The 57,458-nt window shown below is 72.3% G+C and carries 54 protein-coding genes; 19 read left to right on the forward strand and 35 right to left on the reverse strand.

Translation table 11 applies throughout. From position 1 onward, the window contains the following. The 3 genes from EFE23_RS14295 to mug all read left to right on the forward strand — a co-directional run. On the forward strand, positions 1-292 hold a 292-nt coding region (locus EFE23_RS14295; protein WP_500786054.1), incomplete at its 5' end, for an SCO6045 C-terminal-like domain-containing protein. A 43-nt stretch (positions 293-335) separates the two neighbouring features. Further along, a complete protein-coding gene (locus tag EFE23_RS14300) occupies positions 336-1,097 on the forward strand; it encodes an SDR family oxidoreductase (RefSeq protein ID WP_123241416.1) in 762 nt (253 codons plus the stop codon). Next, complete coding sequence (mug, locus tag EFE23_RS14305; protein WP_123241417.1) at positions 1,094-1,642, forward strand: G/U mismatch-specific DNA glycosylase; 549 nt, start codon at positions 1,094-1,096, stop codon at positions 1,640-1,642. Before EFE23_RS14300 ends, mug begins: the two co-directional genes overlap by 4 nt. Here the strand turns inward: mug and EFE23_RS14310 are convergent, their stop codons facing one another. The 3 genes from EFE23_RS14310 to EFE23_RS14320 form a co-directional block, all read right to left on the reverse strand. After that, complete coding sequence (locus EFE23_RS14310; RefSeq protein ID WP_123241418.1) at positions 1,643-3,625, reverse strand: ABC transporter ATP-binding protein; 1,983 nt, start codon at positions 3,623-3,625, stop codon at positions 1,643-1,645. It abuts the gene before it with no gap. Between the two features lie 114 nt (positions 3,626-3,739). Then, positions 3,740-4,507, reverse strand: coding sequence for an enoyl-CoA hydratase/isomerase family protein (locus tag EFE23_RS14315; protein ID WP_123241419.1), 768 nt, complete (start codon positions 4,505-4,507; stop codon positions 3,740-3,742). A gap of 46 nt (positions 4,508-4,553) precedes the next feature. Beyond that, positions 4,554-4,781 (reverse strand): helix-turn-helix domain-containing protein, encoded by a 228-nt coding sequence (locus EFE23_RS14320; RefSeq protein ID WP_007462679.1) that lies wholly within the window; start codon positions 4,779-4,781, stop codon positions 4,554-4,556. A 213-nt stretch (positions 4,782-4,994) separates the two neighbouring features. On the opposite strand from EFE23_RS14320, the gene EFE23_RS14325 reads away from it, so the two are divergent. Further along, complete coding sequence (locus EFE23_RS14325; RefSeq protein ID WP_233600982.1) at positions 4,995-5,516, forward strand: cadmium resistance transporter; 522 nt, start codon at positions 4,995-4,997, stop codon at positions 5,514-5,516. Between the two features lie 84 nt (positions 5,517-5,600). Here the strand turns inward: EFE23_RS14325 and EFE23_RS14330 are convergent, their stop codons facing one another. Beyond that, positions 5,601-7,208, reverse strand: a complete 1,608-nt coding sequence (locus EFE23_RS14330) for an ABC-F family ATP-binding cassette domain-containing protein (protein WP_123241421.1) — start codon at positions 7,206-7,208, stop codon at positions 5,601-5,603. Between the two features lie 248 nt (positions 7,209-7,456). Between EFE23_RS14330 and ypfJ the strand changes: the two genes are divergently transcribed. Next, positions 7,457-8,371 carry a KPN_02809 family neutral zinc metallopeptidase gene (ypfJ, locus tag EFE23_RS14335; RefSeq protein ID WP_123241459.1) on the forward strand — a complete coding sequence of 305 codons (915 nt, stop codon included), beginning with the start codon at positions 7,457-7,459 and terminating at the stop codon, positions 8,369-8,371. A gap of 106 nt (positions 8,372-8,477) precedes the next feature. Here ypfJ and EFE23_RS14340 read toward each other — a convergent pair whose 3' ends face one another. From EFE23_RS14340 to EFE23_RS14355, 5 genes are all read right to left on the reverse strand, one after another. Continuing rightward, positions 8,478-9,695 carry an RCC1 domain-containing protein gene (locus EFE23_RS14340; protein ID WP_123241422.1) on the reverse strand — a complete coding sequence of 406 codons (1,218 nt, stop codon included), beginning with the start codon at positions 9,693-9,695 and terminating at the stop codon, positions 8,478-8,480. Positions 9,696-9,951: 256 nt separating this feature from the next. Further along, a complete protein-coding gene (locus EFE23_RS14345; RefSeq protein WP_123241460.1) occupies positions 9,952-10,584 on the reverse strand; it encodes a LysE family transporter in 633 nt (210 codons plus the stop codon). Next, positions 10,581-10,706, reverse strand: coding sequence for a hypothetical protein (locus tag EFE23_RS29295; RefSeq protein ID WP_255421139.1), 126 nt, complete (start codon positions 10,704-10,706; stop codon positions 10,581-10,583). The genes EFE23_RS14345 and EFE23_RS29295 overlap by 4 nt, the downstream gene beginning before the upstream one ends. 201 nt (positions 10,707-10,907) lie before the next feature. Next, positions 10,908-12,038 carry a sensor histidine kinase gene (locus EFE23_RS14350; protein WP_123241461.1) on the reverse strand — a complete coding sequence of 377 codons (1,131 nt, stop codon included), beginning with the start codon at positions 12,036-12,038 and terminating at the stop codon, positions 10,908-10,910. Next, positions 12,031-12,726: a response regulator transcription factor gene (locus EFE23_RS14355; RefSeq protein ID WP_123241423.1), complete on the reverse strand. Its 696-nt coding sequence runs from the start codon at positions 12,724-12,726 to the stop codon at positions 12,031-12,033. Before EFE23_RS14355 ends, EFE23_RS14350 begins: the two co-directional genes overlap by 8 nt. Before the next feature lie 319 nt (positions 12,727-13,045). Here EFE23_RS14355 and EFE23_RS28520 point away from each other — a divergent pair, with 319 nt between their 5' ends. Then, positions 13,046-13,468 (forward strand): M15 family metallopeptidase, encoded by a 423-nt coding sequence (locus tag EFE23_RS28520; RefSeq protein WP_199737075.1) that lies wholly within the window; start codon positions 13,046-13,048, stop codon positions 13,466-13,468. After that, entirely contained in the window at positions 13,465-14,571 is a 1,107-nt protein-coding gene (locus EFE23_RS14365; RefSeq protein WP_233600983.1) for an endonuclease/exonuclease/phosphatase family protein, read from the forward strand. Before EFE23_RS28520 ends, EFE23_RS14365 begins: the two co-directional genes overlap by 4 nt. Positions 14,572-14,665: 94 nt before the next feature. On the opposite strand, the gene EFE23_RS14370 is transcribed toward EFE23_RS14365, so the two are convergent. The 9 genes from EFE23_RS14370 to EFE23_RS14410 form a co-directional block, all read right to left on the reverse strand. Next, a complete protein-coding gene (locus EFE23_RS14370) occupies positions 14,666-15,319 on the reverse strand; it encodes an acVLRF1 family peptidyl-tRNA hydrolase (protein WP_123241462.1) in 654 nt (217 codons plus the stop codon). Positions 15,320-15,467: 148 nt separating this feature from the next. Beyond that, a complete protein-coding gene (locus tag EFE23_RS14375; RefSeq protein WP_123241426.1) occupies positions 15,468-15,830 on the reverse strand; it encodes a metal-sulfur cluster assembly factor in 363 nt (120 codons plus the stop codon). After that, positions 15,827-16,303, reverse strand: coding sequence for a Fe-S cluster assembly sulfur transfer protein SufU (gene sufU / locus EFE23_RS14380; protein ID WP_123241427.1), 477 nt, complete (start codon positions 16,301-16,303; stop codon positions 15,827-15,829). The genes EFE23_RS14375 and sufU overlap by 4 nt, the downstream gene beginning before the upstream one ends. Positions 16,304-16,348: 45 nt before the next feature. Then, complete coding sequence (locus tag EFE23_RS14385; protein WP_123241428.1) at positions 16,349-17,653, reverse strand: cysteine desulfurase; 1,305 nt, start codon at positions 17,651-17,653, stop codon at positions 16,349-16,351. Positions 17,654-17,663: 10 nt separating this feature from the next. Beyond that, positions 17,664-18,437: a Fe-S cluster assembly ATPase SufC gene (gene sufC, locus EFE23_RS14390; protein WP_123241429.1), complete on the reverse strand. Its 774-nt coding sequence runs from the start codon at positions 18,435-18,437 to the stop codon at positions 17,664-17,666. After that, positions 18,437-18,763 (reverse strand): non-heme iron oxygenase ferredoxin subunit, encoded by a 327-nt coding sequence (locus EFE23_RS14395; RefSeq protein ID WP_123241430.1) that lies wholly within the window; start codon positions 18,761-18,763, stop codon positions 18,437-18,439. Before EFE23_RS14395 ends, sufC begins: the two co-directional genes overlap by 1 nt. After that, positions 18,763-19,908, reverse strand: a complete 1,146-nt coding sequence (gene sufD / locus EFE23_RS14400) for a Fe-S cluster assembly protein SufD (protein ID WP_123241431.1) — start codon at positions 19,906-19,908, stop codon at positions 18,763-18,765. Before sufD ends, EFE23_RS14395 begins: the two co-directional genes overlap by 1 nt. An 85-nt stretch (positions 19,909-19,993) precedes the next feature. Then, positions 19,994-21,424 carry a Fe-S cluster assembly protein SufB gene (sufB, locus tag EFE23_RS14405; RefSeq protein ID WP_123241432.1) on the reverse strand — a complete coding sequence of 477 codons (1,431 nt, stop codon included), beginning with the start codon at positions 21,422-21,424 and terminating at the stop codon, positions 19,994-19,996. Next, positions 21,421-22,161: a helix-turn-helix transcriptional regulator gene (locus tag EFE23_RS14410; protein ID WP_123241433.1), complete on the reverse strand. Its 741-nt coding sequence runs from the start codon at positions 22,159-22,161 to the stop codon at positions 21,421-21,423. The genes sufB and EFE23_RS14410 overlap by 4 nt, the downstream gene beginning before the upstream one ends. A 98-nt stretch (positions 22,162-22,259) precedes the next feature. On the opposite strand from EFE23_RS14410, the gene EFE23_RS14415 reads away from it, so the two are divergent. Next, on the forward strand, positions 22,260-23,222 hold the full coding sequence (locus tag EFE23_RS14415) for a COX15/CtaA family protein (protein ID WP_199737076.1): 963 nt from the start codon (positions 22,260-22,262) through the stop codon (positions 23,220-23,222). 89 nt (positions 23,223-23,311) lie between these two features. Next, complete coding sequence (locus tag EFE23_RS14420; protein ID WP_123241435.1) at positions 23,312-24,985, forward strand: right-handed parallel beta-helix repeat-containing protein; 1,674 nt, start codon at positions 23,312-23,314, stop codon at positions 24,983-24,985. Positions 24,986-25,075: 90 nt separating this feature from the next. On the opposite strand, the gene EFE23_RS14425 is transcribed toward EFE23_RS14420, so the two are convergent. The 3 genes from EFE23_RS14425 to EFE23_RS14435 all read right to left on the reverse strand — a co-directional run bounded on the left by EFE23_RS14425 (position 25,076) and on the right by EFE23_RS14435 (position 27,541). Beyond that, entirely contained in the window at positions 25,076-25,990 is a 915-nt protein-coding gene (locus tag EFE23_RS14425) for an ATP-grasp domain-containing protein (RefSeq protein WP_123241436.1), read from the reverse strand. A 6-nt stretch (positions 25,991-25,996) separates the two neighbouring features. Next, the gene (locus tag EFE23_RS14430) at positions 25,997-26,329 is read right to left on the reverse strand and encodes a hypothetical protein (protein ID WP_123241437.1); all 333 of its coding nucleotides are present in this window, start codon (positions 26,327-26,329) and stop codon (positions 25,997-25,999) included. 252 nt (positions 26,330-26,581) lie between these two features. After that, the gene (locus EFE23_RS14435) at positions 26,582-27,541 is read right to left on the reverse strand and encodes a heme o synthase (RefSeq protein ID WP_123241438.1); all 960 of its coding nucleotides are present in this window, start codon (positions 27,539-27,541) and stop codon (positions 26,582-26,584) included. Positions 27,542-27,807: 266 nt separating this feature from the next. Here EFE23_RS14435 and tkt point away from each other — a divergent pair, with 266 nt between their 5' ends. The 6 genes from tkt to pgl all read left to right on the forward strand — a co-directional run bounded on the left by tkt (position 27,808) and on the right by pgl (position 36,434). Beyond that, positions 27,808-29,946 (forward strand): transketolase, encoded by a 2,139-nt coding sequence (tkt, locus tag EFE23_RS14440; protein ID WP_123241439.1) that lies wholly within the window; start codon positions 27,808-27,810, stop codon positions 29,944-29,946. A 16-nt stretch (positions 29,947-29,962) separates the two neighbouring features. Then, on the forward strand, positions 29,963-31,144 hold the full coding sequence (gene tal / locus EFE23_RS14445; protein WP_123241440.1) for a transaldolase: 1,182 nt from the start codon (positions 29,963-29,965) through the stop codon (positions 31,142-31,144). Positions 31,145-31,338: 194 nt separating this feature from the next. Continuing rightward, entirely contained in the window at positions 31,339-32,985 is a 1,647-nt protein-coding gene (locus tag EFE23_RS14450; protein ID WP_123241441.1) for a phosphoglucose isomerase-related protein, read from the forward strand. Between the two features lie 38 nt (positions 32,986-33,023). Beyond that, positions 33,024-34,538 (forward strand): glucose-6-phosphate dehydrogenase, encoded by a 1,515-nt coding sequence (zwf, locus tag EFE23_RS14455; protein ID WP_123241442.1) that lies wholly within the window; start codon positions 33,024-33,026, stop codon positions 34,536-34,538. 31 nt (positions 34,539-34,569) lie between these two features. After that, positions 34,570-35,586: a glucose-6-phosphate dehydrogenase assembly protein OpcA gene (locus tag EFE23_RS14460; RefSeq protein ID WP_123241443.1), complete on the forward strand. Its 1,017-nt coding sequence runs from the start codon at positions 34,570-34,572 to the stop codon at positions 35,584-35,586. 77 nt (positions 35,587-35,663) lie between these two features. Continuing rightward, complete coding sequence (gene pgl / locus EFE23_RS14465) at positions 35,664-36,434, forward strand: 6-phosphogluconolactonase (protein ID WP_123241444.1); 771 nt, start codon at positions 35,664-35,666, stop codon at positions 36,432-36,434. Positions 36,435-36,521: 87 nt separating this feature from the next. Here pgl and EFE23_RS14470 read toward each other — a convergent pair whose 3' ends face one another. The 8 genes from EFE23_RS14470 to rapZ all read right to left on the reverse strand — a co-directional run bounded on the left by EFE23_RS14470 (position 36,522) and on the right by rapZ (position 43,534). Continuing rightward, complete coding sequence (locus EFE23_RS14470; protein ID WP_123241445.1) at positions 36,522-36,866, reverse strand: RNA polymerase-binding protein RbpA; 345 nt, start codon at positions 36,864-36,866, stop codon at positions 36,522-36,524. A 134-nt stretch (positions 36,867-37,000) separates the two neighbouring features. Next, entirely contained in the window at positions 37,001-37,255 is a 255-nt protein-coding gene (gene secG, locus EFE23_RS14475; protein ID WP_123241446.1) for a preprotein translocase subunit SecG, read from the reverse strand. Between the two features lie 96 nt (positions 37,256-37,351). Beyond that, complete coding sequence (gene tpiA / locus EFE23_RS14480; RefSeq protein ID WP_123241447.1) at positions 37,352-38,143, reverse strand: triose-phosphate isomerase; 792 nt, start codon at positions 38,141-38,143, stop codon at positions 37,352-37,354. Then, a complete protein-coding gene (locus EFE23_RS14485; protein ID WP_123241448.1) occupies positions 38,144-39,343 on the reverse strand; it encodes a phosphoglycerate kinase in 1,200 nt (399 codons plus the stop codon). After that, positions 39,340-40,344: a type I glyceraldehyde-3-phosphate dehydrogenase gene (gap, locus tag EFE23_RS14490; protein WP_123241449.1), complete on the reverse strand. Its 1,005-nt coding sequence runs from the start codon at positions 40,342-40,344 to the stop codon at positions 39,340-39,342. The genes EFE23_RS14485 and gap overlap by 4 nt, the downstream gene beginning before the upstream one ends. Positions 40,345-40,610: 266 nt before the next feature. Then, complete coding sequence (gene whiA, locus EFE23_RS14495) at positions 40,611-41,591, reverse strand: DNA-binding protein WhiA (RefSeq protein ID WP_088992890.1); 981 nt, start codon at positions 41,589-41,591, stop codon at positions 40,611-40,613. Between the two features lie 54 nt (positions 41,592-41,645). Further along, positions 41,646-42,629, reverse strand: a complete 984-nt coding sequence (locus EFE23_RS14500; RefSeq protein ID WP_123241450.1) for a gluconeogenesis factor YvcK family protein — start codon at positions 42,627-42,629, stop codon at positions 41,646-41,648. Then, positions 42,626-43,534: an RNase adapter RapZ gene (gene rapZ, locus EFE23_RS14505; RefSeq protein ID WP_123241463.1), complete on the reverse strand. Its 909-nt coding sequence runs from the start codon at positions 43,532-43,534 to the stop codon at positions 42,626-42,628. The genes EFE23_RS14500 and rapZ overlap by 4 nt, the downstream gene beginning before the upstream one ends. A gap of 209 nt (positions 43,535-43,743) precedes the next feature. On the opposite strand from rapZ, the gene EFE23_RS14510 reads away from it, so the two are divergent. Next, positions 43,744-44,142 carry a hypothetical protein gene (locus EFE23_RS14510; RefSeq protein WP_123241451.1) on the forward strand — a complete coding sequence of 133 codons (399 nt, stop codon included), beginning with the start codon at positions 43,744-43,746 and terminating at the stop codon, positions 44,140-44,142. A 9-nt stretch (positions 44,143-44,151) separates the two neighbouring features. Here EFE23_RS14510 and EFE23_RS14515 read toward each other — a convergent pair whose 3' ends face one another. Beyond that, positions 44,152-44,649 (reverse strand): DinB family protein, encoded by a 498-nt coding sequence (locus EFE23_RS14515; RefSeq protein ID WP_123241464.1) that lies wholly within the window; start codon positions 44,647-44,649, stop codon positions 44,152-44,154. Between the two features lie 225 nt (positions 44,650-44,874). Here EFE23_RS14515 and EFE23_RS14520 point away from each other — a divergent pair, with 225 nt between their 5' ends. From EFE23_RS14520 to recQ, 3 genes are all read left to right on the forward strand, one after another. Then, positions 44,875-45,255 carry a YciI family protein gene (locus tag EFE23_RS14520; protein WP_123241452.1) on the forward strand — a complete coding sequence of 127 codons (381 nt, stop codon included), beginning with the start codon at positions 44,875-44,877 and terminating at the stop codon, positions 45,253-45,255. A gap of 109 nt (positions 45,256-45,364) precedes the next feature. Further along, entirely contained in the window at positions 45,365-46,609 is a 1,245-nt protein-coding gene (locus EFE23_RS14525; protein WP_255421140.1) for an RNA polymerase sigma factor, read from the forward strand. A gap of 95 nt (positions 46,610-46,704) precedes the next feature. Further along, positions 46,705-48,546 carry a DNA helicase RecQ gene (recQ, locus tag EFE23_RS14530; RefSeq protein ID WP_123241454.1) on the forward strand — a complete coding sequence of 614 codons (1,842 nt, stop codon included), beginning with the start codon at positions 46,705-46,707 and terminating at the stop codon, positions 48,544-48,546. Positions 48,547-48,601: 55 nt separating this feature from the next. On the opposite strand, the gene EFE23_RS14535 is transcribed toward recQ, so the two are convergent. From EFE23_RS14535 to rsgA, 5 genes are all read right to left on the reverse strand, one after another. Further along, positions 48,602-49,252 (reverse strand): C39 family peptidase, encoded by a 651-nt coding sequence (locus EFE23_RS14535; RefSeq protein ID WP_123241455.1) that lies wholly within the window; start codon positions 49,250-49,252, stop codon positions 48,602-48,604. A gap of 1,043 nt (positions 49,253-50,295) precedes the next feature. Next, positions 50,296-52,236 (reverse strand): excinuclease ABC subunit UvrC, encoded by a 1,941-nt coding sequence (gene uvrC, locus EFE23_RS14540; protein WP_123241456.1) that lies wholly within the window; start codon positions 52,234-52,236, stop codon positions 50,296-50,298. Between the two features lie 175 nt (positions 52,237-52,411). Further along, positions 52,412-52,900: a Rieske (2Fe-2S) protein gene (locus EFE23_RS14545; RefSeq protein WP_123241457.1), complete on the reverse strand. Its 489-nt coding sequence runs from the start codon at positions 52,898-52,900 to the stop codon at positions 52,412-52,414. A 156-nt stretch (positions 52,901-53,056) separates the two neighbouring features. Then, positions 53,057-56,002 (reverse strand): excinuclease ABC subunit UvrA, encoded by a 2,946-nt coding sequence (gene uvrA, locus EFE23_RS14550; RefSeq protein ID WP_123241458.1) that lies wholly within the window; start codon positions 56,000-56,002, stop codon positions 53,057-53,059. Positions 56,003-56,213: 211 nt separating this feature from the next. Further along, entirely contained in the window at positions 56,214-57,293 is a 1,080-nt protein-coding gene (gene rsgA, locus EFE23_RS14555; RefSeq protein ID WP_123241465.1) for a ribosome small subunit-dependent GTPase A, read from the reverse strand. Between the last annotated feature and the right edge of the window lie 165 nt (positions 57,294-57,458).

Consider the following 57,458-nt stretch of genomic DNA (forward strand, 5'->3'; position numbering starts at 1 on the left):
GCTCGCCGCCGGCCTCGGCCCCGACTGGACGGCGACGTTCGCCGGCTGGGCGGCGGACCGCCCCACCAACGGGTCCCTGCGCGACGGTTGGGACCTGGCCCGCTACCTGCGGGACCGCGGCAGCCTGCCACCGCTCGGCGCCGAGGAACTGGCCACCCGGGACGCCACCGCCCGCTACGACGGCCACGCCGCGCCCCGGCCGCGCCGGCTGCCCGCCGTCGCCCGGACCGGCGGCGCCGTCGCGGTGCAGGTCGCCGGCCGGGTACGCCTGCTCCGCCCCGCCGACCGCTGAGGCGAGGTGGCAGCCGGGTCGGGGGTACGGCAGGATCGGGCCCATGGATCTCGGACTCGCCAACCGGGTGTACGTCCTCACCGGCGCCTCCCGCGGCCTCGGCCTCGCCACCGCCCACGCCCTCGTCGCCGACGGCGCCCGGGTGGTGATCTCGGCCCGGGTGCCCGAGCGGGTGGCCGAGGCGGTCGAGGCGCTCGGCGGCCCCGAGCGGGCGATCGGGCTGACCGCCGACCTGACCGACCCGGGCACCCCGCAGCGCCTCGTCGCGGCGGCACGGGAGCAGTTCGGCCGGCTCGACGGCGCGCTGATCTCGGTCGGCGGCCCGCCCCGGGGCACCGCCGCCCAGGTCACCGACGAGCAGTGGCGGGAGTCCTTCGAGACGGTCTTCCTGGGCACCGTCCGTGCCGCCCGTACGGTGGCCGCCGCGCTCACCGGCGGCGGCGCGATCGGCCTGGTCCTGTCCACCTCGACCCGGGGGCCGGTGCCCGGCCTCGGCATCTCCAACGGCCTGCGGCCCGGCCTGGCCGGGGTGGCCAAGGACATGGCCGACGAGTTCGCCCCGCGCGGCGTACGGGTGGTCAGCCTGCTGCCCGGGCGGATCCTCACCGACCGCAACCGGGAGCTGTTCGCGGCCACCGGCGACCCGGAGCGGGCCCGGACGGAGGCCGAGGCCGCCATTCCGCTCGGCCGCGTCGGTGACCCGGCGGAGTTCGGCCGGGTGGCCGCCTTCCTGCTCTCCCCCGCCGCCAGCTACGTCACCGGGGTGACCGTGCCGGTCGACGGCGGCGCGCTGCGCGGCCTGTGAGCCGCTATCCGCGCCCGACCAGGGAGCAGCTCGCGGCGGCCGCCGACAAGCTCCTCCCGGACGTGATCGCCCCCGGCCTCGACGTGCTCTTCGTCGGGATCAACCCCGGGCTGTGGTCGGCGGCGACCGGCTGGCACTTCGCCCGGCCGGGCAACCGGTTCTGGCCGGCGCTGCACCGGGGCGGCTTCACCCCCCGCCAACTGCACCCCAGCGAGCAGGACGAGCTGCCCGCGCTCGGGCTCGGCAGCACCAACATGGTGGCCCGGGCCAGCGCCCGGGCCGACGAACTGACCGCCGAGGAACTGGTGGCCGGCGCGGAGGTGCTCACCGCGAAGGTGGAGCGATACCGGCCGCGTTGGGTGGCGGTGGTCGGGGTGACCGCCTACCGGATCGGCTTCGCCCGGCCCAAGGCCGGCTTCGGCCCGCAGCCGGAGCGGCTCGGCCCGGCCCGGCTGTGGGTACTGCCGAACCCGAGCGGCCTGAACGCCCACTTCACCCCGGAGACGCTCGGCGCCGCCTTCGGTGAGCTGCGCGCCGCGGTCTAGCTAGTTGGCGGCGGCCGGGGGCAGCGCCTCCTGCGCCACGTACGTGCCCAGGGGCACCGTGGTGACCACCGGCTCCGGCTGGTCGACCTCGGCGTGCGGGGTGGGCGAGTCGGCGACCGCGAACTGGGTGCGGTAGAGCTCGGCGTAGAGGCCGCCGACGGCGACCAGCTCCTCGTGCCGGCCGCGCTCGACGATCCGCCCCTCGTCCAGCACCAGGATCTGGTCGGCGTCCCGCACGGTGGAGAGCCGGTGCGCGATCACCAGCGCGGTACGCCCGGTCAGCGCCACCGACAGCGCCCGCTGCACCGCCGCCTCGCTCTCCGAATCCAGGTGCGCGGTGGCCTCGTCGAGGATGACGATCGACGGGGCCTTGAGCAGCAGCCGGGCGATGGCGATGCGCTGCTTCTCACCGCCGGAGAAGCGGTAGCCCCGCTCGCCGACGGTGGTGTCGAGCCCGTCGGGCAGCGCCCGGACCAGATCGGCGACCTGCGCGCCGGCGAGGGCGGCCCAGATCTCGTCGTCGGTGGCGTCCGGCTTGGCGTAGCGCAGATTCTCCCGGATGGTCTCGTGGAACAGGTGGGAGTCCTGGGTGACCACGCCGATCTCGTCGCGCAGCGAGGCCAGGGTGGCGTCCCGGACGTCGACCCCGCCGACCAGCACCTGCCCGTCGGTCACGTCGTAGATCCGGGAGATCAGCATGGACAGCGTCGACTTGCCGGCGCCGGACGGGCCGACCAGGGCCACCATCCGCCCGGGCTCGACGCTGAACGAGACGCCCTTGAGCACCGGCTCGTTGACCGTGCGGTCCAGCGCGGCGACCTCCTCCAGGGAGGCCAGCGACACCTCGGCGGCGCTCGGGTAGCGGAACCGCACGTCGCGGAACTCGACCCGGCCGTTGCCGCGGGGCACCGGCACCGCGTCGGGCTTCTCCGCGATGCCGGGGCGCAGGTCGAGCACCTCGAAGACGCGGTCGAACGAGACCAGCGCGCTCATCACGTCCACCCGGACGTTGGACAGCGCGGTGAGCGGACCGTACAGGCGGGTGAGCAGCAGCGCGAGCTTCACCACGGTGCCCGCGCTGACCGCGCCCGTGACGGCGAGCCAGCCACCGAGGCCGTAGGTGAGCGCCTGGGCGAGCGAGGCGACGAGCAGCATGGCCACGAAGAAGGTGCGCGAGTACATGGCGGACTGGATGCCGATGTCGCGGACCCGCTCGGCCCGGCCGGCGAACCGGGCCGCCTCCACCTCGGGCGAGCCGAAGAGCTTGACCAGCAGCGCGCCGGCGACGCCGAACCGCTCGGTCATGGTGGCGTTCATCTTCGCGTCGAGGTTGTACGACTCGCGGGTGATCTCGGCCAGCCGGCGGCCGACCCGGCGGGCGGGGATGATGAAGATCGGCAGCAGTACCAGCGCCAGCAGGGTGATCTGCCAGGAGAGGATCAGCATCGCCCCGGCGGTGAGCACCAGCTGGATGACGTTGCTGACCACGCCGGACAGGGTCGAGGTGAAGGCCCGCTGGGCGCCGAGCACGTCGTTGTTGAGCCGGCTGACCAGCGCGCCGGTCTGCGTCCGGGTGAAGAACTGCAGCGGCATCCGCTGCACGTGGTCGTAGACCCGGGTGCGCAGGTCGAGGATGATGCCCTCGCCGATGCGGGCCGAATACCAGCGCTGCGCCAGCGAGAAGAGCGCGTCGGCGACCGCCAGCACGGCGATGATCAGGGCGAGCTTGACCACCGTGGCGCCCGCGTCGGAAGCGCCGCCGGCGATCGCGTCGATGACATCACCGGCGAGCAGCGGGGTGGCCACCCCGATCACGGCGGCGATCACCACGGTGAGCAGGAAGACGATGATGTCGCGCCGATAGGGCCGGGCGAACGCGACGATCCGCTTGGCGGTGCCGCGCTTGAGTTGGTGGGTGGAGATCTCGTCCTGGTTGCGCATCGACCGGAGCATGCTCCAGCCCGCCATGCCACCACCGGCCATGTGGTTGGACACTCGTCACCTCCGGGTGGTCGGGCAGCCAGGGACCGTCGGGTCAATTCTCCCGACGACTACGACAACCTCGCGAGTAACCCGGATCTTCCCGAACGATCCTTACTATTCTCCCCGCCCGGCCAGATCGCGCAGCCGCCGGGTCTGCGCCTCGCGCTCGGCCCGCTGCTGCTCCGCGTGGGTGCGCCCGGCCGCCCCGGCCAGCAGCGCCTTGATCTCCACGATCGCGTCCCGGTTGTTGGCCAGCAGGCCGGCGGTCAGGTCGCGCACCGCGGCGTCCAGCTCGGCGCCGGGCACCACCAGGGTGGCCAGCCCGATCCGGTCCGCCTCGGCGGCGTCCATCCGCCGGCCGGTGGCGCAGATCTCCAGGGCGCGGGAGTAGCCGACCAGCTCCACGAGACGCTTGGTGCCGGCGAGGTCCGGGACCAGGCCTAGGGTCACCTCGGCCATGGAGAGCCTGGCGTCCTCGGCGAGCACCCGCAGGTCGCAGGCGAGGGCGAGCTGGAAGCCGGCGCCGATGGCGTGGCCCTGCACCGCGGCGACCGAGATCACATCGGGGCGGTGCAGCCAGGTGAAACCGCCCTGGTACACGGCGATCCGGTCGGCGCACTCCTGCTCGGGCAGGGTGGACAACTCGGCGAAGGAGCCCGGGCCGGAGGCGCCGGCCACCGACAGGTCCAGGCCGGCGGAGAAGGCCCGACCCTCGCCGCGCACGACCACGACCCGGACGTCGCCGGGCAGATCCCGGGAGAAGTCGCTCATCGCGCGCCACATCGCCGGGGTCTGGGCATTGAGCACGTCGGGCCGGCACAACGTGACCGTCGCGACCGGCCCGTCGCAGTCGAAGCGCACCCCGGTCGTCTCGGCGGTCACCGGACCGCCCGGGGCAGTGCGCTGATGGACGACGCTGGTGGGCGGGTCACGCCTTCTTGCGGCGCCGGGCGCCGCCACGCTGCCGCAACTGCACGCCGGACTCGGTGAGCACCCGGTGGATGAACCCGTAGGAACGGCCGGTCGAGGCCGCGAGCGCACGGATGCTCTCCCCGGAGGTGTACCGCTTTACCAGGTCCTTGGCGAGCGTCTGACGCTCGGCCCCGACGATCCGGCGACCCTTCTCAGTGCTGGTGGCTGTGCCGGTGGCTGCCATGCTGTGTCCTCACGTCCCAGACTGTGCGGTTCGGATACGGTCCCACCTATTAGACCGCCTCGAACGATCATGCGCCAGATATCAACTCTTCGCCAACCGACACGCTATGCAATGTCAGCTTCCCGATAGAGTGATCCTTCTGACCGGTCAGCCCGGCCCGCCCGGGTGGATCACGGCGGGCCGACCGGCCGGCCGAACCGTACCCTCCCTCGGGTGACCGAACCGCTCGCCGCCGCGGCCGCCGCCGCCCTGGTGTTCACCGCCACCAACATCGACGACGTCGTCGTGCTCACCGTGTTGTTCGTGGCGGCCCGCCGCACCGGCCGGCCCCGCCCCCGGCACATCGTGGCCGGGCAGTACCTCGGCATCGGCGCGCTGGTGGCCGCCGCCGCGGTGGCCGCCGCCGGGTTGCTGGTCGTACCCGATCCCTGGACCGGCCTGCTCGGGCTGCTCCCGATCGCGCTCGGGGTCCGTGCGCTGCTGGCCCGCTCCGCCGACGACGAGCCGCCGGCCGTGGTCGGCGGCCTGCTCGGGGTGGCCGGGGTGACCATCGCCAACGGCGCCGACAACATCGCGGTGTACGTGCCGGTGTTTCGGTCCCTCGACCCGGCCGCCGGCTTGGTCTGGCTCCTGGTCTTCGCCGCGCTGGTGGCGGCCTGGTGCGCGGTCGCCGCCCGGCTCGGCGGCCACCCGCAGGTGGTGGGCCTGGTCGACCCCACCCGCACCCGACGGTGATCATGAAGTTGGCGGCGTTGTGGATCTCCAAAACTGCCGCCAACTTCATGATCGACGCAGCCGGCCGGGGACGGCGGGGCGCCGTCAGGCGAGTTCTACTAGTTCGAGGAGGTCGTCGGACCAGGCGTCCTCGTCGCCGTCGGGGAGCAGGATGGCGCGGTCGGGCTTGAGCGCGCTGACCGCGCCCGGGTCGTGGGTGACCAGCACGATGGCGCCCGGGTAGCGGGCGATCGCATCGAGCACCTGCTCCCGGCTGACCGGGTCGAGGTTGTTCGTCGGCTCGTCCAACAGCAGCACGTTGGCGCCCGAGCAGACCAGGGTGGCCAGGGCCAGCCGGGTCTTCTCGCCACCGGAGAGCACCCCGGCCGGCTTGTCGACGTCCTCGCCGGAGAACAGGAACGCGCCGAGGATCTTGCGGAGGTCGGTGTCGGTCTGCTCCGGCGCCGCGCTGCGCATGTGCTCCAGGATGGTCCGGTCCACGTCCAGGGTCTCGTGCTCCTGGGCGTAGTAGCCCAGGCGCAGCCCGTGGCCGGGGCGTACCTCGCCGGTGTCCGGTTCGAGCAGCCCGCCGAGCATCCGCAGCAGGGTGGTCTTGCCGGCGCCGTTGAGGCCCAGAATGGCCACCCGGGAGCCGCGGTCCACCGCCACGTTCACGTCCGTGAAGATCTCCAGCGACCCGTACGACTTGGACAGGCCGGTGGCGGTGAGCGGGGTCTTGCCGCACGGTGTCGGCGTGGGGAACCGGACCTTCGCCACCTTGTCCGCGACCCGGACCTCATCCAGGCCGGACAGCAGCTTCTCGGCCCGGCGGGCCATGTTCTGGGCGGCGACGGTCTTGGTGGCCTTGGCCCGCATCTTGTCCGCCTGGGCCATCAGCGCGCCGGCCTTCTTCTCGGCGTTGGCCCGCTCCCGGCGGCGACGCCGCTCGTCGGTCTCCCGCGCCTCCAGGTACGCCTTCCAGCCCAGGTTGTAGACGTCGACCACGGACCGGGTGGCGTCCAGGAACCAGACCTTGTTGACCACCGCCTCCAGCAGCGAGGCGTCGTGGGAGATCACGATCAGGCCGCCCTTGTGGTTGGCCAGGAAGCCGCGCAGCCAGGTGATCGAGTCGGCGTCGAGGTGGTTGGTGGGCTCGTCGAGCAGCAGGATGCCGCCGCCGTTCTCCCCGGCGTCCCGGAACAGGATCCGGGCCAGTTCGATCCGGCGGCGCTGGCCGCCGGAGAGGGTGCCGATGGTCTGCGCCAGGGCGCGGTCGGGCAGCCCCAGGTTGGCGCAGATCCGGGCCGCCTCGGCCTCCGCCGCGTAGCCGCCGAGGGAGGCGAACTGGTCCTCCAGCAACCCGTAGCGACGGACCAGCCGCTCGTCGTCGGCGCCCTCGGCGAGCTTGGTCTCCACCTCCTTCATCTGCGCCATGAGCACGTCCAGCCCCCGGGCGGAGAGCACCCGGTCGCGCCCGGTGACCTCGAGGTCGCCGGTACGCGGGTCCTGCGGGAGGTAGCCGATCGCGCTGCGCCGGTCGATCTGCCCGGCGTACGGCTGGCCCTCCCCGGCGAGGACCTTCAGGGTGGTGGTCTTGCCGGCGCCGTTGCGGCCGACCAGGCCGATCCGGTCGCCCGGCTGCACCCGCAGGGTGGTGTCGGACAGCAGGATCCGGGAACCGGCGCGCAACTCCAGGCCGGTGGCAGTGATCATTTCGAGGTACTCGCTCTCGGGGTCCGGAAAGGCTGACTCAGGGCACGCGAAAGCGCCGGCGGGTCATCAGTTCCCGTCGGCGCGGGGCGGTTCAGCCTTCGCAGCGCAGCACGGGGGCAATTGTACCGGGCGGCCCGGCGCGACCGATGCGGATTACCCGGCAAGATCATCGGGTACCGAAAACGCCGTCCGGACCCGGTCCGGTACCGCAACCACTACACAGGGACTAATCGGTGATCGGGGTCAACATGGAGCTGAACGAGAACGCGCGCATCGACACCAGCCAGGTGGACGATCGGCGAGGGTCCGGCGGAGGCGGCGGGATGGGCATTCCGATCCCGATCGGCGGCGGCCGGGGCGGGATCGTGGGCATCATCATCGCCGTGCTCGTCGCCCTGGTCGGCGGCGGCTTCGGGCTGAACGCAATGAGCGGAGGCGGCGGCTCCGACCAGGGCGACAACAGCTCCCTGGAGCAGAAGTGCTCGGCGCAGGACGCGCTGCAGCAGCTCGACTGCCGTAACACCCTGTACGTGAACTCGATCCAGGCGTACTGGCGCACCGCCCTGCCGGAGGTGTTCGGCGAGCAGTACCAGCCGTCGAAGACCGTCTTCTTCAGCCAGAACGTGAACACCGGCTGCGGTCAGGCCGACTCCGGCGTCGGGCCGTTCTACTGCCCGGCCGACGACCTGGTCTACATCGACCTCACCTTCTACCGGCTGCTCGCCGACCAGCTCGGCGCGGAGGGCGAGTTCGCCCAGCCGTACGTGCTGGCCCACGAGTACGGCCACCACGTGCAGGACCTGCTCGGTACCGAGGCGCAGATGCGCCGCCAGCAGCAGCGCGACCCGAACAGCGCCAACACGCTGTCGGTGAAGCTGGAGCTGCAGGCGGACTGCTACGCCGGCGCCTGGGCCAAGAACGCCACCGGCACCGCCGACGAGCGGGGCCAGAAGATCTTCAAGAGCATCACCGAGCAGGACATCCAGCAGGCCATCGACACCGCCGAGAAGATCGGCGACGACGCCATCCAGAAGCGCGCCGGCCGGCCGGTGAACCCGGACGAGTTCACCCACGGTACCTCGGAGCAGCGCAAGCAGTGGTTCACCAAGGGCTACTCGACCGGCGACCCGAAGGCCTGCGACACCTTCGGCAGCGGGCAGTGAGTTCCTCCGGCGCCGACTGACCGGCGCCACGACACCGGGCCGTCGGCCTGTGCCGCTGACACCCCGCCAGCGGTCAGGCCGACGGCCCGCGTCGTGACCAGGTTGGTCAGCCCAGCAGGGTTACCTGGGCCGGGGTGGACCGCTGGGTGGTGGTGCCATCACCCAACTGCCCACCGCTGTTGTCGCCCCAGCACCACAGGCCGCCGTCGGTGCGGACCGCGCAGCCGTGGGAGCGGACGTCCAGGCCGCCGGTCCAGGTGGTGGCGGTGCCGACCCGGCTGGGCGCGTTCCGGTGGGTGGTGGTGCCGTCGCCGACCTGTCCCGACGAGTTCTCGCCCCAGCACCACAGGCTGCCGTCGGTGCGGGCCGCGCACGACGTGTCGCCGCTCCCGCCGACCCTGCTCCAGGTGGTGTCCGTGCCGACCTGGACCGGCGCGGTCTGGTAGGTGCCGCTCACACCCAGCTGGCCGTACCCGTTCTCACCCCAGCACCACAGGGTGCCGGAGCGGACCGCACAGGTGTGGGCGTACCCGGCCGTCACGCCGGTCCAGGTGGTCGCGGTGCCGACCTGCGCCGGCGTGGTCTGCGAGCCCAGGCTGCCGAGACCGAGCTGCCCGTCCGAGCTGTAACCCCAGCACCACAGCGTCCCGTCGGTGCGGATGCCGCAGCTGTGTGCGAAGCCGGTCGTGACATTCGCCCAGTTGGTCGCCGTGCCGACCTGCAGCGGGGTGGTGGCGACGTAGGGCGAGGTGCCGACGCCCAACTGGGAGGTCCGGTTGAAGCCCCAGCACCAGAGAGTGCCGTCGGTGCGCACGGCGCAGGTGTGCTCGTAGCCGGCGCTGACCCGGGCCCAGGTCGTGGCGGTGCCGACCTGCGTCGGGGTGCTCCGCCGCGTGGTGGTCCCGTCACCGAGCTGGCCCCGGCTGTTCGCGCCCCAGCACCACAGCGTCCCGTCGGTCCGCACCGCGCAGGTGTGGCTGGTGCCGGCGTCGACACCAACCCAGGTGGCGGTGCCGACCCGGGCCGGGGTGCTCCGGCTCGTGGTGGTGCCGTCGCCGAGCTGGCCGCTGTAGTTCGCGCCCCAGCACGAGAGGCCCCCGTCGGCGAGGACGGCACAGGTGTGCGCGCCGCCCGTGGTCACGCCGGAGACCGCCGGGGCGGCCAGGGCCGCGTCTTCGGCAGCGCTGACGCTCGCGGCCGCCGTGCCGACCGTCAGCGCGGCGGTGAGTGCGGCGCTACCGATGGACAACGCCGCCGCGGCGGCGAAAAGCCGGGCCGCACGGCGCCACCGGGTCCGCAGCCGGCCGTCCTGATATCCGTTCATGTACGTGCTCTCTCCCAACGATGTCGGTGCCTGGATGACGGAGACGGAAGCTGCCCCGGCGGGTCGCCCGGAGACCCACCACTTCGTGGCACCGACCTTATGCATCGAGTCGATTCGATGCACCATCGACGGGTTGGATTGACCGCCTTGATGCGGATCTTTCCCGCTCAGCGGACCAGGATGTGGACCGCACGGGCGGCGGGGCGGGAGCGACGCCCGGCCCGCCGGACGGCGGTGCGGGCCGGGCGGGCAGCGGTCAGCCGGACAGCAGGGCGGCCACGGCGAGGGCGGCGATCAGGGCGCTGGAGAGCAGGCCGGTGAGCAGGCGCCCACGCGGCCCGGCGAGCGCCCGGCCCACCACGCTGCCACCGCCGGCGACGAGCAGTTGCCAGCTCGCCGAGGCCAGGAACGCGCCGGCCACGAAGAGCCCCGCGGTCGCCCCGTCCAGGTCCGCGGCCTCCTGCCGGCCGAGCACCAGCGCGGCGAAGTAGAGCACCGTGGTGGGGTTCAACATGGTCAGCCCGAGCACCGCCGCGTAGGCCCGGCCGGGGGTGCTGAGCCCCCGGCCCGTCGGCGCCTCCGGGGTCACCCCGGAACGCCGGGCGGACCAGGCCCGCCACAGCCCGTGACCGGCCAGCCCGAGCAGGACCAGGGCGGCGACCACCCGCAGCGGCCCGGCGACCGGCGCGATGAACCCCGCGAGACCGGCCCCACCGAAGGCGGCGACGGCGGCGTAGAGCCCGTCGGCGGTTGCCACGGCCAGCGCGGCGGCCGCACCGACCCGGAACGAGGTACGGGCGCTCAGCCCGAGAATGAGGATCGCGATCGCGCCCACCGGGACGGCGACACCGTAGCCGGCCACCACACCGGCGAGGAACGCCCCGCTCACGACGGTGAGCGGCGGGTCGGGGCGGACCACGGCACGGTGCGCTGTCGACGCGCGGCGGTGGCCGCGCGGACAGGAACCTGCTTCGGGTACGCCTCGATCACCCGCTCATCCTGCGTCCCCACCCCCGCCCTCCGCCACCGGGTTTCCCCGCCCCACCCCCGCCACGCCCCCACGCCGCCGGCCCGCCGCCGCCCCGCCGCGCCGCCGTCCAAGATCCGGCTGGATCCTGGATTGGTGTCCTCAGCCGCGCCACGAGGCCACCACATCCAGGATCGAGCGCCGCCCGGGAGAAGTGCCCCGGAGACGTCCGCGTCACTGATGCGTCATCTGTCGATGGGCGGGGCTGCCGCGGGTAGCTCGACAGCGATGCGGAGCCCGCCGGCGGCGCGCGGAGTGAGGGTGAGTGTTCCGTCGTGTGCGTGGGTGATGGTCTTGACGATCGCCAGGCCGAGGCCGACGCCTGCGTGGTCGCTGTATACGCGCTCGGTGCCGCGCTGGAATGGTTCGGTGAGTGTCGAGGCCAGCGCTGGGGTGAGCTGCTCGCCGGTATTTTCGACGGTGAGCAGCACCGTCCTGGCGCGGAGGCTGGTAGTGACCCACACGGCGCCCTGTCCCGGCAGGTTGTGGACGATCGCGTTGTGCACGAGGTTCATGGTCAACTGCAGCAGGAGCGCCTGCGATCCCATCGTGGGGGTGATGTCGCCGCAGGTCTCGATGGTGACACCGCGCTTTTCGGCGAGGGGGAGAAGGGTTTCGGTGGCTTCTTCCGCCAGGAGGGACAGGTCCACGCATTCTCGCGTGAAGGACCGCTGCCCAGCGCGGCTGAGCAGGAGCAGTGCCTCGGTGAGGTCGATCGTCCGGGTGTTGAGAGCGTGGAGGCGGTCGATCAATTCGCCGGTGTCGTGGTTCGGATGGGCGCGGGCCACGTCGAGAAGTGTCTTCGAGATCGCGAGCGGGGTACGCAACTCGTGAGAGGCGTTGGCTGCGAATCTCCGCTGTTCGGCGACGTGTGCTTCGAGCCGGGTGAGCATCGTGTCGAAGGCGTCGGCGAGTTCGCGGAACTCGTCCCTGCGGCCCGGCAGCCGGATCCGGTGGGAGAGTGATCCGTTCGTGGCCATCCGGGTGGCGTCGGTGATGCGGGTCAGGGGGGCGAGCATCCGGCCGGCGAGCAGCCACCCGCCGACGAGACCGAACACCAGCAGGAACGACAGCGCGATGCTCGCCTTCGGGGCGAAAGCGCGCCAGAGGTCGGACCGGCCGGGAATGAAGAGACCGGGACCCCAGATCCCACCGTCGGGCGGCATGCGCTCGGGGAGGGTGACCGCCTGATCGGGGACGTAACGCAGGAGAAACACCCACACGACTGCGAGCAGCAGGACGCCCGCGACCATGAGGAGTCCCGCGTAGCTGAGGGTGAGTTTGAGGCGGACGCTCAACCCGGATGCCCTAGCCACGCTCACCTCCCTCGTGCCCGGCCTCCGGCTGCGTGTCGATGCGGTACCCGACGCCGGGCACCGTGGCGATGATCCAGGGCTCGCCGAGGCGCTTGCGCAGTGCCGAGATGGTGATGCGTACGGCGTTGGTGAACGGGTCGGCGTTCTCGTCCCACGCGCGTTCCAGGAGTTCTTCGGCGCTGACGACACCGCCTTCGGCGGCCACGAGGACCTCGAGCACGGCGAACTGCTTCCTGGTCAGCGCGACGTAGTGGCCGTCCCGGTAGACCTCTCTGCGGAACGGGTCCAGCCGCAGACCTGCGAGCTCCCGCACGGGTGGCCGGTTGTGGCCACGTCTGCGGTCGAGTGCTCTGAGCCGGAGCGCGAGTTCTCGAAGTTCGAAAGGTTTCGTGAGGTAGTCGTCGGCGCCGAGTTCGAACCCGGAGGCCTTGTCGTCGAGGCGGTCGGCCGCGGTGAGCATGAGGATCGGCATGCCGCTGCCGGAGGCGACGATGCGTTTGGCGATCTCGTCACCGGACGGCCCGGGGATGTCGCGGTCGAGGACGGCGATGTCGTAGGCGTTGATGCTCAGCAGCTCCAGAGCGGTGTCGCCGTCACCTGCGATGTCGGCCGCGATCGCTTCCAGGCGTAGGCCATCGCGGATGGCCTCGGCCAGATAGGGCTCGTCCTCGACGATCAACACCCGCATGTCACTTGATGCTACGAGCCGGCGCATATCGTCGGCGTATCGGAAAGAACATACGCGCTGGCAACACCCCGCTGCCTTGACTGGCGGCATGTACCGACCCGCACCATCAGCACGAACAAGGACCCACCGGATCCGCCGGCTCCTTGCCGTCGGCCTGATCGCCGGCGCGGGAATGATCACCACAGCCTGCCTCTCCCCGGGGCCAGAGCCGTCGTCCTCGGCCGCGTCGCCCTCACAATCGCTTCGCCGTGACCATCGCGGCGCGCCCCGAGGGGCCGGTGGTCGACTCGGCCAGGCCGATGGTGTCGTCCCCGGTGGCGTGACGGTCTTCGATGACGCCGTTCCCGCGGTGGCGAAGCTCGATCCGGATCTCCGCGCGGCCCTCCGCCAGGCGGCGACGGCCGCCGCGGACGACGACGTCACGTTCTACGTCAACAGCGGCTGGCGGTCCGCGGCCTACCAGAATCAGCTTCTTCGCGAGGCGGTCTCCAGGTACGGCTCCGAAGACGAGGCCGCCCGCTGGGTGGCCACCGCGGCGACGTCCGCGCACGTGTCGGGGGACGCGGTCGACCTCGGGCGCTCCGCTGCGCCGGCGTGGCTGGCCAGGCACGGTGCCGCGTACGGGCTGTGCCAGATCTACCGCAACGAGGCCTGGCACTACGAACTGCGCCCCGAAGCGGTCGAGCACGGATGCCCGGCCATGTATGCCGACCCCACCGAGGACCCGAGGATGCAGCAGTGACCGGCAGTGAGCGAGGACAGAAGGCGACGCCGGTGGACGCGCCGGAGACCGGGCAGGGCGGCGCCGGCCGCCGGGGCACCGGCTCCGGTACCCGGCGGGCAGGCATCCACCGGGCGATCCGCGTCGCCGCCCGGCCGGAGCCCTGGAGGCGCGGCCCGGTGCTCGCGGCGCTGGCGCTGCTGCTGGGCCTGGCCATGCTGCTGCACGCGAAGATCCCGAACCGGATCGGGCACCTCGGCAGCCTGGTGGAGACCTTCCTGCCGTGGTTCGGCCTGTTCATCCCGGTGCTGCTGGCCGGGGCGCTGTGGCGTCGCTCCGCCGCCGCGGTGGCCGCGCTGCTGCTGCCGGTCATGGTGTGGCTGAACCTCTTCGGCGGGCTGCTCGGCGACAAGTCCCGGCCGGGCAGCGACCTCACGGTGGCCACCCACAACGTCGGCGCCGGCAATCTCGACCCGGCCGGCACCGCCCGCGACCTGGCCACCTCCGGGGCGGACGTGCTGGCTCTGGTGGAGCTGACCGAGCAGGCCCGGGGCACGTACGAGACGGGGCTGGCGGAGGCGTACCCGTACCACACCGTGCAGGGCACGGTCGGGCTGTGGAGCAAGCTGCCGCTGTCGGAGACCCAACCGGTCGACATCCAGCTCGACGCCGGGCCGCTGGCGGCAACCAGGCCGGCCGACAGCAGGATGGCCTACACCCGGGCGCTGCGCGCCACGGTGGCCACGGACCGGGGGCCGCTGGCGGTGTACGTGGCCCACCTGGGGTCCGTACGGGTGAATCCCAGGGCGGGCTTCTTCACGGTCCATCGGGACCGGAACGCGCAGGCGCTCGGCGCGGCCATCGCCGCCGACCGGAATCAACGGGTGGTGCTGCTCGGCGACCTGAACGGCCCGCTGGACGACCGCGCGTTCGCCGAGATCACCTCGCGGATGCGGTCGGCGCAGGGCGAGGCCGGGAAGGGCTTCGGCTTCACCTGGCCAGCGGCGTTCCCGGTGGTGCGGATCGACCAGATCCTGGTCCGCGGCGTGCAGCCGGAGCGTTCGTGGGTGCTGCCGGCCACCGGCAGCGACCACCTGCCGGTGGCGGCCAGCATCAGCTGGTGAGCGACCCGTGGAGGGCTCCGCTTCCGGAGCGAGGCACCTCAGGCGCGAATCGCGAACAGCAGCCCGAACACGCCGCCCTCGCGCTCGATCGAGGTCAGTCGCGATCGGGGTCGCGGACCAGGACGTGCACGGCGCGGGCGGCGCCGATCGCGTCGACCAGCACCGCGTGCCGAGGCTCGGGCACGTCGAGCAGCCGGTCGGCGCGCAGCGCGGCGAGCGGGGCCAGCCGGCGGTCGGCCAGCACGCTGTCCACGGCCCGCCGGTCGCCACCGCAGACCAGCGCCGCGAGGGTCGGCGCCGCCGGCAGCAGCAGCCGTACGGCCAGCTCGGCGGCGTCGCCCAGGGCGGCCTTCGCCTGGTTGTCCCGCCGTCGGGCGAACCGCTGCTGCGACCAGCCACCGGCGGCGGTACGCCCCTGAACGTACCGGCTGTCCACCTTGGAGACGACCAGGTCGGGGCCGTCGGCGACGCCCACCGCCACCGCGCCCTTGCGGACCAGCAGCAGGCCGAGCCGCCGGGGCGCGCCGGCCGCCGCCACGAACCCGGCCACGTCGGCGCTGGCCGGAGCACCGGGCGGGGTGTGCAGCTCGGCGGTCGCGCCGTCCGGGGCGGCGAGCAGCAGCCCGTACCCCTCGACGGTGGTGGTGGGCGGGCCGTGCCGGTCGGCGAAGCCCTCGACCCAGCGGGCGACGCGGCCCGGGTCGACCTCGACCCACCGGCCGCCCCCGGCTGCGGGTCGGCTGGTCACCGCCCGACCGTACGGCACGGCACCCGCTCCCCGCGGGGCAGCCCGGGCACACCGCCGCCGTCGCGGCATGCCTTCGCCCGGACGGTCCCGCCTCCCCCGACGTGGCGTCGATCGGGCGGCGCGGCGGCGTGCCCGGAGGGTGGGGCGATCAGACGTTGAAGCCGAGCGAGCGGAGCTGGTCGCGCCCCTCGTCAGTGATCTTGTCGGGGCCCCACGGCGGCAGCCACACCCAGTTGATCCGGATGTCGTTGACCAGCCCGCCGCCCGGGCCGGTGGTCAGCGCCTGCCGGGCCTGGTCCTCGATGACGTCGGTGAGCGGGCAGGCCGCCGAGGTCAGCGTCATGTCCAGGGTGGCGACGTTGTCGTCGTCGACGTGCACGCCGTACACCAGGCCCAGGTCGACCACGTTGATGCCCAGCTCCGGGTCGACGACGTCCTTCATCGCCTCCTCGATGTCGGCGATGGCGGCCTTGCCGCCGGTCGCCGGCGTGGTGGCGGTCTCCTCGCTCATGCCTTCACCTCCGTCGGGCTCACGCCCACCCCGGCGCGTGCCGCGGCGTCCTTGAACGCCATCCACGACAGCAGCGCGCACTTCACCCGGGCCGGGTAGCGCGCGACACCCGCGAACGCCACCCCGTCTCCGAGCACCTCCTCGTCCGGCGTGACCTGGCCACGCCCGGACATCAACTCGACGAACGCCTCGTGCACCACCGTGGCGTCGTCCGCGGCCCGGCCGCGCAGCAGCTCGTGCAGGATGCTCGCCGACGCCTGGCTGATCGAGCAGCCCATCCCGTCGTACGAGATGTCGGTGAACACCTTGCCGTCGGTGGTCACCCGCACGGTGATCTCGTCGCCGCAGGTCGGGTTGACGTGGTGCGCCTCGCCGACCCGGGCGTCCGGGTCCGCCGCGTCCCGCAGGCCACGGCCGTGCGGGTGCTTGTAGTGGTCCAGGATGATCTCCTGGTAAAGCGACTCAAGCTGCATCAGGCTGGACTCCCATCGATTCGCCCGGCTCCGGCGTCGCCCGGCTCATCCGAACACCTTCCGCACCTGCTCGAGACCGGCCACCAGCGCGTCGATCTCCTCCGTCGTGGTGTACAGGTAGAACGAGGCCCGGGTCATCGCCGGCACGCCGAAGCGGGTGCACACCGGCTTCGCGCAGTGATGTCCCACCCGCACCTGCACACCGAGCGAGTCGAGCACCTGCCCGACGTCGTGCGGGTGCACGTCGCCGAGCGCGAAGGAGATCGTTCCCCCCCGGCCGACCGGCACGTTCGGGCCGAAGATCCGCAGCCCCGGCACGGTGGCGAGGGCGTCCAGCGCGTACGCCGTCAGCTCCTTCTCGTGCCACTGGATGGCGCGCATCCCGATCCCGCTGAGGTAGTCCACCGCCGCGCCCAGCGCCACCGCCTCGGCGATCGGCGGGGTGCCCGCCTCGAACCGGGCCGGCGGCGCGGCGAACGTGGACCGCGCCATCGACACCGTCTCGATCATCGAGCCGCCGCCCATGACCGGCGGCATCGCGGCGAGCAGCTCGCCCCGCCCCCACAACACGCCGATGCCGGTCGGGGCGCACATCTTGTGGCCGGTGAAGACGATGAAGTCGGCGTCGTAGTCGACCACGTCCATCGGCATGTGTGGCACCGACTGGGAGCAGTCGAGCAGCAGCAGGGCGCCCACCTCACGGACCCGCTCGGTGATCCGCGCGGTGGCGTTGACCGTGCCGAGGATGTTGGAGGTGTGCACCAGCGAGACGATCTTCGTCCGCTCGGTGACCAGCTCCGCCAGCCCGGACTCGTCGAGCCGGCCGTGGTCGGTGACCGGGAACCAGCGCAGGGTCGCGCCGGTCCGCTCCGCGAGGAGCTGCCACGGGACGATGTTCGAGTGGTGCTCCATCTCGGAGATCACGATCTCGTCGCCGGGCCCGATCCGGAACCGCGGGTCGGCGTCGGGACGCAGCGAGGCGTTGGAGAACGCGTACACCACGATGTTGATCGCCTCGGTGGAGTTCTTGGTGAACACCACCTCGTCCACGCTCGGCGCGTTGATGAACGTCGCGACCTTCGCCCGCGCCCCCTCGTACGCCTCGGTCGCCTCGGTGCCGAGGGTGTGCACCGAGCGCGACACGTTGGCGTTGTGCCGGGCGTAGTGCTCGGCGAGCACGTCGAGCACCTGGCGCGGCTTGTGCGAGGTGTTGGCGCTGTCGAGATAGACCAGCGGGTGGCCGTTGACCTCCCGGTCCAGGATCGGGAAGTCGGCCCGCACCCGCGCCACGTCGAAGCGGGGCACGTCGTCGTACTGCGGCATGCCCGCCGGGATCGCGATCGAGGTCATCGGGTGCTCGCTAGGCCCGCGCCGAACCGGCCCCGGCGACGTACCGCTCGTAGCCCTCTTCCTCGAGCTTGTCGGCCAGCTCCGGGCCGCCCTGCTCGACGATCCGGCCGGCGACGAAGACGTGTACGAAGTCGGGCTTGATGTAGCGCAGGATGCGGGTGTAGTGGGTGATCAGCAGCAGGCCGGTGTCGCCGGTGTCGCGGACCCGGTTGACGCCCTCGCTGACCACGCGCAGCGCGTCCACGTCGAGGCCGGAGTCGGTCTCGTCGAGGATGGCCATCCGCGGCTTGAGCAGCTCCAGCTGCACGATCTCGTGCCGCTTCTTCTCGCCGCCGGAGAAGCCCTCGTTGACGTTGCGCTGGGCGAACGCCGGGTCCATCTGGAGCTTCTCCATGGCGCCGCGCAGCTCACCGGCCCAGGTGCGCAGCTTGGGCGCCTCGCCGTCGATGGCGGTCTTGGCGGTACGCAGGAAGTTGGCCACGGAGACGCCGGGCACCTCGACCGGGTACTGCATGGCCAGGAAGAGGCCGGCGCGGGCCCGCTCGTCGACGGACATGGCCAGCACGTCCTCGCCGTCGAGGGTCACCGAGCCGCCGGTGATCTCGTACTTGGGGTGACCGGCGATCGAGTACGCCAGGGTGGACTTGCCGGAGCCGTTCGGGCCCATGATGGCGTGGGTCTCGCCCGACTTCACGGTCAGGTCGACCCCGGCCAGGATCGGCTTGAGCTCACCCTCGGGCAGCTTGACCGACACCTTCAGGTCGCGGATCTCCAGGGTGCTCATCAGCGGGTCACTCCATTGCTCGGCGTCAGGCTGACGTAGATGTCGCCGTCGCGGACTTCGACGGGATAGACGGGAACGGGTTCGGTCGCGGGCAGCCCGGTGGGCTCACCAGTACGCAGGTCGAAACGGGAACCGTGCAGCCAGCATTCCAGCGTGCAACCCTCGACCTCGCCCTCGGAGAGCGGCACCGCGGCGTGCGAGCACTCGTCGTACACGGCGTAGAAGTTGTCGTCCTCGCCGTGCACGATGGCGAGCTGGGTGCCGTCGACGTCGGCGCTGATCACGGTGCCCTTCGGCACGTCCTCGGTCGAACAGATCTTGATCATCAGGCGCCTGCCTTGGTGAGGCGGGCCTCGATCGCGTCGCCGAGCCGCTCGCGCAGCTCCTCGACCGGGATCTTGTTGATCAGCTCGGCGAAGAACCCCCGGACCACCAGGCGGCGGGCCTCCTCCGCCGGGATGCCGCGGGCCATCAGGTAGAAGAGCTGCTCGTCGTCGAACCGGCCGGTCGCGCTCGCGTGCCCGGCACCGGCGATCTCGCCGGTCTCGATCTCCAGGTTGGGGACCGAGTCCGCCCGCGCGCCGTCGGTCAGCAGCAGGTTCCGGTTGATCTCGTACGTGTCGGTGCCGGTGGCCTCGGCCCGGATCAGCACGTCACCGACCCAGACGGTGCGCGCGCTGTCGCCCTGCAGGGCGCCCCGGTAGCCGACGTAGCTGCGGCAGTCCGGCACGGTGTGGTCCACCAACTGCCGGTGCTCCAGGTGCTGCCCGGAGTCGGCGAAGTAGAGGCCGTACAGCTCGGCCTCGCCGCCGCGGCCGGCGTACTCCACCGAGGTGTACTGCCGGACCAGGTCGCCACCGAGGCTGACCTGCACGTGGATCACCTTGGCGTCCCGGCCCAGCTTGACCTTGAGGTGCTGCGCCTGCACGGCGTCGTCGGCCCAGTCGGCGACGGTGACCAGGGTGAGCTTCGCGCCGTCGGCCACCGCCACCTCGACGTTGTCGGCGAGGGTGGCGGAGCCGGCGTGCTCCAGCACCAGGGTCACCTCGGCGAACCGGCCCACCTCGACGAAGGTGTGGCCGAAGGCGGGCGCGTCGACGCCCTCGCCGACCACCCGCAGGCTCACCGGGGCGGTGACCACCGCGTCGGCGGCGACGCGCACCAGCAGCGCCTGCTCGAACCCGCCGTACGCCAGCGCGCTGACCCGGTCGAACGGGGTGAGCACGCTGCCCACCCGCGGGTCGTCCCGGCCGATCCGGTCGGCGGTGACGCCCTCGGGCAGGTCGGCGTACTCGTGCCGGACCGTGCCGGTGGCGACCGGCGCCCCGTCGCCGACCAGACCGCGGAGGCGCTTGAGCGGGGTGAAGCGCCACTCCTCCTCCAGGCCGGTCAGGGCCGGGAAGTCGGCGACGTCGTACGAGCGGAGCGCCTGCGACTTGGTCGCGGGCGGCGCGGAAGCCTGGGTAGTCATCTCTTCCTTGGTCTGTCTGTTCCGGGACGACGAGTTCTGGACCTGGGACGGCGGGCCGGGGTCACCGGCCCGCCACGCGGCGGCGTCAGCCGACCGCGCCCTCCATCTGCAGCTCGATCAGGCGGTTGAGCTCCAGCGCGTACTCCATCGGGAGCTCCTTGGCGATCGGCTCGATGAAGCCGCGCACGATCATCGCCATCGCCTCGTCCTCGCTCAGGCCCCGGCTCATCAGGTAGAAGAGCTGGTCCTCGCTGACCTTGGAGACGGTCGCCTCGTGCCCCATCGACACGTCGTCCTCACGGATGTCGACGTACGGGTAGGTGTCGGAGCGGGAGATGGTGTCCACCAGCAGGGCGTCGCACTTGACCGTGCTCCGGCTGTTGGTCGAGCCCTCCAGCACCTGCACCAGGCCCCGGTAGGAGGTGCGGCCGCCGCCCCGGGCGATCGACTTCGACACGATGGTCGAGGAGGTGTGCGGCGCGGCGTGCACCATCTTGGCGCCGGCGTCCTGGTGCTGGCCCTCGCCGGCCATCGCCACCGAGAGCACCTCGCCCTTGGCGTGCTCGCCGGTCATGTAGACCGCCGGGTACTTCATGGTCACCTTGGAGCCGATGTTGCCGTCGATCCACTCCATGGTGGCGCCCTCGTGGCAGACGGCGCGCTTGGTGACCAGGTTGTAGACGTTGTTCGACCAGTTCTGGATGGTCGTGTAGCGGCAGCGGGCGTTCTTCTTGACGATGATCTCCACCACGGCGCTGTGCAGCGAGTCCGAGGAGTAGATGGGCGCGGTGCAGCCCTCGACGTAGTGCACGTACGCGCCCTCGTCGACGATGATCAGCGTCCGCTCGAACTGGCCCATGTTCTCCGTGTTGATCCGGAAGTAGGCCTGCAGCGGGATCTCGACGTGCACGCCCTTCGGCACGTAGATGAACGAGCCACCGGACCAGACGGAGGTGTTCAGCGCGGCGAACTTGTTGTCGCCGACCGGGATCACCGTGCCGAAGTACTCCTTGAAGAGGTCCTCGTGCTCCTTGAGGGCGGTGTCGGTGTCGAGGAAGACGACGCCCTGCTCCTCGAGGTCCTCACGGATCTTGTGGTAGACGACCTCGGACTCGTACTGCGCCGCGACACCGGCGATCAGCCGCTGCTTCTCCGCCTCGGGGATGCCCAGCTTGTCGTAGGTGTTCTTGATGTCCTCGGGCAGGTCCTCCCAGCTGGTGGCCTGCTTCTCGGTGGACCGGACGAAGTACTTGATGTTGTCGAAGTCGATCCCGGTGAGGTCCGCGCCCCAGGCCGGCATCGGCTTGCGCCCGAACAGCCGCAGGCCCTTCAGTCGCAGGTCGAGCATCCAGGCCGGCTCGTTCTTCTTGGCCGAGATGTCCCGCACCACCGCCTCGTTCAGGCCGCGCTGGGCGGACGCCCCCGCGACGTCGGGGTCGGCCCAGCCGTACTCGTAACGACCGAGGGCGGCGAGCTGCTCCTCCTGGGTCAGGGGCTGGACGATCTGCTCGGTCATCTATCTGTCCTCACAGTGGTGACGGTGTTACGGGACTGGGCGGGGATGTGCGTGGTGCACACCCCGTCGCCGTGCGCGATGGTGGCCAGACGCTGCACGTGGGAGCCGACCAGACGGGAGATGACCGCCGTCTCGGCCTCGCACAGCTGGGGAAACTCGGCGGCCACGTGCGCCACCGGGCAGTGGTGCTGGCAGAGCTGGCCGCCGGAGGCGATCGTGGACGCGTTGGCAGCGTAGCCCTCGGCGGTAAGCGCCCCGGCGAGTGCCTCCGCCCGGGCCAGCGGGTCGTCGCCGGCGTCCTCCATGGCGGAGCGGCAGCGCTCCTCCAGCGCCGCCACCTGCTCGGCGGCGAACGACTCGACCGCGTGCGGGCCGCCGCTCCGGGCGATCCAGCGCAGCGCGGCGGTGGCGATGTTGTCGTAGAGGTGGGTGCCGCAGCGCACCCGGGCCGCCTCGGTCAGCACGAAGACCTTGGCCGGCCGGCCCCGGCCCCGGCTGCCGCGTACGGCCTGCTCCCGGGCGACCACGTCGCCGTCGGCGAGCATCGCGTCGAGGTGGCGGCGGATCGCGGCCGGGCTGAGCCCGAGCGCCGAGCCGAGCTGGGCGGCGGTGGTCGCCCCCCGCTCCAGCAGCAGCTGGGTGACCCGGTCCCGGGTGGACCGGTCCGCGGGCGTGGCCCCGTTGGCGACCGGTGCGGTCGCCGGGAGCTGCTCGGAGAGCGCCGCCGCGTTTTTCACAACGGCAACGTTACGTAATTCGTCGAGGGGCCGCAAACCCGGGGTCCGGTGATCCCGACCACCGGTCCGGCGGAGTCACCCGATCGGGATCCACTACGGTGCGTAGGATTCGCTCCGTGAAGCCTTCCGTCCGGTTCCCGGTCACCTCGACGCTGCTGGCGCGCCTCGCGTACACCTCGATCATCGCGAACGTGGCGATCGTGGTCACCGGCGGGGGTGTCCGGCTCACCCGCTCCGGGCTCGGCTGCCCGACCTGGCCCAGGTGCACCGACGAGTCGTACACCACCACCCCGGAGATGGGCGTCAACGGGGTGATCGAGTTCGGCAACCGGCTGCTCACCTTCGTGGTGGGGATCATCGCGCTGGCCGTGGTGCTCGGCGTGCTCGCCCAACGCCCCCGCCGCCGCGGGCTGCTGCCGCTCTCGGTCGCCGTGCTCCTGGGCATCCCCGCGCAGGCGGTGATCGGCGGGATCACCGTGCTGACCCACCTCAACCCGTGGGTGGTCGGGCTGCACTTCCTCGCCTCGATGGTGGTGATCGCCGCCGCGTACGCCCTGTGGCGGCGGATCGTGGAGCCGGACGGGCCGGCGACGCCCACCGTGCCCGCGCCGCTGCGTACCCTCGCCCTGCTCACCACCCTGGTGAGCGCGGCGGTCCTGGTGGTCGGCACCTGGGTGACCGGCAGCGGCCCGCACGCCGGCGACCAGGGCGCGGCCCGCAACGGGCTCGACCCGGAGGCGATCTCCCAGGTCCACGCCGACGGGGTGTTCCTGCTGATCGGCCTCTCGGTGGCGCTGGTCCTCGCGTTCCGGGCGGTCGGCGCGGCGCGGGCCGCCCGCGCCGCCGCGCTGCTGGTCGCGGTCGAACTGGGCCAGGGCCTGATCGGCTTCGTGCAGTACTTCACCCACCTGCCGGTCGTCCTGGTCGCCGCGCACATGCTCGGCTCCTGCCTGGTGCTGCTGGCCAGCCTGGCGGTGCTCTGGTCGACCCGCGAGCGCCGGCCGGTCGCGCCGCCCGCGCGGCCGGCGCCGGCCGCCGAACCGGTCACCGCGGTCGCCTGACCCCACACCGGGACACCGCGCCCGGCGTTAACCCCGGGACCGGGCGGGAACCCGGCGGCGGAGACATCCGTACGCCGAGGGGAGCGCCCGTGACCACCAGAGGGCTGTCCACCGCCGTACCGCAGCGGCTCACCCCCGTGGCCGGCGCGCCGCTGTGGTGCGACGCGCGGGACTTCGGGCTCACCGGCGACGGGGTGACCAACGACCAGCCAGCGCTCTCCGCCCTGGTGGACCGGCTCGGCGACGGGTACGCGGCGGACGGCCGGGCCCGGGTGATCTGGTGCCCACCGGGGATCTACTCGATCCGGGACGCCGGCACCGTGTGGCGCAGCGGGGTGTCCCTGATCGGCGCGGGCCCGGCGGCGACCCGCTTCCTGCTGAGCAACGAGGGCAACCGGGCCGACCCGGTGCCGCTGGCGTACTGGACGGTGCTGCAGCACGGAGCCAGCCGGGAGCGGCACATCGCCGACTGCACCTTCGCCGACTTCGAGATCGACGGCTCCGGGGTGGGCCAGGTCCAGTACTGCTACCTCGCCAAGGGACTGGGCATCCAGTACATGGTCCGGGGGGTGTTCCGGAACCTCTACATCCACCACACCGGGGCGAGCGGTCTCGGCTGCGACTTTCTCCAGGACAGCCTGATCGACGGGGTGGTCGCGGTGGGCTGCGGCCGGCTGGACAACGGGGTGGAGATGGGCGGCGCCGGCATCGGCGTCGGGGTCGGCGGCTGGGGTGAGGTGGAGCGGCTCACCATCGCCAACTGCACCACCGTCGGCAACGGCACCAACGGGATCTTCCTTGAGCTGCAGAAGGACTGGTGGCCGCCACCGCGCGGCTACCGCATCATCGGCTGCCACAGCCAGGCCAACCGGTTCGGCATCTCCGACTGGGGCACCGACGGGCTGATCGTCTCGTCCTGCACGCTCAGCGACAACCTGGAGGCCGGCTTCGACGTCTCGGCCAACGGCACGGCCGGGATCGCCGGGCGCGGCGGGCTGCTGACCGACTGCGTCATCGACTGCAACGTCGGGGACGGGATCAGCATGGGCGACTCCCCCGGGCCGTACACGATCCGGGGCAACCGGATCAGCCGCAACGGCGGGTACGGGTACCACGAGCACGACCTGGGGCGCGGCTTCGTCGGCGCGGCCGACGACGTGGTGATCGACGGCAACGAGATCTGGGAGAACGGGCTCGACGGCATCCGGATCGACCGGCCGATGACCGATGCCATGGTGGTGAACAACCGGATCCGCAACAACGGCCGCCGGTGCGCGCCGGCGGCGAGCGGGGCCGGCGAGTCGGTGCGCTACGGCGACCGGAAGATGGTCGACGCCGGGGCGCACTGGCCGGCCGACGGGCACCGGGGGAAGGTCGTGCGGATCGGCACGCGCAGCGCCGTGGTAGTCGCGAACACCGACACCGAGCTGACCCTCGCCGCGGTACGGCCGGACTCGCCCACCGGGTGGAACGAGGACACCCCGCCCCCCGGCGCCCGGTACGAGCTGCCGGGCCCCCCGCCGGTCCGGGCCGGGATCACCGTCAACGCCCCGTTCGACTCCGCCACCGTGCGGGCCAACCGGATCTGGGACCACCGGGACGACCAGACCCAGACGTACGGGCTGTGGGTCACCGACCGGGGCAGCTGCCTGTCCTGCCGGGTGGAGGAGAACGACCTCGTCGGCAACGCCGAGGGTGCGGTGCGCCTCGACACCCCGCCGGTGGGCGGCCACTGGCGGCGCAACCACCAGCACGCGGACTGACCACGCCGGTTGGATGGTCGCCGCGGGACGCGGCAACCGGTGGCCGCCACCGGCCCCCGGCGGCCCCGAGCTGCGGCGACCCGCCGTCGATCAGCGGTTGAGGTGGCTGGCGATCGCCGCGGCGAGGCGCTCGGGGGCGCCGTCGGCGTACCCGATGAACAGGCTGGGCTCGGTGAGTTCCAGCTCGACCAGGACGGGCGCGCCGTCCCGGCCGGGGATCAGGTCGACCCGGGCGTAGAGCAGCCGGTCCGTGCCGCCCGGGACCACGGCGAGGGTCTTCGCCGCAGTGTCGAGCTGCTCGGGGGTGGCCGCCCGGGCGTCGATCCGCTCCTCCTTGTAGAGCTCGGCCACGCCCAGGTCGGGGCCGGTCAGCATCGGCCCCTTGCGGATCGCGTGGCTGAACGCCAGGCCGTCCGGCCCGGCCAGGAAGAGCAGCGCGGTCTCCCCGGCGGTGTCCACCGCCGACAGGTACGGCTGGACCATGGTGACCCGGCCGGCGGTCGAGAGCCGCCGGACGTGCGCCACGGCCAACTCCCGGTGCTCCGGGTCGGCCAGGTCGTACCGCCCGGTGTCCTGGCTGCCCGCGCTGACCGCCGGCTTGAGCACGATCTCGCCGGAGTCGGCCGGCGGGGTCCAGCTCTCCCCCGGCGCGACCCAGGTGGTCGGCACGGTCGGCACGCCCGCCGCGGAGAGCTCGGCGAGGTAGCGCTTGTCCGTGTTCCAGGCGACCACGTCGGCCGGGTTGACCAGGCGCGGGACGGTACGGGCCCAGGCGACGAACTCGTCGCGGCGCAGCGCGTAGTCCCAGGGCGAGCGGAGCACGACCAGGTCGTACCGGGACCAGTCCACGGCCGGGTCGTCCCAGCGGGCCGGCTCGGCGGTGATGCCCCGGGCGGCGAGCGGGCCGGACACGAGCCGGTCGTCCGGGTCGAGGTCGGGCAGGGCGGAGCAGGTGACGAGAGCGACCCGGGGTTTCCCCCGGGTCGACTGGTGGTGGTTGGTCAATTTATGTCAACGGGCCATCGTGCGTCGGGCCATCGACCGCCAGAGGTCGTTGCTCGGCCGCATCTGGTCCATCAGCTCACGCTCCCAGGCGTTCTCGACGGTGACCCCGGCCTGGGCGCAGGCCTGCCGGGCGACGTCCGTGTCGTCAGCGAACTGGTCGGCCCACACCCCGTCGGAACCCACGAGGACGATGCGCGCGCCGCGCTTGCCGACGTACTCGATGACCGCCTTCGCCCCGCCGTGCCCGGCGGCGAACGACTTGATGCCCGCGACCAGGCCGTTGGGGGCCTGCTCGGCGGTCTTGTCAGCCGTCAGCGTCGTATCGGAACCATCTGCCATGACGCGAAGCCTAAGCAGACATCCACCCGGATGTGCGAGAACCATGAACCAATTGTGATGCCAATTACCTACCGGTTTAAGGAAGAGCACAGGTGATTCGCCCGTACATGTCCGTCTTATCCGGTCGAAACGGGCGGGGTAGATCGTCACAATCTGTCCCACTTGAGCCGCCCCGGCTCAGCCCGAAAAAAATTCGGATGAACCGTGCGACCCGCCGAGCTCATCCACCCCGGTCAGTGCCGGAAGCGACCCCTACAGCAGGGCGTCGAGCGCGACCGCCGCGAAGAGGATCGTCAGGTAGGTGGTGGACCAGTGGAACAGCCGCATCGGCTTGACCGCCTCGCCGCGCACCGCGCGCCGGCACAGCTTGTGCGCCTCCACCACGAACACGCCGCCGACCACCAGCGCGGTCACCCCGTAGATCGGGCTCATGCCCAGCGGCCAGACGGCCAGCGAGGAGAGCAGGGTCAGCCAGGAGAAGATGATGATCTCGGCGTTCACCCGCCGGACCGAGGCCACCACCGGCAGCATCGGGATGCCCGCCCGGGCGTAGTCGGCCTTGTACTTGATCGCCAGCGCGTAGAAGTGCGGCATCTGCCAGAAGAACACCACCGCGAACAGCCCCCACGCGGCGGGGGCCAGCGAGCCGGTGACCGCGGCCCAGCCGATCAGCACCGGGGCCGCCCCGCAGGCACCACCCCAGAAGGTGTTGGCCGCGGTGGTCCGCTTCAGCCAGAGCGTGTAGATCACGTCGTAGTAGACGATCGCGGCCAGCGTCAGCGCGGCCGCCAGCCAGTTCGTGAACGCGGCCATCAGCACGACCGAGACGACCGCCAGCACCAGGCCGAAGATCAACGCGCTGCGGGGGGACACGGTGTGCGCGGGCAGCGGCCGGCGCTTGGTGCGCCGCATCAGCTGGTCGATGTCCCGGTCGATGTAGCAGTTGAGCACGCTGGCCGCGCCGGCGGCGAGCGAACCGCCGACCAGCACCACGGCCACCAGCCAGAGCGAGGGCATCCCGCCGTCGGCGAGCATCATCGCCGGCACCGTGGTGACCAGCAGCAGCTCGACGATCCGGGGCTTGGTGAGGGCCACGTACGCGGCGATCACCGCCCGCAGGTCCCGCCGGCCGGTCGCCGACACCTCCGCCACCGTGCGCACCGGCGGCTGCCCGGCAGAGTCGCTGACGGGGCGCTCGGTGATCATGCTCACGGATTGCCACCTTCCGGCTTCGGCGGGGGAGGTCGGGGTCGGCCGCGGACCCGTCCGGGTCCACACACCGCCCCACACACTACGCGTCGTCGTTTTGGCTGCCCCGCAGACCCGACAACGGTGCGAGCCGTCACACCCGGCGGTGAACGACCGATCCGGTCGGCGACGTACAGAAGGCCATGGAGAGATCCCCGGGCGGACGTTTAGGGACGCTCGATAGGGTCACCACTGAGGGTTCCGCCCATCTGCCGAGGAGCACAACAATCGTGGCTGCCAACCGACCCGAGCTTCCCGCTCTCAACTGGTCCGACCTCGACCGCAGGGCCGTCGACACGGTCCGCGTGCTGGCCATGGATGCCGTGGAGAAATCCGGCAACGGCCACCCGGGCACGGCGATGAGCCTCGCCCCAGCGGCGTACCTGCTCTTCAACCGGGTCATGCGGCACAACCCGGCCGACCCGAACTGGCCCGGCCGGGACCGGTTCGTGCTCTCCGCCGGCCACTCCAGCCTGACTCTGTACATCCAACTCTTCCTCTCCGGCTACCCGCTGGCCCTGGACGACCTCAAGGCGCTGCGCCAGTGGGGCTCGCTCACCCCGGGCCACCCGGAGCACGGCCACACCCCCGGTGTCGAGACCACCACCGGACCGCTGGGCCAGGGCATCGGCAACGCGGTCGGCATGGCCATGGCGGCCCGCCGCGAACGCGGCCTCTTCGACCCCGAGCCGGACCGCGGCGACTCCCCGTTCGACCACGACGTCTGGTGCATCGCCTCGGACGGCGACATCGAGGAGGGCATCAGCCACGAGGCCAGCGCCCTCGCCGGCCACCAGCAGCTCGGCAACCTCTGCCTGATCTACGACGACAACGAGATCTCGATCGAGGACGACACCCGCATCGCCAAGAGCGAGGACGTCGCGGCCCGCTACGAGGCGTACGGCTGGCACGTGCAGACCGTCGACTGGCGCCGCGGCGACGCCGACCAGGGCGACTACCACGAGGACGTGCCGGCCCTCTACGAGGCCCTGCTCGCCGCCCGGGCGGAGACCCGCCGTCCCTCCTTCATCGCGCTGCGCACCATCATCGGCTGGCCCGCCCCCAACAAGAAGAACACCGGCAAGATCCACGGCTCGGCGCTCGGCGCCGACGAGGTGAAGGCCACCAAGCAGATCCTCGGCTTCGACCCGGAGCGGACCTTCGAGGTCGACGACGAGGTGCTCAAGCACGCCCGCCAGGTGATGGAGCGGGGCGCCGAGGCCCAGGCGGCGTGGACCACCACGTTCGACGCGTGGGCGCAGGCCAACCCGGAGCGCAAGGCGCTGTGGGACCGGATGTCCACCCGTACCCTCCCGCAGGGCTGGGCGGACGCCCTGCCGAGCTTCCCGGCCGACGCCAAGGGCGTGGCCACCCGGGCCGCCTCCGGCAAGGTGCTGGAGGCCCTCGCCCCGGTGCTGCCCGAGCTGTGGGGCGGCTCCGCCGACCTGGCGGAGAGCAACAACACCACCATGAAGGGCGAGCCGTCCTTCATCCCGGCCGAGCACGCCACCAAGGACTTCCCGGGCGACGAGTACGGCCGCACCCTGCACTTCGGCATCCGCGAGCACGCCATGGGCGCGATCCTCAACGGCATCGCCCTGCACGGCGGCACCCGCCCGTACGGCGGCACGTTCCTGGTCTTCAGCGACTACATGCGCCCCTCGGTACGGCTCGCCGCGCTGATGAAGCTGCCGGTGACCTACGTCTGGACGCACGACTCGATCGGCCTCGGCGAGGACGGCCCGACGCACCAGCCGGTGGAGCACCTCACCGCGCTGCGCGCCATCCCCGGCCTGGACGTGGTCCGGCCGGCCGACGCCAACGAGACCGTCTGGGCGTGGCGGCAGGCCCTGGAGCACACCGACCGGCCGACCGCGCTGGCGCTCAGCCGCCAGCCGCTGCCGACGCTGGACCGGACCGAGCTGGCCGGCGCCGAGGGGGTCGCCAAGGGCGGCTACGTGCTGGCCGAGGCGTCCACCGGCAAGCCGCAGGTGATTTTGATCGGCACCGGCTCCGAGGTGCAGCTCTGCCTCACCGCCCGGGAGCGGCTGGAGGCCGACGGCACCCCCACCCGGGTCGTCTCGATGCCCTGCCAGGAGTGGTTCTTCGCGCAGGACGAGGCGTACCGGGAGTCGGTCCTGCCGCGCGGGGTAAAGGCACGGGTGAGCGTGGAGGCGGGTATCGCCATGTCCTGGCGGGGGATCGTCGGGGACAGCGGCGAGAGCGTGAGCCTGGAGCACTACGGGGCGAGCGCGCCGCACACCGTGCTCTTCGAGCAGTTCGGGTTCACCCCCGACCGGATCGTGGCCGCCGCGCACGCGGCGCTGACCCGGGTGGGCGACATCACCGGTTTCACGACCGGCAACTGAGGGGAGCGTGGACGGCATGACCGACAGGCTTGGTGAGCTGAGCGCCGCAGGGGTGGCGATCTGGCTCGACGATCTTTCCCGGACCCGACTCAGCTCGGGCGGGCTCGACCAGCTCCGGCGGGAGCAGCATCTGGTCGGGGTGACCTCCAACCCGACCATCTTCGCCAAGGCGCTGAGCGACGCCGACGAGTACAACTGGCAGCTCAAGGACCTCGCCATCCGTGGGGTGGACGTCGAGGAGGCCGTCCGCATGCTCACCACGTACGACGTGCGGTGGGCCTGCGACGTGATGCGCCCGGCTTACGACGCGAGCGGCGGGGTGGACGGCCGGGTCTCCATCGAGGTCGACCCGCGGCTGGCCCACGAGGCGGAGAAGACGGTCGCCGAGGCCGGGGCGCTGTGGTGGCTGATCGACCGGCCGAACCTGTTCATCAAGATCCCGGCCACCGAGGAGGGCCTGCCGGCGATCACCAACACCCTGGCCCAGGGGATCAGCGTCAACGTCACGCTGATCTTCGGCCTCGACCGCTACTCGCAGGTCATGGAGGCCTTCCTGGCCGGCCTGGAGCAGGCGAAGGCGAACGGGCACGACCTGTCCAAGATCGGCTCGGTGGCCTCGTTCTTCGTCTCCCGCGTCGACACCGAGGTCGACAAGCGGCTGGAGAAGATCGGCTCGGACCAGGCCAAGGCGCTGCGCGGCAAGGCCGCCGTGGCCAACGCCCGGCTGGCGTACGAGCGCTACAGCGAGGTCTTCGGCTCGCAGCGGTGGCAGAAGCTGGCCGAGGCGGGCGCCCACCCGCAGCGCCCGCTCTGGGCCTCCACCTCGACCAAGAACCCGGACTACCGGGACGTCATCTACGTCGAGGAGCTGATCGCGCCCGGCACGGTCAACACCATGCCGGAGCCGGTCATCCACGCCTTCGCCGACCACGGCGAGACGCGCGGCGGCGACACCGTCACCGGCGCCTACGACGAGGCCCGCAAGGTCTTCACCGACCTGCAGGCCGTCGGCGTGGACATGTCCGACGTGATCGCCACCCTGGAGCGGGAGGGCGTGGAGAAGTTCGAGGCGAGCTGGCGCGAACTGCTGGACGGGGTCAGGAAGTCGCTCACCGAGGCGGCCAAGGGCGCCGGGCAGCCGGGCCGGGCCGCCCAGGGCAACGCGCAGGCCGCCGAGCAGGCGGGGGGCAACGCGTGACGAACGGCGTCGGAGGCGTCCCGGGGCACCGCCCCGGGGCGCGTCCCGCCGTGCCGGTCCCCCACCGTGGGGCACGGACATGACCGAGCGCGCGCATCACCCGTACCGCCCGGCGGCGCCGCCTGCCGATGCCCGGCGGAGCGAGGTGCGGCCATGAGTGGACGCCAGCGCGCGTGCCGGCCGGAGGTGCCGGCATGAGCGACCTGCTGGCGGGCCCGGCGGAGGTCGCCGGCGGGTTGTCCGTGCGCGGCGCGGCCGCGGTCGACGCGGCCGCGCCCGCGTCGACGCGCGCGGCCCTGCTCGCCCGGGACGTTCCGGCCCGGCTGGCGGCCGGAGATCCCACCCTGTGGGGTCCCGACGCGGCGGCCACGGCGAAGGTCCGGCTCGGCTGGCTGGACACCCACCGGCGCAGCCGCGAACTCCTCCCCCAGCTCGCCGAGCTGGTCGCCGAGCTGGCCGACCTGGACCACGTGGTGCTCGCCGGGATGGGCGGCGCCGCACTCGCCCCGGAGGTGATCACCCGGGCGCTGGGCCGGCCGCTGACCGTGCTGGACACCACCGATCCCGGGCAGGTCCGGGCCGCCCTGGCCGACCGGCTGGAGCGGACCGTGGTGGTGGTCTCCAGCAAGTGCGGCTCGTCGGTGGAGACCGACAGCCTCCGGCGGGCGTACTGGCAGGCGTTCCTGGACGCCGGGATGAGCGAGGCGGAGACGGCCCGGCACTTCGTCGTGGTCACCGACCCGGGCTCCCCGCTGGAGGCGACCGCCGCCGAGCTGGGTGTGGTCACCATCCTCGCCGACCCGGAGGTGGCAAGCCGCTACTCGGCGCTCACCGCGTTCGGCCTGGTCCCCGCGGCCCTCGCCGGCGTCCCGGTGACCGACCTGCTCGACGACGCGGACGCGCTCGCCGGTTCGCTCGGCCGGGACCGGGACAACCCCGCCCTGGCCCTGGGCGCGGCGCTCGGCGCGGCGGCCACCACGGGTCGGGCCACCGTCGCCCTGGCCGCCGACGGCACCGGGGCCGACGGGCTGGGCGACTGGATCGAGCAACTGCTCGCCGAGTCGACCGGCAAGGCCGGGGTGGGCCTCCTGCCGGTGGTGCTGGAATCCCCCGACGCCCCCGGTGGCACCGCCCCGGACGTGCTCACCGTGAGCTGTGGCGGCGCGCTCACGCCGGGCCGCGCGCCCGGCGCCGGCGTCGCCGACCTGGCGGTCAACGGCCCGCTCGGCGCCCACTTCCTCGCCTGGGAGTACGCCACCGCGGTCGCCGCTGTGGTGCTCGGCGTCGACCCGTTCGACCAGCCGGACGTCGCCGGGAGCAAGGAGAACACCGCCCGCGTCCTCGCCGCCGGGGCACCGGCGGAGACGGCGTCGTTCACCGACGGCGCGGTCGAGGTGTACGCCCCGGTCGGCGCCCCCGGCGACCTGGTCGGCGTGCTGCGGTGGCTGCTGGACGGGCTGGGCGACGACGGATACCTGGCGGTGACGGCGTACCTCGACCGGCGGGACGACGCGGCGGTGGCCGGGCTGCGCCCGGCACTGGCCCGGGCGACCGGACGGCCGGTGACCTTCGGGTGGGCCCCCCGGTGCCTGCACTCGACCGGGCAGTACCACAAGGGCGGCCCGCGGGCCGGCAGTCACCTTCAGCTGACCGGCGCGGTCACCGGTGATCTGCCGGTGCCCGGCCGCCCGTACACCTTCGGGGAGCTTCAGGCGGCCCAGGCCGCCGGCGACCGGCAGGCCCTGGCCGGCCGGGAGCGACCGGTGCTGCGACTGCACCTGACCGAGCGGGCGGCGGGCGTCGCCCAGCTGCTGGATGCGGCCGGACGGACACGGACGTGACGATGAATGACCTGGAACCAGCGGAGCGAGGAGGCAGCATGAACCCGCTGCGCGACCCCCAGGACCGGCGCCTGCCGCGGATCCCGGAGCCGTGCGCTCTGGTGATCTTCGGGGTGACCGGCGACCTGGCCCGCAAGAAGCTGTTGCCGGCGGTCTACGACCTGGCCAACCGGGGGCTGCTGCCGCCCGGTTTCGTGGTCCTGGGCTTCGCCCGGCGGGACTGGGGCGACGGCGACTTCGAGTCGCTGGCCCACGAGGCGGCCAAGAAGCACGCCCGCACCCCCTGGCGGGAGGAGGTGTGGGCGCGGCTGGCCGGCAACATCAAGTTCGTCGGCGGCTCGTTCGACGACGACGCCGCCTTCGACCAGCTCGCCGCCACCCTGGACGAGCTGCGCGAGTCGCACGGCATCGCCGGCAACGCCGCCTTCTACTTCTCCATCCCCCCGGCTGCCTTCCCGGTGGTGCTCAAGCAGCTCGCCCGCACCGGCATGGCGGACAACGCCAAGTCCGGCGGCTGGCGCCGGGTGGTGGTGGAGAAGCCGTTCGGCCACGACCTGCCCTCGGCGAAGGCGCTCAACGACCTGGTCGACGACGTCTTCACCCGGCAGGACGTCTTCCGGATCGACCACTACCTGGGCAAGGAGACGGTCCAGAACATCCTCGCGCTGCGGTTCGCCAACAACCTGTTCGAGCCGCTGTGGAACTCCAAGTACGTCGACTCGGTGCAGATCACCATGGCCGAGGACGTCGGCATCGGCACCCGGGCCGGCTTCTACGACTCGGCCGGCGCGGCCCGCGACGTGCTCCAGAACCACCTGCTTCAGCTCCTCGCGCTGGTCGCCATGGAGGAGCCGACCAGCTTCGACGCCGACGAGATCCGGGCCGAGAAGCTGAAGGTGCTCCGGGCGATCACGGTGCCGAAGGACGTCTCCCGGGACACCGTGCGCGGGCAGTACCTGCCCGGTTGGGTCGGCGGCGAGCGCGCCGTCGGCTACCTCGAGGAGGAGGGCGTCCCGCAGGACTCCACCACCGAGACGTACGTGGCGGTGAAGCTCGGCATCCAGAACCGGCGCTGGGCCGGGGTGCCGTTCTACATCCGGGCCGGCAAGCGGCTGCCCCGGCGGGTCACCGAGGTGGCCATCATGTTCAAGAAGGCCCCGCACCTGCCGTTCAACCCGGCCGACATGGAGTCGCTCGGCCCCAACCAGCTCGTCATCCGGGTACAGCCGGACGAGGGCGTGGTGCTGAAGTTCGGCTCCAAGGTGCCGGGCACGACCATGGAGGTCCGCGACATCGCGATGGACTTCCAGTACGGCGAGGCGTTCACCGAGTCCAGCCCCGAGGCGTACGAGCGGCTGGTGCTGGATGTGCTGATCGGCGACCGGACGCTGTTCCCGGACGCCGCCGAGGTGGAGCAGAGCTGGCAGGTGCTGGATCCGCTGGAGCACGCCTGGGCGGGCACCAAGCCGGAGGCGTACCGGGCCGGCGAGTGGGGTCCACGGGCCGCCGACGAGATGCTGGCCCGCGAGGGCCGGGCGTGGCGGAGAGCGTGAGCGAGCACTGCGAGCAGACCAGGAGGCGCCCGTGATCGGGTTGTGGGACACCACCGGCAACGAGGTGGTCAAGGCGCTCGCCGCCGAACGGCGCAGCGCGGGCGGCGTGGCCAGCGGCATGGCGCTCAGTCTGATCGTCGTGGTGGACGAGAAGCGGGTCCGGGAGGCGGAGGCGGCGGCGACCATCGCGGCCTCGGCCCACCCGTGCCGGCTGCTCGTGGTGGTCCGCACCGACGTCGAGCGGGAACGCAACCGGCTGGACGCGGAGATCGTCGTCGGCGGCCGGCTCGGCCCGTGCGAGGCGGTGGTCATGCGGATGTACGGCCGGCTGGCGCTGCACGCCGAATCGGTGGTGATGCCGCTGCTGGTGCCGGACGTGCCGGTGGTGACCTGGTGGCACGGCGAGCCGCCGGAGGAGATCGCGACCGACTTCCTCGGCGTGGTGGCGGACCGGCGGATCACCGACTCGGCGCAGGCCGCCGACCCGATCGCCGCGCTGCGGCAACGGGCGCGCGACTACGCGCCGGGCGACACCGACCTGGCCTGGACCCGGATCACGCCGTGGCGCACCCTGGTCGCCGGGGCGTTCGACACCGCGCAGGCGAAGGTCACCGAGGCGACCGTGGTCGCCCCCCGGACCGACCCGACGGCGGCGCTGATGCGCGGCTGGCTGACCGCCCGGCTCGGCATCGACCCGGTCTGGGAGCCCACCGACGAGTTCCCCCGGATGCGCGAGGTGCAGCTGCGCTGCGCCAACGGCGACGAGCTGACCCTCACCCGGGACGAGAGCGTGGCGCGGTTCCGGCGGACCGGCCAGGAGGACCGCACGCTGCCGCTGGTCCGGCGTCCGCTCGGCGACGAGCTGGCCGAGGAGCTGCGCCGCCTCGACGCCGACCAGGTGTACGCGGAGGCGCTCGGCGCGGCCGCCGGCCTCACCGGGCTGGACCAGCGTCCGGCCGGGCGGGTGCACGTGTGGAAGGATCCGGCGACCGCCCAGCGCGCCGAGGCCGGCGTCACCGCGCACGCCGGCGCGACCGCGAATGAGTGAGGTCGGCGGGGACCGCTGGGCGGTCGGACAGGCACAGGTGACCGCCGTGGGGCGGTCGGAACACGAAGGCACGACGGATGAGTGAGGCGAGTGTCGCCGTACACGCCGATCCCGACCTGCTGGCGCAGGCGGTGGCGGCCCGGTTGGTGGTGAAGCTGCTCGACGCGCAGGCGGACCGGGGCCAGGCGTCGGTGGTGCTGACCGGCGGGCGGATCGCCGCGGCGGTGTACCGGGCGGTGGCGGCGCTGCCGGCCCGGGACGCCGTCGACTGGTCCCGGGTCGACGTCTGGTGGGGCGACGAGCGGTTCCTGCCGGCCGGTGACCCGGAGCGCAACGAGACGCAGGCCCGGGCGGCGCTGCTGGACGTGGTGCCGCTGGACCCGGCACGGGTGCACCCGATGCCCGCCTCGGACGGGCCGGCCGGCAACGACCCGGAGACGGCCGCCGCCGGGTACGCGCAGGAGCTGGCCCGGGCGGCCCGGCCGGGCCACGCCGCGCTCCCCCACTTCGACGTGCTGCTGCTCGGCGTGGGCGAGGACGGGCACGTGGCCTCGGTCTTCCCCGAGCACCCGGTGCACCACGACAGCCGGCCGGTCAGCGCCGTCCGGGGCAGCCCCAAGCCGCCGCCGGTACGCACCACGCTGACCCTGCCGGCGATCAACACGGCCGAGGAGGTCTGGCTGGTCGCCGCCGGCGCGGACAAGGCCCGGGCGGTGGGCATGGCCCTGGCCGGCGCCGGTCCGGTCCAGTTGCCGGCGGCCGGCGTGCACGGCGTCAGCCGCACCCTCTGGCTCCTCGACCGCGCCGCCGCCGCCGGTGTCCCACCCCGCTCCCGCAGCCTCCGCTGAGCCCGCCGCCCCGCCCCCACTGCACTGATTCACGGAAAGAGTGGCTATCGCCCGCTGGATAGCCACTCTTTCCGTGCATCAGGCCCCTCAGGGGCGGCCGCGGCGGCGGCGGAGGGCGTCCAGGGCCTCCGCGAGGAGGGCCTCGGCCTCCTCCGGCGTGCGGCGCTCCTGCACGTACGCCAGGTGGGTCTTGTAGGGCTCGGAGCGCTGGCGACCGGGCGGGTTGGCCGGGTCGGGGCCGGCGGGCTCGCCGCAGCGGGGACAGTCCCAGGTGGCGGGCGCCTCCGCCTCGGCGGCGATGAGGAACTCGACCCGGTGATCGTTACGGCACCAGTAGGCGACCGGGCGGCGCGGCGCCGGCTCGGTGCGCTGGTCGAAGCGTTCGGGGGCGGACCCGATCCGGGTGCCGCGGATGACGTTGCCACTCGGCACGGCTGCTCGCTCCTGTCGTCGGAGGGGACCACCGCCGGAGGGGGTGACGGTGGGCGACGCGGTGCAGCGGAACACAAAACTGCGCGCGGTCCGTGACGGACCGCGCGCAGATTGTACGACTCGACGTGCTGAGATCAGGAGCTGAGCTGCAGCCGGAGCCAGAGCCCGATCCCGACGATGCACGCGAACCAGACGATCCCGACCAGAACGGTGTACCGGTCGAGGTTCTTCTCGGCCACCGACGAGCCGGCCAGGCTGGAGCTGACGCCGCCGCCGAACATGCTCGACAACCCGCCACCCTTACCTCGGTGCAGCAGGATCAGCAGGGTGAGCAGGATGCTCGTGATGATCAACAACACGATCAACGTGTACGCGAACGCGATCGGCATGGCGGGGGTCAGTCCTCTCGTAGCGATCAGCTGCCCGGGCTGGTCGGGCATGGCGGCACCGGCCTGCGGACGGGCAGCGTCAAGGATAGCGAGCGATCAGCGGGCGATGTGCTCCGGGAACCGGCAGATCTGCGCGAATTCCTCGGCGTCCAGGCTGGCGCCCCCGACCAGGGCCCCGTCCACGTCCGGCTGGGCCATGATCGAGGCCACGTTCGACGCCTTGACCGACCCGCCGTACAGGATCCGGACCTGCGCGGCGGTGCTCTCGTCGTACGTCTCGACGAGCCGCTTGCGCACCTCGCCGCAAACCTCCTGAGCGTCCTCCGGGGTCGCCGTCTTGCCGGTGCCGATCGCCCAGACCGGCTCGTACGCGACGACGACCTTGGTGACCTGCTCCGGGGTGAGCCCCTTGAGCGCGCCGTCGAGCTGGTCGCAGCAGTGCGGCACGTGCTTGAGCTGCTCGCGGATCTCCAGCCCCTCACCGATGCACAGGATCGGCGTGAGGCCGTTCTCCAGGGCGGCGGCCACCTTGGCGTTGACCAGCGCGTCGTCCTCGTGGTGGTACTGCCGCCGCTCGGAGTGCCCGACCACCACGTAGCTGCAGCCCAGCTTGGCGAGCATCGGCCCGGCGATGTCCCCGGTGTACGCGCCCGACTGGAACGGCGACAGGTCCTGCGCGCCGTAGCCGATCAGCAGCTTGTCGCCGTCCACCGCGGTCTGCACGGTCCGCAGGTCGGTGAAGGGCGGCAGCACCACGCACTCGACGTCGGTGAGCTGCTTCTCGGTGAGGCTCGCGGCCAGCTTCTGCACCAGCAGATTGGCCTCGAGGTGGTTCAGATTCATCTTCCAGTTGCCGGCCATCAGCGGCCGGCGGGTGGTGCTCGACATTCAGTTCTCCAGGGCCGCGATGCCGGGGAGGGTCTTGCCCTCCAGGTACTCCAGGGAGGCGCCACCGCCGGTGGAGATGTGCCCGAACGACGACTCGTCCAGGCCCAGCGCCCGCACCGCCGCGGCGGAGTCACCCCCACCGACCACGCTGAACGCGTCGGCCTTGGTGATCGCCTCGGCGACCCCCCGGGTGCCGTTGGCGAACGCGGCCATCTCGAACACGCCCATCGGACCGTTCCAGAAGATGGTCTTCGCCTGCGACAACGCGGCCGCGAAGCCGGCCACCGTCTCCGGACCGATGTCCAGGCCGAGCCGGTGGCTCGGGATGCCGTCGGCCCGCACGACGTCGTGGTCGGCGTCCGGGGCGAAGGCGGTTGCCGCCACCACGTCGACCGGAAGCATGATCTTGCCCGGCTCACGCTCCATCAGGTTGCGGCAGGTCTCGACCATCTCCTCCTCCAGCAGCGAGGTGCCCACCTCGTGGCCCTGGGCCTTGAGGAAGGTGAAGCACATCCCGCCGCCGATGAGCAGCCGGTCGACCGTGGGCAGCAGCGCCTCGATCACGGCCAGCTTGTCGGAGACCTTCGAACCGCCCAGCACCACCACGTACGGCCGCTCCGGCTCGCCGGTCAGCTTGCTGAGCACCTCGACCTCGCGCAGCACCAGGCGGCCGGCGAAGTGGGGCAGCCGGGCCGGCACGTCGTGCACGCTGGCGTGCTTGCGGTGCACCGCGCCGAACGCGTCGTCGACGTACGCGTCGCCGAAGGCGGCGAGCTGGTCGGCGAAGGCGCCCCGCTCGGCGTCGTCCTTGCTGGTCTCACCCTTGTTGAAGCGCAGGTTCTCCAGCAGGGCGACCTGGCCGTCGGCCAGGCCCTCCACGGTGGACCGGGCGGAGTCGCCGACGGTGTCCTCGGCGAAGTGGACCGGGGCGCCGAGCAGTTCGCCCAGCCGCCCGGCGACCGGGCGGAGGCTGAACGCCGGGTCCGGCGCGCCCTTCGGGCGGCCCAGGTGCGAGCAGACGACCACCTTGGCGCCGGCCTGCACCAGCGCGCCGAGGGTCGGCAGGACGGCCCGGATACGGCCGTCGTCGGTGATCTCGCCGGTCTGCTTGTCGAGCGGGACGTTCAGGTCGGCGCGCACCAGCACGCGCCGACCCGACACCCCCTCGCCGAGCAGGTCGTCGAGGTTGCGGATGCTCACAGCGACGAACCCACCAGCTTGACCAGGTCGACCAGGCGGTTGGAGTAGCCCCACTCGTTGTCGTACCAGCCGACGACCTTGACCTGGTTGCCGATCACCTTGGTCAGCGGCGCGTCGAAGATGCAGGACGCCGGGTCGGTGACGATGTCCGCGGAGACGATCGGGTCCTCGTTGTAGACCAGGATGCCCTTGAGCGGGCCGTCCGCGGCGGCCTTGAGCGCGGCGTTGACCTCGTCCACGCTGGTCTCCCGGCCGACCGTGACGGTCAGGTCGGTGGTGGAGCCGGTCGGGATCGGCACCCGCAGCGCGTAGCCGTCCAGCTTGCCCTTGAGGTCCGGCAGCACCAGGCCGATCGCCTTCGCGGCGCCGGTCGAGGTCGGCACGATGTTGAGCGCGGCGGCCCGGGCCCGGCGCAGGTCCTTGTGCGGCGCGTCCTGCAGGTTCTGGTCCTGCGTGTACGCGTGGATGGTGGTCATCAGACCCTGCTGGATGCCGAACGTGTCGTGCAGCACCTTCGCCATCGGGGCGAGGCAGTTGGTGGTGCAGGAGGCGTTCGAAATGATGTTGTGCTTGGCCGGGTCGTACTGGTCCTGGTTGACGCCCATGACCACGGTGACGTCCTCGTTCTTCGCCGGCGCGGAGATGATGACCTTCTTGGCCCCGCCGTCGATGTGCGCCTTCGCCTTGGTGGCGTCGGTGAAGAAGCCGGTGGACTCGATGACGACGTCGGCGCCGACCTCGCCCCACGGCAGCTTCGCCGGGTCCTTCTCGGCGTACGCCTTGATGGTCTTGCCGCCCACGGTGATCTCGTCGGCGGTGGCCTTCACCTCGTGCGGCAGGCGGCCCAGGATGCTGTCGTACTTGACAAGGTGGGCGAGCGTGGCGTTGTCGGTCAGGTCGTTGACCGCCACGACCTCGATGTCAGCGCCGGACGCCAGCACTGCCCGGAAGAAGTTGCGGCCGATCCGGCCGAAGCCGTTGATGCCAACCCGGATGGTCACAGGTCCCATCTCCTCGCGTTCTGGTCCGCCGGCGTGAGACACCGGCCGGCGGAGATGTGTTCGCCGACCGTTGGAGCCGGCCGTCGTCGGTTCATCTCGGCCACCCCGCCGCGCGGTCCGTGGGGACCTGACCGCCCGAGGCGGTGAGCACGGCGAGGAGGGCCTGTGCCGGCCCCCTTGCCGTACGCAGCGACCTTATCCGAGCGCGCGCCGCCGCGCTGCGGCGGGTGGAGATCACTCCCGCAGCGCGACGCCTCACCGTCCTATCAGACCACGAGCATGTCGGGCGTGACGGCCGCTTCCGTATCCGGGATGCCCAGGTCGCGGGCCCGCTTGTCGGCCAGCGCGAGCAGCCGGCGGATCCGGCCGGCGATGGCGTCCTTGGTCAGCGGCGGGTCGGCGAGGGCGCCCAGCTCCTCCAGGGAGGCCTGCCGGTGCTCCAGGCGCAACCGGCCAGCGGAGGTGAGGTGGTGGGGGGCGTCGTCGGCGAGGATCTCCAGCGCCCGGGTCACCCGGGCGGCGGCGGCGACCGCGGCGCGGGCGGACCGGCGCAGGTTGGCGTCGTCGAAGTTCGCCAGCCGGTTGGCGGTCGCCCGGACCTCCCGGCGGACCCGCCGCTCCTCCCAGGCCAGCACGCTGGAGTGGGCGCCGATCCGGGTGAGCAGCGCGGCGATCGCGTCGCCGTCCTTGACCACCACCCGGTCCACCCCGCGCACCTCGCGGTTCTTGGCGGTGATCCCGATCCGGCGGGCCGCGCCGACCAGCGCGAGGGCCGACTCCGGGCCCGGACAGGTGATCTCCAGCGCGCTCGAGCGGCCCGGCTCGGTGAGCGAGCCGTGCGCCATGAACGCGCCCCGCCACGCGGAGACCGCGCAGCAGACGTTCGCCGCCACCACGTGCGGCGGCAGGCCCCGCACCGGGCGGCCCCGCACGTCCAGCAGGCCGGTCTGCCGCGCGAGGGCCTCGCCGTCCTTCACCACCCGGACGATGAAGTGGCTGCCCTTGCGCAGCCCGCCCGAGGCGAGCACGTGGATCTCGCTCGGGTACCCGTAGACCTCGGCGATCTCCCGGCGCAGCCGCCGGGCCACCGCGCCGGTGTCCAGCTCCGCCTCGACCACCACGCGGCCCGACACGATGTGCAGGCCGCCGGCGAAGCGCAGCAGGGCGGCCATCTCCGCCCGCCGGCAGCAGGGCTTGGGCACGTCGACCCGACTCAGCTCGTCCTTGACCGCAGCCGTCATCGCCATAGTGCGCCCCCTCACGGACCGGTTCCGGCGTGTCGCCGGTGATTACGTACGTGTCTAACGATCGGCGCCCAGGACAGGCACCAGCGCGGTGCCCAGCGCGGCCGGATCATGACGGGGCGTGCCGTCCGGGACGGCGACGGGGGCGAGGACCAGCCGGGCACCCAGCGATTCTGCCGCACGTCCGACCGCCGCGGGGTCACCCACCGCCGTGGAATCGGCCAGCACCATGTCCACCTTCAGCTCGGGCAGATAGCGCCCGAGGGTGTCCAGATGGTCGGCCAGGGAGAGCCCCTGGGTCTCCTTCTCCGCCACCAGGTTGAGGGTCACCAGCCGGCGCGCCGGGCTGGACACGATCGCGTCAGCCAGCCCCGGCACCAGCAGGTGCGGCAGGACGCTGGTGTACCAGCTGCCCGGGCCGAAGATCAGCCAGTCCGCTTCGCGTACCGCGGCCAGCGCCTCCGCGCAGGCGGCCGGCGCGGCCGGGCTGAGCCGCAGCGACTCGACCCGGCCCGAGGTGACCGCCACCTGGTGCTGGCCGCGCAGCGTGCGTACCTCGTCGGGGGCGGCCGGGTCGGCGCCGCGCACCCGGGCCTCGATGCCGACCGGCTGCCGGGACATCGGCAGCACCCGGCCGACCGCGCCGAGCATCGCGCCGGCGTGGTCGAGCGCGGCCACCGGGTCGCCGAGCAGCTCCATCAGGCCGCAGATCAGCAGGTTGCCGACCGCGTGCCCGGCGAGCGAGTCGGCCGCGCCGCCGGCCACGTGGGCCAGCCCCGCCTCGAACCGGTGCTGGAAAAGCGCGGCGCTGCGCCGGGTCGCCGGGTGATCGCCGGCCAGGGCGACCAGCGCCTGCCGCAGGTCGCCCGGGGGCAGGCCGCCGCGCTCGGCGCGCAGCCGGCCGCTGGAGCCGCCGTCGTCGCCGACGGTGACCACCGCGGTGATGTCCAGGTCCAGCTCGGGTACGCAGCGGCGCAGCGCGCGCAGCGACGCGGAGAGCCCGTGCCCGCCGCCGAAGGCGACCACCCTGATCGGGGTCATTCCCGCCCCAGGTCCCGGTGCTGGGCGTTGGCGGCGATGCCGGACTGGCGCAGCCGAGCGGCCAGTTCCTCGGCGATCGCGACGCTGCGGTGCTTGCCGCCGGTGCAGCCGACGGCGACGGTCAGGTAGCGCTTGCCCTCCCGCTCGAAGCCGGCGGTGGTGGCGTTGACCAGGTCCGCGTACCCGGCCACGAAGGCGTCCGCGCCCTCCTGGCCCAGCACGTACGCGCTGACCGCCTCCTCCCGCCCGGTGTGCTCACGCAGCTCCGGCACCCAGTACGGGTTGGGCAGGAACCGGGCGTCCATCACGAAATCGGCATCCGGCGGGAGGCCGTACTTGAAGCCGAAGGAGAGCACGGTGATCCGCAGCCGGCGGGCGTCCTCCCCGCCGAACAGCTCCTCGACCCGGCGGCGGAGCTGGTTGACGTTGAGGTGGCTGGTGTCGATGATCACGTCGGCCTGGTCCCGCGCCTCCTCCAGCAGGGCACGCTCGACGGCGATGCCGTCGGCCAGCCGGCCGTCGCCCTGCAGCGGGTGGGACCGGCGGACGCTCTCGAACCGGCGGATCAGCACGTCGTCGTCGGCGTCGACGAAGACCACCCGGGGCTGGAAGCCGCGCTCGCGCAGCTCCCGGATCGCCCCGGCCAGGTCGGTGGAGAAGGCACGGGAGCGGACGTCCAGCACCATGGCCGTACGCCGGGCCGCGCCACCGGCCTTGAAGGCCAGCTCCGCCATGTCGAGCAGGAGCGCCTGCGGCAGGTTGTCGACCACGTAGTAGCCGACGTTCTCCAACGCTCGCGCCACCGTGCTGCGACCGCCGCCGGAGAGGCCGGTGACCACCACGAGGGTGGTCTCCGCCTCGGTCGGCGCCGGCTGTCCGACGGCTGTCTCCCTACCGGTCGGCACCAGGTCGCCCGTCCGCGCCTCGCTCACCGTTACCCCCAAGCCGTGGCGCCGCGGCCGCCCGGCCGCGCATGGTCAGTCAGCGACTCTAACGGCTGCACACCCGTCCGGGATTCCACGGGTGACGACCGGAACAGGTACTTGTCCGGTTTGCCGGGGTCAGCGGCAGGTCAGGAAGCGCGCGGTGGGGTCGGGTCCGCTACGGTTGGCCGGTGCGGCAACTCACTGACGAGACGGTCCTGGCCGTTGGCCGGCTGACGTTGGCCGCGACCGAGTTGGAGTACCTTCTCGCGGGCATCGGGGCCGATCAGGCCGACGCCGATCCTGCCGCGATCTTCACCGCTTCCGGCGAGCCGGTGCGGGCGGCACGGCGTTCGGCCCAGCTCGCCTCCCCGGACCGTCGTGACGAGTTCGTCGGGCTGGTGGAGGCTGCCGCGACGTACCTGGCGCAGAGCCGGAGCGCCGTGCGCGCGATGTGGTTCGAGAGCAACCGGGTCAGCGCGGCGACCTTCGACGAGATCTCCAGCCTCATCCTGCGCTGCCGAGACCGGTTACAGACGGTGGTCGACGAGGTTTCTCCCACCCTGTCCGCTCCACCTCGACCTCGGTGAACAGCGGCACTACTCGTTGGTGAGCTGCTCTCGCAGGATGTCCGCGTGCCCACAGTGCTGGGCCAGCTCGCGCAGCACGTGGAGATACACCCACCGCAGCGGAAGCGGGCCCCGGCGGTGCCCGTGCAGGATGTCGTCCAGACCCAGGGATGACGTCGCCTGGCGTGATGCCTCGCAGGCTTCGCGGTGTGCGTGCTGAACGGTGGCGATCGTGTCGTCGTCATCGAGGATGAACGACTCCTCTGACCTCGCGGGGATGCCGATCTCGGCGCGCGACCGGCACGTGACGGCCTCGTCGAACCAGACCTTCTCCACGAAGGTCGCGTGCTTCACGAGACCCAGCAGCGTGGTCCGGGAGGCCACCAACGATCGGCGCGCCTGTTCCTCGGTCAGCCCGTCCAGACAGCCGTTGAGCGCGGCGCGGTGCTCGTCGAGGAACGCCTCGAACTGGGCCCGGACCGGCTGCGCGACGACCTGGTCGGCGAAGGTGGGCGGATAGGAAGGCATGGGCGAAAGCATTTCAGACCGTCGCCCAGGAGCGGTCGAGGGTGCGTCTCGAAGGAACGGCGGTCGATCCTTCCCGCAGTCACCACGCCCGGCTGCCTTGAGCGGAGTTTCCGGGATGGTGTCGTATCAAGGCGCAGCCGTTCGTGGAACTGGTACGGCGGCCGGCCGGACCGCCGCCCCTACGAGTCGGGAAGAGCCCCGTCCGGGGGCTGGGAGGAGACGACCATGACGGAATACCTGATCGCTTTCAACGACGAGTGGGTGCCCGACCACACGGCGGAGGAGGTACGCGAGAAGGCCACGGCCGTCCGGGCCGTGATCGAGGAGATGCAGGCCGACGGTGTCCTGATCTTCACCAACGGCGGGCTCGACCGATCCACCGTCGTGTGCAGTGTCGAGCCGGTTGCCGGCACGCCCGTCTTCACCGACGGCCCGTACGTCGAGACCAAGGAGCATCTCGGCGGCTTCGCCGTCGTGGACGTGCCCGACGACGCGGCGGCGCGATACTGGGCCGGCAGGCTCGCGACCGTGCTCGACTGGCCGCAGGAGGTGCACCGGTTCCGAGGTCCCGGGCAGGTCCGGCGTAACGGCTCTGTGGAGAGGTGAGCGCGGTGTGCAGGCACCTGCGGTCCGACCTCGACGTGGCCCTGGCGCTCGCCGCCGAGGGGTCAAGAGCGTGCCGCACCGAGGCATCCGTCCGAGCATTGCTGGAACCGTGACTGAACCCACCGTCGGACCGACGATCACCCGCGTCCACCACGAGGAGTGGGCGCGAATGGTCGCCGGCCTCGCCCGGCGCTTCGGTGACCTCGACGTCGCCGAGGAAGCGACGGCCGAGGCGTTCCTGGCGGCGGCGGAGCGGTGGCCGCGCGAGGGCGTACCCGCCAATCCCGCCGGTTGGCTCGCCACCACCGCGACCCGCAAGGCGATCGACCGGCTCCGGCGCGAGTCGCAGCGCGACGCCAAACACCAGGCGGCCCGGATCATCTACGACGACACCCCTCCTGAGCCGACCGGCCCGGTCGAGGACGACCGGCTCAGGCTGCTCTTCACCTGCTGCCATCCCGCGCTCGCGTTGGAGGCCCGGGTGGCGCTCACCCTGCGCCTGGTCGGCGGCCTCACCGTCCCCGAGATCGCCCGCGCGTTTCTGGTGCGGGAGACCACGATGGCGCGCCGGATCACCCGCGCCAAGGCGAAGATCAAGGCGGCGCACATTCCCTACCGGGTGCCCTCGGCCGACGACATCCGTGAGCGGCTCGCCGGCGTGCTCGCGGTCGTCTACCTCGTCTTCAACGAGGGCTATCTCGCCAGCGAGGGGGACCACCCCGTACGCGTCGAACTCACCGACGAGGCGATCCGTCTCGGTCGTCTGCTCCGTACTCTCCTCCCGGACGACGGCGAGGTGGCCGGCCTGCTCGCCCTGATGCTCCTCACCGACGCCCGGCGGCCGGCGCGCGTGTCCCGCACCGGGGAGCTGGTGACCCTCGACGAGCAGGACCGCGGCGCCTGGGACCGCAGCCTCATCGCCGAGGCCAGTGCCCTGATTCGCGAGCGGATCGAGGTGGTGGCGGCCGGCGGTGACCCACCCGGGCGCTACCAGCTTCAGGCCGCGATCAACGCCGTCCACACCGATGCCCCATCCGCCCGGGACACCGACTGGTCCACGATCGTCGCCCTCTACGGCCGCATGGTGCTGCTCGACCCCTCGCCGATCGTGCGGCTCAACCGGGCGGTCGCGGTCGCCGAGGTCGACGGCCCCGGGGTCGCGCTCGCCGAGATCGACCGGCTCGCCGAGGTCCTTGACGGCTACCACGCCTTCCACGCCGCGCGCGCCGACCTGCTGCGGCGACTCGGGCGCAGCGGCGAGTCCCGGGCGGCGTACGACCGGGCCATCGGTCTCGCCGGCAACCCCGCGGAACGGGCCTACCTCACCCGCCGCCGCGACCAGCTCGCCGGCTGATCGACATGTGCAGCCGGCCCGGGACAGCACCGGCGGCCGCGGCGACCGGGACGCGTCGTCGGCATCCTGTCCGGGGCCGCTCGTAGACTGCGCGGATGGTCTCCCCCACCGATCAGCGGACCGAAGACGCGCTGCGGGTGCTCAACCGGGTGTTCGGCTACGACACCTTCCGCGGCTTCCAGCAGGAGGTCGTCGAGCACGTGGTGGCCGGCGGCGACGCGCTGGTGCTGATGCCGACCGGCGGCGGCAAGTCGCTGTGCTACCAGATCCCGGCGCTGGTCCGGGACGGCGTCGCGGTGGTGGTCTCGCCACTGATCGCGCTGATGCAGGACCAGGTCGACGCGCTCACCGCCGTCGGCGTCCGGGCCGGCTTCCTCAACTCGACGCAGGATCTCACCGAGCGGCGCCGGGTGGAGGCGGCCTTCCTCGCCGGCGAGCTGGACCTGCTCTACCTCGCCCCGGAGGCGCTCGCGGTCCGGTCCACCGTCGCCCTGCTGGAGCGGGGCCGGATCGCGCTGTTCGCCATCGACGAGGCGCACTGCGTGTCGCAGTGGGGGCACGACTTCCGCCCGGACTACCTCAACCTGTCGATGCTGCACGAGCGGTGGCCGGGGGTGCCGCGCATCGCGCTGACCGCCACGGCGACCCGGGCCACACGCACGGAGATCGCCACCCGGCTGCAGCTCACCGACGCCCGGCACTTCGTGGCCAGCTTCGACCGGCCCAACATCCAGTACCGGATCGTGCCCAAACGGGAGCCACGTAAGCAGCTGTTGAGCCTGCTGCGGGACGAGCACCCGGGCGACGCCGGCATCGTCTACTGCCTGTCCCGGGCCTCGGTGGAGAAGACCGCCGAGTTCCTGGTGCAGCAGGGCATCGCCGCGCTGCCGTACCACGCCGGGCTGGACGCGGCGACCCGGGCCGGCAACCAGCAGCGCTTCCTGCGCGAGGACGGGCTGGTCATGGTCGCCACCATCGCCTTCGGCATGGGCATCGACAAGCCGGACGTGCGCTTCGTCGCCCACCTCGACCTGCCCAAGTCGGTGGAGGGCTACTACCAGGAGACCGGCCGCGCCGGGCGGGACGGGCTGCCGTCGACCGCCTGGCTCGCGTACGGGCTCCAGGACGTGGTGCAGCAGCGCAAGATGATCGAGACGTCCGAGGGCGACCTGGCGCACCGGCGCAACCTCGCCGCGCACCTGGACGCCATGCTCGCCCTCTGCGAGACGGTCCGCTGCCGTCGCGCGCAACTCCTCGAATACTTCGGCGAGAGCGACACCGCCAACTGCGGCAACTGCGACACCTGCCTGGAGCCGCCGGAGTCCTGGGACGGCACCGTCCCCGCCCAAAAGCTGCTCTCCACCGTCTACCGGCTCGACCGCGAGCGCAACCAGCGGTTCGGCGCCGGGCACAGCATCGACATCCTGCTCGGCAAGCGCACCGACAAGATCGACCAGTACGGCCACGATTCGCTGAGCACCTTCGGCATCGGCACCGAGCTGCGGGAGGCCGAGTGGCGGGGGGTGGTCCGGCAACTGCTCGCCGAGGGGTTGCTCGCCGTCGAGGGCGACTACGGCACCCTCGCCCTCACCGAGACCAGCGCCGAGGTGCTGGGCCGCCGGCGTACGGTCACCCTGCGGCGCGAGCCGGAGCGTCCGGTGTCCGGCCGGTCCGCCAAGCCGCGTGGTGCGGCGACCGTCGTCGCCGACCTCGCCCCGGCCGCCGTGCCGGTCTTCGAGCGGCTGCGCGCCTGGCGGGCGGCCACCGCGAAGGAGCAGGGCGTACCGGCGTACGTGATCTTCCACGATGCCACGCTGCGGCAGCTCGCCGCCGAGGCGCCGGATTCCCTGGCCGAGCTGTCCCGGATCAACGGCGTCGGCGAGAACAAGCTCGCCAAGTACGGCGAGGCGATCCTCGCCGTACTCGCCGAGTCCTGAGACGCCGAAGGGCCCGACCCCGTCCGGGGTCGGGCCCTTCGTCACTGCCTCAGCGTCAGGAGCTGTAGCCGCGGCTGGCGATCCAGTGCGCCAGGGCGTCCACGTCCATCCGGTACGAGGCCATGTCCGGGTTGGCCGAGTCGGCGATCGTCACGACCTTGCCACCGTCCCGGTAGCCCACCACGCTGATGTAGTGGCCACCCTCGAAGGAGTGGGTGTTGCCGTCGGTGTCGGTGGCGGTGCCGGCGATGTTGGCGACCACGGCCCGGCCGTCGTCCACGGCCTTGACGATGTCAGTGCGCAACTGCTCGACGTGCTTGGCGTCGACCTTGTCCACCGGCATCTCGGTGCTGTGGTACGCGTTGCGACCGGTCTCCTTGTTCAGCACCGGGGTGATGTCGTTGATGCTGTTGGTGCCGTTCTCGGTGGTGCCCATCTCGCGGGCCATGGCGTCGACGTCGATGTTCTTGCCCTGCACGCTCAGCGCGTTACGGGTGGCGGCCGGGCCACAGTAGTAGAAGTTCGGCTGGGCCTCGTAGCGGACGTTGAGCTCCCGCTCGCCGCCGTGCTTGCGGTCGGTCTGCACCTGCGCCGTCGGCTTGGCCTCGGCGGCGTGCGCGGCGATGGCGGGGCCGGCGATCCCACCGGCGGTGGCGGCGAAGCCGGCAGCGGTCAGAACGGTCTTACGCAGCAGAGTGGTAGCCATGATGAAGTCACGCCTTCCATTCGGGGGTTCCGCGGCACCCGCGAAAGGGGGGTGCGGTGCGTGCCGCGAGAAAAGGGGGGAAAGTCTGCGAGAGGGTGGGCCCGGCGGTCGGGGGGTGACCTGCTCGGGCGGCCCGGGGATGTAACGACCGGGGGCGGGGGGGTGATTCCCTCGACCTCACCGGCTCCATGGACCAGGCGTTCGCGGTCCGGGGGATGTAACGACGGCCGGTGGCCGGTCATTCCGACCGGGGCTGCCGACCCCTTGCGGGGGCGGTGGTTGCCGCGCGGTCTGCCATGTTCAACGACCCCCGCCCCGCCATCATTCCGCCCGTGGGATGGCCCCGGCCACACGACACCGGGCCCATCAACCACCCAGTGGGCCTGACAGGGACATCCCCACGACCAGCGCAACCGCACAGGCCCTCCGATACCGGACACCCAGTCCACCCGGCCCGCCATGACCGGTCAGCAGCCGACCGGACACGAGACCCCCGTCGCCCACTCCAGCCCGGGCCCACACCATCCCCCGGCGGGCTCTGCGGTCGGTGGAACGCTATGGAGGTCACCGGCGCCCGGAGACCTCCATAGCGTTCCACCCACGGGACCGCCTCCGGCCAGGACCGGACAAACACCCCTATAACGACCTTCCCGGCCGGCCCGCGAGGCCGGCCGCTCGCGTGACCCGACACGACATCGCCGATCCGGCGGTATCCGACAGCCCACCCCCACCTCGACCTGCACGGGCCGACCCGCCCGAAGCGCGGGTTGCCGCAGTTTGGCGTGGGCTCGACTGGTGATGCCCCGGGTTGCCGCATCCGGAGTCGATCCAGACGTCCGCCATCGGCGCTCCCTCGGCGCCGCCATCCGGACATTCTTCGCGCCCAGGGCCGGCAATGATCGACTCGGGCTGCGGCAGGTGGGGGTGACCACTGGCCAGGATGCGGCCGTTTGCGGCAGCCGGAGTGGATCGAGCACTCCGGCCACGCCGACCTCGCCGAAGGTGCCCGCCGACCTTCGGGCCGGGCGCGGCGGGCGCGACGGTCAGGGGGTGGGGGTGGCCTTGGCGTTCTCGTCGAGGGCGGCGAGGATCGCCTCGGCGGTACGCCGGCCCACGCCGGGCACCTCGGTGATCTCCTCGACCGTGGCGCCGGAGAGGCGCTTGAGCGAGCCGAAGTGCCGCAGCAGCGCCTTGCGGCGTACCTCACCGAGGCCGGGGATGTTGTCGAGCCCCGATTCGGTCATCCGCTTGGAGCGGCGCTGGCGGTGGAAGGTGATGGCGAACCGGTGCGCCTCGTCGCGTACCCGCTGGAGCAGGTAGAGCGCCTCCGAGGTGCGCGGCAGGATGACGGGGAACTCGTCGTCGGGCAGCCAGACCTCCTCCAGCCGCTTGGCCAGGCCGCAGAGCGCCACGTCGTCGATGCCGAGTTCGGCGAGGGCCTGCGCGGCCGCCGCGACCTGCGGGGCGCCGCCGTCGACCACGACCAGCTGCGGCGGGTACGCGAACTTACGCGGCCGGCCGGTCGTGGGGTCGATGCCCGGGCGGTCCGGGTCGCCGGCGGTCTCCTCGCCGATCTCCCCGGTCTCGGCGCGGGCGTCGAGGTAACGGGCGAAACGCCGGCGCAGCACCTCGGACATGGCGGAGAGGTCGTCGGTGGCGCCCCGGACGACGAACCGGCGGTATTCGCTCTTGCGGGGCAGGCCGTCCTCGAAGACCACCATGCTGGCGACCACGTCGGTGCCCTGGATCTGGGAGACGTCGAAGCACTCGATCCGCAGCGGCGACGTGCGCATGCCCAGCGCGTCGGCGATCTCGTCGAGGGCCTTGCTGCGGGTGGTCAGGTCGCCGGCGCGCTTGAGCTTGTGCCGGGCGAGCGCGTCCTTGGCGTTGCGTTCCACGGTCTCCAGCAGGGACCGCTTGTCGCCGCGCTGCGGCACCCGCAGCGTCACCCGGCTGCCCCGGCGGGTGGAGAGCCAGTCGGCGAGCGCGTCCACGTCGCCCGGCAGCTCGGGCACGAGCAGCTCGCGCGGCACGTCGGCCTCGCCCTGCTCGCCGCCGTACACCTGCGTGCAGAAGTGGTGCACCAGGTCGCCGGTGGTGACCTCCTCGGTCTTCTCCACCACCCAGCCGCGCTGGCCGCGGACCCGCCCGTCGCGCACGTGGAAGACCTGGACGGCGGCCTCCAGGGGGTCGTCGGCGAAGGCCACCACGTCGGCGTCGGTGCCGTCGCCCAGCACCACGGTCTGCTTCTCCATGGCCCGCCGCAGCGCCGCGACGTCGTCACGCAGCCGGGCCGCCCGTTCGAACTCGAGCTGCTCGCTGGCCTCCAGCATCTCCCGTTCGAGCTTGCGGACCATGGTGTCGGTGCGGCCGCCCATGAAGTCGCAGAAGCCGTTGACGATCTCCCGGTGCCGGTCGGCGGTGACGCTGCCGACGCAGGGCGCGGAGCACTTGCCGATGTAACCCAGCAGGCACGGCCGGCCCACCTGGCCGGCCCGCTTGAACACCCCGGAGGAGCAGGTCCGCGCGGGGAAGACCCGCAGCAGCAGGTCCAGCGTCTCGCGGATCGCCCAGGCGTGGGAGTACGGCCCGAAGTACCGCACCCCCTTGCGCTTGGCGCCCCGCATCACCTGCAGGCGCGGGTACTCCTCGTCGAGGGTGACCGCCAGGTACGGGTACGACTTGTCGTCGCGGTAGCGGACGTTGAACTTCGGGTCGTACTGCTTGATCCAGGTGTATTCCTGCTGGAGCGCCTCGACCTCGGTGGCGACGGTGATCCAGTCCACCGACTCGGCGGTGAAGACCATCTGCCGGGTGCGCTGGTGCAGGTTGACCGGGTCGGCGAAGTAGGAGTTGAGCCGGCTGCGCAGGTTCCGCGCCTTGCCGACGTAGATCACCCGACCGGTGCCGTCGCGGAAGCGGTAGACCCCGGGCGACTCCGGGATCGTGCCGGGCGCGGGACGGTAGGTCGAGGGGTCACTCACGCCATCAACCCTAGTCCGCACCCCCGACACCCCACCCCACCCCACGCCGACCACCCCCGCCCTGGTTGATCATGAAGTTGACGGCGATGTCGATCTCCGTGAACGCCGCTAACTTCATGATCGACGGGGTGGGGTGGGCCGGGATGGGGTGGGCCGGGCCCGGGGTGGGGTGGGGTTAGGCCAGGGTGATCTGTTCGCCGGTGACCTTGAGGTTCTTCGCGGGCAGCGGGCGGGTGGCGGGGCCCTGCTTGACCGAGCCATCGGTGATGGAGAAACGGCTGCCGTGGCAGGTGCAGTTGATGGTGCCGCCGTCGACGTTCGACACCGGGCAGCCCTGGTGGGTGCAGATCGGGTCGAATCCCTTGAACTCTCCCGCCTTCGGTTGGGTGATCACCACCCCCTTGGCCGCGAAGATCGCCCCACCGCCGACCGGGATGTCGGTGGTGCGGGCGAGCGGACCGGTGCTGTCCCGGTTGCCGCCCTCGGCGTCGCCCGCGCCGGTCGCGCCGGGGCCACCGCTGGTGGGCGCGGAGTTGCCCGGGCCCTGGTCGTCATCGCTGCCGCAGGCAGCCAGCACCACCGCCGCGCCCACCGCGCCGGCGCCCGCGAGCAGGGCCCGGCGCGTCCGTGCACCGGGCTCGGTCAACTCCTGGTCGTCCGTCATGTCCTGCCCTTCTCTCGGCTGCCGCCGCCTGTCGTAATGTGCGGCCACACTGCTGGACACGCACCACAGTTGCGCACGGTTCATACTGACGCGTCACGAAATGGACACCGAAAACGGGCGGGCCGGTGTCCCGGCCCGCCCGTCGTGACGTGTGGGTCAGCGTGCCCCGGCGGGAACCTTGCGGCTGCTCCGCGACCGCGTGGCGCCGTTGGCCTTGGCGGCCCGGGAGGTGGCCGCGGCGGCGCCCTTCGCCTCGCCGTCGAGCTTGAGCATCGGACGCAGGAACTGCCCGGTGTGGCTCTCGGGCACCTCGGCGACCTCCTCCGGGGTGCCGGTCGCCAGGACCGTGCCGCCCCGGTGGCCACCCTCCGGACCCATGTCGATGATCCAGTCGGCGGTCTTGATCACGTCGAGGTTGTGCTCGATGGTGATCACCGTGTTGCCCTTGTCGACCAGGCCCTCCAGCACCATCAGCAGCTTGCGGATGTCCTCGAAGTGCAGGCCGGTGGTGGGCTCGTCGAGCACGTACACGGTCCGCCCGGTGGACCGCTTCTGCAGCTCGGAGGCGAGCTTGACGCGCTGCGCCTCACCGCCGGAGAGCGTCGGCGCGGGCTGGCCCAGGCGCACGTAGCCCAGGCCGACGTCGACCAGGGTCTTGAGGTGGCGGTGGATGGCCGGGATGGCGGAGAAGAACTCGGCCGCCTCCTCGATCGGCATGTCCAGCACCTCGGCGACCGTCCGGCCCTTGTAGTGCACCTCCAGGGTCTCCCGGTTGTACCGGGCGCCCTTGCACACCTCGCAGGGGACGTAGACGTCCGGGAGGAAGTTCATCTCGATCTTGATGGTGCCGTCGCCGGAGCAGGCCTCGCAGCGTCCGCCCTTGACGTTGAACGAGAACCGGCCGGGGCCGTACCCCCGGACCTTGGCCTCGGTGGTCTCGGCGAAGAGCTTGCGGATGTGGTCCCAGACGCCCGTGTAGGTGGCCGGGTTCGACCGCGGGGTCCGCCCGATCGGCGACTGGTCGACACCGACGACCTTGTCCACGTGCTCCAGGCCGCTGATCCGGGTGTGCCGGCCGGGGACCAGCCGGGCGCCGTTGATCTGGTTGGCCAGCACCGCGTGGAGGATGTCGTTGACCAGCGTCGACTTGCCGGAGCCGCTGACCCCGGTGACCGCGATGAGCTGGCCGAGCGGGAAGCTCACGGTCAGGTTGCGCAGGTTGTGCTCGCGCGCCCCGTGCACCACCAGCTCCCGGCCCGGGGTCTGCGGCCGCCGCATCGTGGGCGTCGGGATCGCCTTCCGCCCGGACAGGTACGCCCCGGTGACCGACTCCTCGTTGTCCAGCAGGGCCGGCACCGAACCGCTGTGCACGATCCGGCCGCCGTGCTCGCCCGCGCCCGGGCCGATGTCCACGATCCAGTCGGCGACCCGGATGGTGTCCTCGTCGTGCTCGACCACGATCAGCGTGTTGCTCAGCCCGCGCAGCCGCAGCAGGGTCTCGATCAGCCGGTGGTTGTCGCGCTGGTGCAGGCCGATGGACGGCTCATCGAGCACGTACAGCACGCCGACCAGGCCGGAGCCGATCTGGGTGGCGAGCCGGATGCGCTGCGCCTCGCCGCCAGAGAGGGTGCCCGCCGGGCGGTCCAGGGAGAGATAGTCCAGCCCGACGTCGAGCAGGAACTTCAGCCGGGCGTTGATCTCCTTGAGCACCCGCTCGGCGATCATCTTCTGCCGGTCGGTCAGCTCGATGCCGGCCAGCAGGTCGGCGGCCTCGCCGACGGAGAGGTTGCAGACCTCGGCGATGCTCTTGCCGGCCAGGGTGACCGCGAGCACCTCGGGCTTGAGCCGGGCGCCGCCGCAGGCCGCGCAGGGCACGTCCCGCATGTAGCCCTCGTACTTGTCGCGCGACCACTCCGACTCGGTGTCCGAGTGCCGCCGCTCGATCCACTGCACCACGCCCTCGAAGCCGGTGTAGTAGGAGCGTTCGCGGCCGTACTTGTTGCGGTAGCGGACGTGCACCTGGTCGTCGGAGCCGTGCAGGATCGTCTTCTGCGCCCGGGACGGCAGCTTGCGCCACGGAGTGTCCAGGTCGAAGTGCTCGGCCTCGCCGAGGGCCTCCAGCAGGCGGAGGAAGTATTCCAGGTTGTGCCCGGTCGCCCAGGGCTGGATGGCGCCCTCGCGCAGGGTGCGCTCCGGGTCCGGGATGACCAGCTCCGGGTCGACCTCCTTCTTGGTGCCCAGGCCGGTGCACTCCGGGCAGGCGCCGTACGGGGCGTTGAAGGAGAAGACCCGGGGCTCCAGGTCCTCGATCGCGAGCGGGTGGTCGTTGGGGCAGGCCAGGTGCTCGGAGTAGCGGCGCTCCCGGCCCGGGTCGTCCTCGGCCAGGTCGACGAAGTCGAGCAGGACGATGCCCCCGGAGAGCCCCAGCGCCGCCTCGACCGAGTCGGTCAGCCGCTGCTTGGCGCCCGGCTTGACGCTGAGCCGGTCAATGACCACCTCGATGGTGTGCTTCTCCTGCTTCTTGAGCTTCGGCGGCTCGGTCAGCGGGTGCACCACGCCGTCGACCCGGGCCCGCGCGTAGCCCTTCGACTGGAGCTCGGCGAAGAGGTCGACGTACTCGCCCTTGCGGCCGCGCACCACCGGGGCGAGCACCATGAAACGGGTGCCCTCGGCCATGGCCAGGACCCGGTCGACGATCTGCTGCGGGCTCTGCTTGGAGATCCGCTCGCCGCAGATCGGGCAGTGCGGCTCGCCGATCCGGGCGAAGAGCAGCCGGAGGTAGTCGTAGACCTCGGTGATCGTGCCGACCGTGGAGCGCGGGTTGCGCGAGGTGGACTTCTGGTCGATGGAGACCGCCGGGCTGAGACCCTCGATGAAGTCGACGTCCGGCTTGTCCATCTGGCCGAGGAACTGCCGGGCGTACGAGGACAGCGACTCGACGTAGCGCCGCTGGCCCTCGGCGAAGATGGTGTCGAACGCGAGGCTCGACTTGCCCGACCCGGAGAGCCCGGTGAAGACGATCAGAGCGTCCCGGGGCAGGTCGAGACTGACGTCACGCAGGTTGTGCTCGCGCGCGCCACGGATGATCAGTCGGTCGGCCACGGTGCGTGTGCTCCCGGAAGAAGAATGTGAGGCGGATCTGTCCGCTCGGACCGTGGTCTGAGCGGTTTTCGAGGGTTGTCGAGGCGCAGAAATACGCCTGGGCAACTCTAGCCCTGAGGTACGACAAACTTCGTCGCGCGCACATTCCCCCAGCTCACCACGGTCGGGCGGAGCGGGTGACGCCCCGCCCGACCGGCTCGCACCGGCGCGGTCAGAATCCGCCGGGACCGGGCGGCGGCGCCGGACGCGCGGTGCGCCGGCGCTCCCCCCGCCAGCTCCCCCGCCGCTGGGCGGCCAGCCGGGTCTCCCGCCGTCGGCTCTCGTACGCCACCTCGCGCTGGAGCCGGCGCCAGCTCTCCCAACGCCGCACGGGCAGCTCACCGCTCTCCAGCGCCGCGCGCACCGCGCAGGCTGGCTCGGCGTCGTGCGCGCAGTCGGCGTACCGGCAGCCGGTGGCCAGCTCGGCGATGTCGGCGAAGGCCCGGTCCAGGCCGGCCGTGCCGTCCAGCAGGCCGACCGCCCGGACGCCGGGGGTGTCCAGCACCGCCCCGCCGCCCGGGATCGGCAGCAGCGACCGCCAGGTGGTGGTGTGCCGGCCCTTGCCGTCCACCCGGCGGATCGCCTGGGTCCGCATCACCTGCGCCCCGGCGAGCGCGTTGACCAGGCTCGACTTGCCCGCCCCGGAGGGACCGAGCAGGCCGAGGGTGCGCCCGGCCGCGACATGCCGGCGCAGCGGGTCCAGGCCGGTGCCCCGCTCGGCGCTGACCGGCAGCACCGGCACCCCGGGGGCGAGCGCGGCGAGCTGCCGGGCCACCGCCTCCGGGTCGGCGGCCAGGTCCGCCTTGGTGAGCACGATCAGCGGCTCCGCGCCGGACTCGTGGGCCAGCGAGAGCAGCCGTTCGATCCGGGCCGCGTCCGGCTCGGGGTGGACCGGTTCCACCACTGCGGCGGTGTCGAGGTTGGCGGCCAGAACCTGGCCGCTGGCGTCCTTGCCGGCGGTCCGCCGGATCAGCGCGGTACGGCGCGGCAGCACCGTCTCGACGGTGACCGGCCCGTCCGGCCAGCTGGCCAGCAGCACCCAGTCACCGGCGCAGGGCAGGGCGGCCAGGTCGCGGGCGGCGGCGGCCAGCACCCCGCCGCCCAGGCTGGCCCGGACCGGCCCCTCCCGGCAGAGCACGGTGCAGATCCCGCGGTCGACGCGGGCCACCCGGCCCGGTCGCCTATCGGTACGACGTCCCACGTGTGCCGCCCGGTCGGCGTCCCAGCCGAGGGCGGTCAGGTCGATGTTCATGGTGTCCTCATCGGTGTCGAGGGGGTTCATGGCGGAACACGCGTGCTGCGACCGGCATGCTCACCACCTCCACTCCGACTCCCGGTGCCGCGTTCTGCGCCGACGGTAAGGGCCGCGCCGACGCGCCGAAAGCGATTTCCCCGGCGACGCGGCGGCGCCGTACCG

It is taken from the genome of Micromonospora solifontis, assembly GCF_003725545.1.
Lineage (GTDB): Bacteria > Actinomycetota > Actinomycetes > Mycobacteriales > Micromonosporaceae > Micromonospora > Micromonospora solifontis.

Bases quoted from the DNA above. Each gene is read 5' to 3' on its own strand.
- EFE23_RS14535 (WP_123241455.1), bottom strand. From the start codon at position 49,252: ATGGCTACCACTCTGCTGCGTAAGACCGTTCTGACCGCTGCCGGCTTC.
- EFE23_RS14330 (WP_123241421.1), bottom strand. From the start codon at position 7,208: ATGATCACTGCCACCGGCCTGGAGTTGCGCGCCGGTTCCCGGATCCTG.
- rsgA (WP_123241465.1), bottom strand. From the start codon at position 57,293: ATGAACATCGACCTGACCGCCCTCGGCTGGGACGCCGACCGGGCGGCA.
- EFE23_RS14385 (WP_123241428.1), bottom strand. From the start codon at position 17,653: ATGACCTCGATCGCGATCCCGGCGGGCATGCCGCAGTACGACGACGTG.
- EFE23_RS14320 (WP_007462679.1), bottom strand. From the start codon at position 4,781: ATGGCAGCCACCGGCACAGCCACCAGCACTGAGAAGGGTCGCCGGATC.
- EFE23_RS14300 (WP_123241416.1), top strand. From the start codon at position 336: ATGGATCTCGGACTCGCCAACCGGGTGTACGTCCTCACCGGCGCCTCC.
- EFE23_RS14545 (WP_123241457.1), bottom strand. From the start codon at position 52,900: ATGACGGACGACCAGGAGTTGACCGAGCCCGGTGCACGGACGCGCCGG.
- EFE23_RS14395 (WP_123241430.1), bottom strand. From the start codon at position 18,763: ATGATCAAGATCTGTTCGACCGAGGACGTGCCGAAGGGCACCGTGATC.
- EFE23_RS14520 (WP_123241452.1), top strand. From the start codon at position 44,875: ATGACGGAATACCTGATCGCTTTCAACGACGAGTGGGTGCCCGACCAC.
- secG (WP_123241446.1), bottom strand. From the start codon at position 37,255: ATGCCGATCGCGTTCGCGTACACGTTGATCGTGTTGTTGATCATCACG.
- EFE23_RS14355 (WP_123241423.1), bottom strand. From the start codon at position 12,726: ATGCGGGTGTTGATCGTCGAGGACGAGCCCTATCTGGCCGAGGCCATC.
- EFE23_RS14375 (WP_123241426.1), bottom strand. From the start codon at position 15,830: ATGAGCGAGGAGACCGCCACCACGCCGGCGACCGGCGGCAAGGCCGCC.
- whiA (WP_088992890.1), bottom strand. From the start codon at position 41,591: ATGGCGATGACGGCTGCGGTCAAGGACGAGCTGAGTCGGGTCGACGTG.
- EFE23_RS14340 (WP_123241422.1), bottom strand. From the start codon at position 9,695: ATGAACGGATATCAGGACGGCCGGCTGCGGACCCGGTGGCGCCGTGCG.
- sufU (WP_123241427.1), bottom strand. From the start codon at position 16,303: ATGCAGCTTGAGTCGCTTTACCAGGAGATCATCCTGGACCACTACAAG.
- tpiA (WP_123241447.1), bottom strand. From the start codon at position 38,143: ATGTCGAGCACCACCCGCCGGCCGCTGATGGCCGGCAACTGGAAGATG.
- EFE23_RS14515 (WP_123241464.1), bottom strand. From the start codon at position 44,649: ATGCCTTCCTATCCGCCCACCTTCGCCGACCAGGTCGTCGCGCAGCCG.
- ypfJ (WP_123241459.1), top strand. From the start codon at position 7,457: ATGGAGCTGAACGAGAACGCGCGCATCGACACCAGCCAGGTGGACGAT.
- EFE23_RS14430 (WP_123241437.1), bottom strand. From the start codon at position 26,329: ATGGCAGATGGTTCCGATACGACGCTGACGGCTGACAAGACCGCCGAG.
- EFE23_RS14310 (WP_123241418.1), bottom strand. From the start codon at position 3,625: ATGGCCGGTGGTGGCATGGCGGGCTGGAGCATGCTCCGGTCGATGCGC.
- sufC (WP_123241429.1), bottom strand. From the start codon at position 18,437: ATGAGCACCCTGGAGATCCGCGACCTGAAGGTGTCGGTCAAGCTGCCC.
- EFE23_RS14500 (WP_123241450.1), bottom strand. From the start codon at position 42,629: ATGACCCCGATCAGGGTGGTCGCCTTCGGCGGCGGGCACGGGCTCTCC.
- EFE23_RS14450 (WP_123241441.1), top strand. From the start codon at position 31,339: ATGAGCGACCTGCTGGCGGGCCCGGCGGAGGTCGCCGGCGGGTTGTCC.
- zwf (WP_123241442.1), top strand. From the start codon at position 33,024: ATGAACCCGCTGCGCGACCCCCAGGACCGGCGCCTGCCGCGGATCCCG.
- recQ (WP_123241454.1), top strand. From the start codon at position 46,705: ATGGTCTCCCCCACCGATCAGCGGACCGAAGACGCGCTGCGGGTGCTC.
- tal (WP_123241440.1), top strand. From the start codon at position 29,963: ATGACCGACAGGCTTGGTGAGCTGAGCGCCGCAGGGGTGGCGATCTGG.
- sufB (WP_123241432.1), bottom strand. From the start codon at position 21,424: ATGACCGAGCAGATCGTCCAGCCCCTGACCCAGGAGGAGCAGCTCGCC.
- pgl (WP_123241444.1), top strand. From the start codon at position 35,664: ATGAGTGAGGCGAGTGTCGCCGTACACGCCGATCCCGACCTGCTGGCG.
- sufD (WP_123241431.1), bottom strand. From the start codon at position 19,908: ATGACTACCCAGGCTTCCGCGCCGCCCGCGACCAAGTCGCAGGCGCTC.